Here is a 45,885-nt window from a genome sequence, read left to right as displayed (position 1 = left end):
TGTCGGGTTCGAACCGACGACCTTCCGTTTACAAGACGGGAGCTCTACCAGCTGAGCTAAGGCGGCGTGCGGCGCGGACGTGGACGGCCGCGCGGGCGGGGACCAGACTACCGATCCCCGCCCGCGCGGCCGTACTCGTCTCTCAGCCGGTCGTCAGCAGGTCAGCGGGCGGCCTCGGCCACGGCCTGCTGGAGGGCGGCCGGGTCGCGCCAGTCGCCGCCCCAGCGCTCGCCGTCGATGGTCACGGTGGGGGTGCCGAAGCCGCCGGTCTGCGGGTTGGCGAGGGCCTCGTCGGCCGTGACCTGGCGCGTGACCGAGTAGACCCACTGGCCGTAGTCCTGGTGCGCGGTGCCGTCGGCGATGCCGTCGGCCACGTCCTGCGGCACGCCCGCCTCCACGGCGAGGTCCGCCATCTCCCGGTTCGACAGGCCGCGCGAGCGCTCGGCGGGCTGGTTGGCGAACAGCGTGTCGTGGAACTCGAGGAAGTGCTCGGGGGCACGGTCGGCCACCCACGCCGCGGCGGCCGCCGACCTCGTCGAGAACGCCGTACCGGCCGAGGCCCGGTCGAGGATCGACACGGGGTGGAAGACGACGTTGGCGGCGCCGCTGCTCATCATCGCCTCGATCGACGCGGTGTTCGCAGCCTCGAAGTCCCCGCAGATGGGGCACATGTAGTCGAAGTAGACGCCCACCTCGGGGGCGTCGGCCGCCCCCTCGCCGCCCGCGACCCCGTCGGTGCCGACCGGGATGCCGCCGTCGGCGCGCGCCGGTGCGGGCACCGTGGCGACCTCGCTCAGCGGGATGTCCTCCACCTCGGGGCCGCTGCCGGTGTCGCTCTGGCCGAGGATGTAGATCACGATGGCCGCGAGCGCCACCAGCACGACACCGAGCACACCGAGGGTGACGATCCGGTTGCGCCTGTCCCGCGCCGCCTGCTTCTGCTTGAGGGCGAGAGCCTCCGCGCGGGCGGCCTCACGCCGCTGCGCCTTGGAGAGGTTCGGGCTGTTCGTCGACATCGTGGTCCTTCGTTCGGCACGCCTGGCGCCGCCGTCCGACGGCGCTCACCAGCCTACCGGCGGCCCGGGACCGCGTCAGAAAACCGTGCGTCAGAACCCTGGTGGTCCGGTGAAGGGCCACCAGTGGATCACCGGCGGCAGGTCCAGCAGCGGCCGGGCCAGCAGCCACGCGGCGACCAGGCAGACGGCGATGGCCACGGCCGCGCCCGCCAGGCCGGGCGCCAGGACGCCCAGCGTCACCCGGGCGCCCTGCCGGGCCGTGCGGCCGGCCGGGCCGAACCACCCTGCCACCGCGGCCACCAGCATCGCCGCGGCGAGCACGCCGCAGAACACGATGGTCGCGTTCACGCCCCCGACGGCCCGCGAGGCGACGTCGGTGCGCGGCAGCACCACGAACCGCCCGTCCCCGAACACCCAGAACCCGAGGACCGTGACCAGCACGCCCGCGCACGCCGCGACCAGCAGCTGCGGCACCGCGCCCACCGTCCCGGCGACCACGTGCCACGGCAGCCGCAGCGCCGCCACGACGCCGTCCGACCCCCGCACCCCGCCGCGCCGCTCGCGGCGCCCGTGCAGGGACTCCGACGCCGCGCCCACCACCCGGCACACCACCACGAGCGCGGCCAGGACGCAGAACGCGACCCCGGGCCGCGTCGCCGCCAGCGCCACGAGCGGGGCGAGGAACGCCAGCACCGTGCCGGTACGGCGGCGGTGGACCGGCCGCACGTACGGCTCGGGCACCTCGGGCTCCTGCGGCCCGGCGATCGCCTCGTACGGCTGGTAGCGCACCTCCCCCACCGGCACGGCCGCCGGTGCGGGCATCGCCGGGATCGTCCGGGTGGCGCCGTCGTTCGCCAGCGCGCGGTCCCGCTCCTCGGCCGTCATCGGCGGCTCCACCGACGGCGGGAGCGGGTAGACCGGGTCGGCCAGCACGTCGGTCGCCGGAGCCATCACCTCCGTCAGCGGCCCGAGGTCCTGCGTGGGCAGCCCCAGCACCTGCGTCGCCTCCGGGTGCACCGCGATGCGCTGGGTGGACTCGTCGTCCCCGACGAGCGGCGCCCCCAGCCGGCGCGCCGCAGCAGCAGCCTCCTCGGCGTCCCGGCGCAGCGAGCGGGCGACGTCGGTCGGGCCCCACCGCAGCGCCGGGTCGGCGTGCAGGGCGCCCGCGAGCGCCCGCGCCGTGCGCGCGGGCAGGCCCACGAGGTCGGCGCGCCCCTCGCGGGAGCGGCGCAGCACCAGCTCGGTGGGACGCACGCCGAACGGGGAGCGCCCCGTGGCGGCGAACGCCAGGAGCGCCGCCCAGCTCCACCAGTCCGACTCGGGCGTGGGGGCCCCGCCGTCGAGCAGCTCGGGGGCGAGGTAGCCGGGCGTGCCGATGACGAACCCCGGGGAGGTCAGCGCGGCGGCGCGGCTGTCGCCCGCGGCCTGCGCGATACCGAAGTCGATGATGACCGGGCCGTGCGAGGTGACCATCACGTTCGACGGCTTGAGGTCGCGGTGCACCACGCCGGCCAGGTGGACCGCCTCCAGGGCGCCGGCGAGCTGGTCGGCCAGCTCGTACAGGTCGACCGGGTCCAGGGGCCCGCCCTCGTCGACCTCGTCCTCCAGCGTGGCGCCGTCGACCAGGTCGGTGACCACGAACGCCTCGGGGCCGTCGAGCTCGGCGTCGATGACGCGCGCGACGGCGGGGTGGCGCAGGCGCTGGAGGGACTGCACCTCGCGGCGCAGACGCTCGCGGGCGACGGGGTCGGTGTCGAGGTGGGCGTGGAGCACCTTGAGGGCGACGGCCTCGCCGCCGCCGTCCACGGCCTCGTAGACGGCGCCCATCGCTCCCTGGCCGAGGAGGGACCGGACGGTGTAGCCGCCGACCTCGGTGCCGGTGGCGAGGCGCCCGGGGGTCCCGGCGGCCGTCTGCGACCCCTCGACCGACCCCTCGACGTCTCCCATGGCGCACACCGTAGTGGCCGCCGGCACCCGCCGCGCGGTCACGACACGGCTCTCACCAGGCCGTGGACCTGCTCTCCGAGTACCCTGAGACCGTCAAGCAACCCCCAGCCGAACCGGGAGGATTCCCATTGACCGGCAAAGAACAGACCGGTGACCGTTCCGTCGGTGGCGAGTACGACCTCGTCGTCGTCGCCAACCGCCTCCCTGTGGACTTCTCCGTCCGCTCCGACGGCGGCGTGGACTGGCAGCGGTCCCCGGGCGGGCTGGTCACGGCGCTGGAGCCGGTCATGCAGCAGGCCGACGGCGCGTGGGTCGGCTGGTCCGGCGCACCCGACCTGGCGCACGAGCCGTTCGACGCCGACGAGATGCGGCTGGTGCCGGTCACGCTGAGCCAGGCGGAGATCGAGCGCTACTACGAGGGCTTCAGCAACGACACGCTGTGGCCGCTGTACCACGACGTGGTGGCGACCCCGACGTACCACCGCCAGTGGTGGGACGCCTACCGTCGCGTCAACCAGCGTTTCGCCGACGCCGCCGCGGCGCAGGCCGCCGAGGGCGCCGTCGTGTGGGTGCACGACTACCAGCTCCAGCTGGTGCCGAAGATGCTGCGCGACCAGCGCCCCGACCTGCGGATCGGGTTCTTCGACCACATCCCGTTCCCGCCCGTGGAGCTGTTCCAGCAGCTGCCGTGGCGCCGCCAGATCATCGAGGGGCTCCTGGGCGCCGACCTGCTCGGGTTCCAGCGCGGCGGCGACGCGTCGAACTTCATCCGGGCGGTACGCCGCCTGACGGACTACACCACGCGCGGGCCGATCGTGACCATGACGGACGAGGACGGCGGCCCCGGCCGCCACGTGCGCGCGGCGGCGTTCCCCATCTCGATCGACTCCACGCGGTTCGACGAGCTCGCCCGCACGCCGGAGGTCCAGGCACGGGCCAAGGAGATCCGCGCGGACCTGGGCGACCCCGAGGTGGTCATGCTCGGCGTCGACCGCCTCGACTACACCAAGGGCATCCGCCACCGCATCAAGGCGTACGGCGAGCTGCTGCAGGACGGGCGGCTCGACGTCGAGAGCTCGACGCTGGTGCAGGTGGCCAGCCCGAGCCGCGAGAACGTGGGCGCCTACCAGGAGCTGCGCGAGCACGTCGAGGTGCTGGTGGGCCACATCAACGGCGAGTTCGGCGAGCTCGGCCACTCGGCCATCCACTACCTGCACCACTCCTACCCGCCGGAGGAGATGGCGGCGCTCTACCTGGCCGCCGACGTCATGCTCGTCACGAGCCTGCGCGACGGCATGAACCTGGTGGCGAAGGAGTACGTGGCGGCCCGCTCGGACGAGCAGGGCGTGCTGCTGCTGAGCGAGTTCACCGGCGCCGCCGACGAGCTCGCGCCGGGACCGGTGCTGGTCAACCCGCACGACATCGACGGCCTCAAGGACGCCATCGTGCAGGCCGCGAAGATGGACCCCAAGGAGCAGCGGCGCCGCATGCGCCGGCTGCGCCGCAAGGTGATGAACGACGACGTCGCCAAGTGGTCGGACAGCTTCCTGGGCGTGCTGACCGCGATGCCGCGCCGGACGAGCCATGTCTGAGGCCGTCCCCGTCTCCGCTCGGGAGGTCGTCGGCGGCGACCTGGCGGCCGCCCTCGACGCCCTGGCCGCGCCAGCCGCGCCCGGCACGGGCGGCGGGCTGCCGGCCGTGCTGGTGGCCCTCGACTTCGACGGCACGCTCGCGCCGCTGGTCGACGACCCGACGACGTCGGCCATGACCGCGGCGGCCCGCGCGGGCGTCGACGCGCTCGCCGCCCTGCCCGACGACGCGGCCACCCGTCTGGCCCTGGTGTCGGGCCGCGCGCTGGCCGACCTGGCCGCGCTGGCCCGGCCGCCGGCCGGCGCCTACCTGGTGGGCAGCCACGGTGCCGAGACCGGCCTGGTCCTGCCGGACGGCGAGGTCGAGGCGGTGCCCGTCGAGCTCACGCCGCAGCAGCAGGACGTGCTCGACCGGCTCGTGGCCGGCCTCGAGGAGGTCGCGGCCGGCGTCGAGGGCGCCTGGGTGCAGACCAAGCCCGCCGCCGCCGTGCTGCACACCCGGCGCTCCCCCGCCGACGCCGCCGCCCGGGCGGTCGAGCGCGCCGACGCCGTCGTGGCCGGGCTGGGCCTGAGGGCCCTGCACGGCAAGGACGTGGTCGAGGTCGCCGTCGTCGAGGCCGACAAGGGCTCGGCACTGGCCCGCCTGCGCGACGTCGTCGGGCAGGAGCTCGCGGCGGCCGCCGGCGCGCCGCCCGCCACGGTGCGCGTGCTGTACGCCGGTGACGACACCACCGACGAGCACGCCCTGGCCACGCTGGGACCCGGGGACGTCGGCATCAAGGTGGGCGACGGGGACACGGTGGCGCGCCTGCGCGTGGCCGACGCGGACGCCGTCGGCGCGGTGCTGACCTACCTCGCCGGCGCCCTCCGCAACCGGGCGTGACTGTTTCGTGACCAAGATCATGGGGTGACGCGCCCCGGCCTCGGGGTAGGCTCGGGCGCGTCACCCCAGGGTGGCGAGGGACGACGTCGTCCTCGGCGTCGTGCCACAACTCAATCAAGTGTCAACGCAGACACGCCTGTCGTGAACGCAGCGGCACCCGACACAACGGATCGTCCGGCACGTACCTGCCGGTGGAGGGAACCACTCACATGGCCACGGTCACCTTCGACCACGCGACTCGCCTGTACCCCGGTACCGAGCGCCCCGCGGTCGACCAGCTCAACCTTCACATCGAGGACGGCGAGTTCCTCGTCCTCGTCGGCCCCTCGGGCTGCGGAAAGTCCACGTCGCTGCGCATGCTCGCCGGCCTGGAGGACGTCAACGGCGGCCGCATCCTCATCGGTGACCGCGACGTCACCGACGTGCAGCCCAAGGACCGCGACATCGCGATGGTCTTCCAGAACTACGCCCTGTACCCCCACATGTCGGTGGCGGACAACATGGGCTTCGCGCTGAAGATCGCCGGCACCCCCAAGGCCGAGATCCGCCAGCGCGTCGAGGAGGCCGCCAAGATCCTCGACCTCACCGAGTACCTCGACCGCAAGCCCAAGGCTCTCTCGGGCGGTCAGCGCCAGCGCGTCGCCATGGGCCGCGCCATCGTGCGCCAGCCGCAGGTGTTCCTCATGGACGAGCCGCTGTCGAACCTCGACGCCAAGCTCCGCGTCCAGACGCGCACGCAGATCGCCTCGCTCCAGCGCCGCCTCGGCGTCACCACGGTCTACGTCACGCACGACCAGACCGAGGCCCTCACCATGGGCGACCGCATCGCGGTGCTCAACAAGGGCGTCCTGCAGCAGGTCGGCACCCCGCGCGAGATGTACGACCAGCCCGCCAACGTGTTCGTCGCCGGCTTCATCGGCTCCCCCGCCATGAACATCGGCACGTTCCAGGTCAAGGACGGCGCCGCCCTCGTCGGCAACGCCCAGGTGCCGCTCGAGCGCACCGTGGTCGACGCGCTGACCGAGGCCGACGGCGGCAAGGTGACCGTGGGCTTCCGCCCCGAGTCCCTCGACGTCGTGGGCTCCGGCACCGCCGGCTCGTTCCAGGTCGAGGTCAACCTGGTCGAGGAGCTCGGCTCCGACGCGTTCGTGTACGGCTCGCTCAAGAGCGACGTCGGCGCGAGCGACCTGTCGGCCGGCGACTCGGACCAGGTCATCGTGCGCATCGACCCGCGCGAGGTCCCGATGAAGGGCGACACCATCAACGTCGCCATCAAGCCGGGCCAGTCGCACGTGTTCTCGGCCGCGACGGGCAACCGCCTCAGCTGAGTCACCCCGCACCGCGAGAGGGCGGGCCCGGCGTCGCCGGGCCCGCCCTCGTCGTCTGCACCGCGCCGTCACCGTCCGGTCACCTGCACCGCGTAAGGTGACGACGCCCCGCCCGCGCGCAGCCCCCGCGCACGACCCTCGAAGGACCCGTCAGTGGAGAACCTCCAGATCACCGCGGCGACGCCGGAGTCGGCGCTGCTCGACCTGCCCTGGAGGGTGCCGCTCGAGGACTGGCCCAACGACGTCCTCGCTGCCCTCCCCCGAGGCATCTCCCGGCACGTGGTGCGGTTCGTGCGGCTCAAGGGCCGCATGCTGGCCATCAAGGAGACGCGCGACCACTACGCGTTCCGCGAGTACGAGCTGCTGCGCCGCCTGCACAAGCTCGAGGTGCCGGCCGTGGTGCCGCTGGCCGTGGTGACGGGCCGCGTGGGTGACGACGGCGAACCGCTCGAGGCCGCGATCATCACCGAGCACCTGGCCTTCTCGCTGCCCTACCGCGCCGTGTTCAGCCAGGCGCTGCGCCCGGACACCGCGACCCGCCTCATCGACGCCCTGGCCGTGCTGCTCGTGCGGCTGCACCTCGTCGGCTTCTACTGGGGCGACGTGTCGCTGTCCAACACCCTCTTCCGCCGTGACGCCGACCGGTTCGCCGCCTACCTGGTGGACGCCGAGACCGGTGACCTGCACCGAGAGCTGACGTCCGGCCAGCGCGCCTACGACCTCGACCTGGCCCGCACCAACATCATCGGCGAGCTGTTCGACCTCGAGGCCGGCGAGCTGCTCGACGAGGAGGTCGACGCCATCGGCATCGGGGACGCCCTCGTGGAGCGGTACACCGAGCTGTGGGACGCCCTCACCAAGGTGGAGTCGTTCTCCGCCGACGAGCGGTGGCGCGTGGACGAGCGGATCCGGCGGCTCAACGACCTCGGGTTCGACGTCGGGGAGCTCGCGATCGTCACCGACATCGACGGCACCACGGTGCAGATCCAGCCCAAGGTGGTCGACGCCGGGCACCACTCGCGGCGCCTGCTGCGCCTGACCGGCCTGGACGTGCAGGACAACCAGGCCCGCCGGCTGCTCAACGACCTCGACTCGTGGCGCGCGGCGACCGACCGCCTCAACGACTCCGAGCAGCTCGTGGCGCACGACTGGCTGCTGCACTCCTTCGAGCCCACGATCGCGGCAGTGCCGCGCGACCTGCGCAAGAAGCTCGAGCCGGCCCAGCTGTTCCACGAGATCCTCGACCACCGCTGGTACCTGTCGCAGCGCGTGCACCGCGACGTGCCGATGCCGGAGGCCGCGATCAGCTACGTCGACCAGGTGCTGCGGCACCGGCCGGACGAGCAGGCCGTGCTGGGTCTGCCCCCCGAGCGCGCCCACGAGGACGAGGAGACGCTGCTCGGCTGAGCCGCGTCTGCGCGCAGCGTCCCCTCGCAGGGTCCCGGGGACGACGGAGGCCCGGCGGCAGGTGCCGCCGGGCCTCCGTCGTCGTCGGGCCTGTCGCTCAGGCCGTCGCTCAGGCCGAGCGGCGCGCCTTGGCGATCTCGTACATCGCGATGCCCGCGGCCACGCCCGCGTTGAGCGACTCGACCGCGCCCTCGTCGATCGAGATGGCGGCGACCGTGTCGCACGTCTCGCGCACCAGACGCCCCATCCCCTTGCCCTCGGAGCCCACCACGAGCACGAGCGGGTCGGTGGCGAGCTGCAGCTCGCCCACCTCCGTGTCGCCGTCGCCGTCGAGCCCGACGACGAAGCAGCCGGCCTTCTTCAGCTCGGTCAGCGCGCGGGCCAGGTTGGTCGCCCGGGCCACGGGCACGTGGGCGGCGGCACCGGCCGAGACCTTCCAGGCGGAGGCGGTCACGCCGGCCGCACGACGCTCGGGCACCAGCACGCCGTGGGCGCCGAACGCGCCGGCGGAGCGCAGCACGGCGCCGAGGTTGCGCGGGTCGGTGACGCCGTCGAGCGCCACGATCAGCGGTGGGCGGCCCGAGGCCTCGGCGGCGTCGAGCAGGTCGTCCACGTCGGCGTACTCGTACGGCGGCACCTGGGCCGCGATGCCCTGGTGGACCTGACCGTCCGTGAGGCGGTCCAGCTCCGGCTTGGACGCCTCGAGCAGGGCGTGGCCGCGCTCCGAGGCGAGCTGCAGGATCTCTCGGGTGCGGTCGTCGTGCTCGATCCGGCTCGCGACGTACAGCGCCGTGATCGGCAGGTCGGTGCGCAGCGCCTCGAGCACGGCGTTGCGGCCGGCCACGACCTCGGCGCCGTCGGTCGACCGGCGGGTGCCGCGCACCACGCCCCGCGAGGCGTCCCGGCGCTGCTGCGTCTCCGCCCGCTTCTCCGCGGCGACCTTGCGCTTGTGCGCCGGGTGGTACTCGCGGTCCTCGGCCTTGGGCGTCGGTCCCTTGCCGCGCAGCGCGCGGCGGCTGTGACCGCCCGTGCCGACCTGCGGCCCCTTCTTGCTTCCGGCCTTGCGGACGGCGCCGGGGCGCTTGGAGTTGCCTGCCATGAGAGTCCTTCGGTGGTTCGTCAGGTGGCCTCGAGGACCACCGCGTACGTAGTGTCGGGCGGCGCTGGGGAGCCAGCCACCGGAGCGTCGGGGCCGCCCGTGCGGCCGCCGTCAGGGGTTTAGTTGGCGAGCGTCCAGCGCGCGCCGTCCGGGCCGTCCTGGACGACGACGCCGGCGGCGGCGAGCCGGTCACGGATGGCGTCGCTGGCCGCCCAGTCCTTGGCGGCCCGCGCTGCGGCCCGCGCCTCCAGCTCGGCGGCCACGAGCGCGTCGAGCGCCGCACGGGCGGCCGACGACGCGGCGTCCGCCGCGGCCCAGTGCGGGTCGGCGGGGTCGAGGCCCAGGACGTCGAGCATGGCCCGCACGGCCACGAGGGCGGCACGCACCGCCTCGTCCGCCTCGGAGCCGGCCGCGAGCGCCGTGTTGCCCGCTCGCAGGTGCTCGTGCACGACGGCGAGCGCCGCGGGGACGTTGAGGTCGTCGTCCATCGCCGCGGCGAACGCCTGGGGCAGCTCGGTCTTGGCGACCTCCTCGGCCGGGACGGCACCGACACGCTCGGTGGCACGCTCGACGAACCCGGCGAGGCGCTCCCAGGTGGTGCGCGCCTCCTCGAGGGTGTCGGGCGTCCACTCGTGCATGGACCGGTACTGCACCGAGACGACGGCCAGGCGCACCACCACGGCGGGCACCGTGGCGAGCAGCTCGGAGACCAGCAGGCCGTTGCCGAGCGACTTGGACATCTTCACGCCGGACTGCGTGATCCAGGCGCTGTGCATCCATCGGCGCGCGAACGGGTAGCCGGCGGCGCGCGACTGCGCCTGCTCGTTCTCGTGGTGGGGGAACCGCAGGTCCAGGCCACCACCGTGGATGTCGAACTCCTCGCCCAGGTAGCGCTGCGCCATGGCGGAGCACTCCAGGTGCCAGCCGGGGCGGCCGCGGCCCCACGGGGTGTCCCAGGAGGCCGTCGCGGGCTCGCCGGGCTTGGTGGACTTCCACAGGGCGAAGTCGTGCGGGTCGCGCTTGGCGCTCGTCTCGGCGCCGTCGCCCGGCTCGGGGGCCAGGTCCTCGAGACGCTGACGGGTCAGCTCGCCGTAGGCGGGCCAGGAACGCACGTCGAACCAGACGTCGCCCTCGCCGGTGGAGTAGGCGTGCCCGGCGTCGACCAGCCGCTGCATGAGCTCGATCATCTGCGGCACGTGCTGGGTGGCGCGGGGCTCGTAGGTGGGGGGCAGCACACCGAGGGCGTCGTAGGCGGCGGTGAACTCGCGCTCGAACCGGGCGGCGTGCGCCCACCACTCGACGCCGGCCTGGGCGGCCTTCGCGAGGATCTTGTCGTCGATGTCCGTCACGTTGCGCACCAGGGTGACGCGATAGCCGGAACGCTCCAGCCAGCGGCGCAGCACGTCGAACGCGACCGAGGGGCGCAGGTGGCCCACGTGCGGGGCCGACTGCACGGTGGCGCCACAGACGTAGATGCCGACCTGGCCGGGGGTCCGGGGCACGAAGTCGGACACCGTGCGCGTGGCGGTGTCGTACAGGCGGAGGGTCACCGCTCCAGGGTACCGGGCGCGGCGTCCCGCGGACGTGTGCCGTGACCCTGTCCCGGAGGGCGCCCGTGCGGGGTGTCGTGCGGCTGCCGCCGGTGGCAGACTGCCGATGTGCCCGTCACCGACGCCCGCGACACGCCCGCCTGGGAGAACTGGGGCCGCACGGTGGCCTCCACCCCCGCGCGCCGCGCCCGCCCTCGCGACGAGGCGGAGGTCGCCGCCGAGGTCGCCCGGGCCGCCCAGGACGGCCTGCGCGTGCGCGCCGTGGGCTCCGGCCACTCCTTCACGGCGGCGGCCGCCACCGACGGGCTGCACCTGGAGCTCGACCTGCTCGCCGGCGTCGAGGCCGTGGAGCGCCGGCACGACGGCACGGCCCGGGTCACGGTGCGGGCCGGCACCCGGCTCTACCACCTGCACCATCTCCTGGCCGCCCACGGTCTGGCACTGACCAACCTCGGCGACATCGACCGCCAGACGATCGCGGGCGCGATCTCCACCGGCACCCACGGCACCGGGGTCCGGTTCGGCGGGATGGCCTCGCAGGTGTCCGGGGTGCGGGTGGTGACGCCCGACGGCGAGGTGCTCACGGCCGGTGCGGACGACCCGCCGGGCAGCGCCCGCCGCGAGCTGTTCGAGGTGGCGCGGCTCGGCCTCGGCTCGGTGGGCGTGCTCACGGCCGTCACCCTGGAGACCGTGCCCGCGTTCTGGCTGCGCGCCCGTGACGAACCGTGGGCGCTGGCCCGCGTGCTGGAGGACGTCGACGCCTTCGCCACGAGCGCCGACCACGCCGAGCTGTTCTGGTTCCCGGGCACCCACCGTGCGCTGACGTTCCGCAACGACCGGCTCAGCGCCGACGAGGCCGCTCGCTGGGGCACCGACCAGTCCGGGCTCAAGGGGCGGCTGCGGCTGCTGCGCCAGGAGGCCCGCGGGCTGGTCGACGACGAGCTGCTGAGCAACGGGCTGTTCGAGCTGGTCAACCGGGTCGCCACCGCCGCGCCGGGGCTGACGGCCGGGCTCAACCGCTTCTCCGCCCGCGCGCTGCCCGCCCGCGAGCACGTGGCGCCGTCGCACGAGGTGTTCAGCCACAAGCGCCGCGTGCGGTTCCGGGAGATGGAGTACGCGATCCCGCGTGCGGCGGTGCGCGACGTCGTGCGCGAGCTGGACGTGTGGCTGCGCCGCTCCTCGGAGGCGGTGCCCTTCCCCGTCGAGCTGCGCTTCGCCGCGCCCGACGACGTCTGGCTGTCCACCGCGCGCGACCGCGAGACGGCCTACGTGGCGGTGCACCAGTACGTGCGGATGTCCCACCGCCGCTGGTTCGACGCGGCCGAGAGGATCCTCGTCGCCGCCGACGGCCGCCCGCACTGGGGCAAGCTGCACTCGCGCACCGCCGAGGACCTCGCCGCCCACTACCCGCTGCAGGACGTGGCCCGGGTGCGGGCCGCCGTCGACCCCGGCGGCGTCTTCGCCAACGGCTATGTGGACACGGTGCTCGGGGCGCCGGGCGCCCCCTCGCGCCCCTCGTCCTCGCGCTCCCGCTCGGGGTCGTCCACGTAGGTGGTGAGCAGGTCCGCCAGCGCGTGGAAGGAGTCGAGCGCCGCGCGGTCGTCCTCGTCCACCAGCCAGGCCAGCTCGATGCCGTCGACCACGGCCGTGACCACGCGTGCCAGGAAGTCGAGGTCGACCCGGTAGCGCACGCCCGCCGCCTCGGCGATCGTGGCGACCAGGCCCTTGGCCATCTCGGTGGACTGCTGCAGGTGCGAGCGTGCGGTGGCGCGCAGCGCCGGGTTCCGGGCTCCCGTGGTGGCGATCTCCAGGAGCAGCAGCCGCACCTGGCGCCACTGCTTGAGCCCCTCGAGCAGCGCACCCGCGCACTGGTGGGCCAGCGTCGGGTAGTCGAGGCCGGCCCGCCCCCCGGCGGCGATGGCCGCCCGGATCTGCTCGGACGCCTGGACACCCACCGAGTGCCCCATCGCGTCGAGCAGCTCGTCCTTGTCCTCGAAGCAGTAGTGGACCGTGCCGAGCGAGACGCCCGCCTCGTGCGCGACGGCGCGCACCGTGACCGCCTCGACACCCGCCTGGGCCGCGACACGCAGCGCCGCCTCGACCAGCTGGGCACGGCGTTCTGCGAGCGGCTTGCGGGTCATGTCTCAGTCCCGCCCGTCCGTCCCGGGGTCCGATCCCCGGGACGCTCCGTCACCCGCACCGGAACGGCCTCCCCCGGCGTCCGCAGCGGTGGGCACCACGAGGGCGGTCGCCACCGCGGCCACGCCCTCGCCCCGGCCCGTCAGCCCCAGACCGTCCGTGGTGGTCGCGCTCAGCGAGACGGGCGCGCCGGCGGCAGCACTGAGCGCGGTGACCGCCTCCTCGCGCCGCGACCCGATGCGGGGCCGGTTGCCGATCACCTGGACGGCGACGTTCCCGATCTCGAACCCGGCCGCGCGCACGCGCCGCGCGGCCTCGGCGAGCAGCACCGTGCCGGCCGCTCCGGCCCACTCCGGCTCGCTGGTGCCGAAGTGCTGCCCGAGGTCGCCGATGCCGGCCGCGGAGAACAGGGCGTCCGCGGCCGCGTGCGCCGCGACGTCGGCGTCCGAGTGGCCTGCCAGGCCCCGCTCGCCCTCCCAGCGCAGGCCGGCGAGCCACAGCTCGCGGTCCGAGCCCTCCGGGGCGAACGCGTGGACGTCGACGCCGAGCCCGGTGCGCGGGAGGGGCGTCACCGCTCGCCTCCCGGTGCGACGGCCGCGTGGTGCGCGTCCCCGGCGTACAGCGCCGCCAGGTGCATGTCCCGCTCGGTGGTGATCTTCAGGGCCGCCTCGTCACCCGGCACGACGACGACGGGCTCGCCCAGCGCCTCGACCAGCCCCGCGTCGTCGGTGGCCGCCAGGTGGTCCGCGCCGGCGCGGGCAGCCCCCTCGGCGTGGGCACGCGCGAGGAGGGCGCGGTCGAAGCCCTGGGGGGTCTGGACCGCCCGCAGCACGGCTCGCTCGGGCGTCCCCGTGACCGTCTCCACCGCGCTCGCAGGCCCGTGACCTGCGGCGGGAGCGGGGAGGGCTGCGGACACGCTCTTGATCGTATCGACCACCGGCACACCCGGCACGACGGCGCGGTGCCCGGCCCGGACCGCGGCGACCACCCGCCGCACCAGCGCGGCCGGAGCGAACGGCCGTGCGGCGTCGTGGACCAGCACGACGTCGTCGTCCGGGCCTGCCACGGCCAGCGCCGCGGCGACCGAGGCCTGCCGCGTCGCGCCGCCGTCTACCACGCGCACGGGCACCCCCACGAGCGGGTCGTCCGCCAGCACGCCCGCCACCAGCCCGGCCATGCCCGGTGGCGAGGTCACCACGAGCGCGTCGACCACGCCCGAGCCAGCCAGACGGCGGGCGGCGTGCACCACCAGGGGCAGCCCGTCCACCTCCACCAGCGCCTTGGGCACGTCACGGCCGAGCCGCGTGCCGGAACCGGCGGCGGTGAGGATCGCCAGGGTCGTCATGCGTCATGCCCTCCCGCGAACGGCGACGCCCCCGCCGGATCGGCAGGGGCGTCGTGTCGATGCGTGGTGCGGACCGCTCACGCGATCGCGCCGTCAGGAGGCGAGGACCTCGTCGAGGATCGCCTCGGCCTTCTCCTCCTCGGTGTGCTCCGCCAGCGCGAGCTCCGAGACGAGGATCTGGCGCGCCTTGGCCAGCATGCGCTTCTCGCCGGCCGACAGGCCGCGGTCCGCGTCGCGGCGCGAGAGGTCGCGGACGACCTCGGCCACCTTGATGACGTCGCCGGACGCCAGCTTCTCGAGGTTCGCCTTGTAGCGGCGCGACCAGTTGGTCGGCTCCTCGGTGTACGGCGCGCGCAGCACCTCGAAGACGCGGTCCAGACCCTGCTGGTCCACGACGTCGCGCACACCCACGAGGTCCACGTTCTCGGCCGGGACCTCGATGGTCAGGTCACCCTGGGCGACCTTGAGCTTGAGGTACATCTTCTCTTCGCCACGGATCTTGCGCGTCTTGATCTCCTCGATCAGCGCGGCGCCGTGGTGCGGGTAGACAACCGTCTCGCCTACTTCGAAAGTCATCTGCAGATGTCCCCTTTCCCAGCGAGGAGTCTAGCACGCGGGCTCCCGCGCCCCCCGGGGGCCCAGCCCCCTCACGACCTCGCGCACGCCCCGGCGCAGGCGCCTCGGAGGAGCTCGTCGCCGCAGGTCACGACACCGCCTCGTCCGATGTCTCGGCGGCGGGATTCCGCCACTAAGATGGCCACGGGTCCCGCCGGCCCGCCCCCGACCTAGGAGAGAGCACGTGCCCCGCACCGCCAGGACCGCCCGCAACGCCGCCCTCAGCGCCGCCGCCGTCGCCGCCGCGCTGACGCTGTCGGCGTGCAGCCCGGCCATGACGATCCGCTCCTACGCCGCCTCGGACGGCACCCTCGTCGAGATCGACCACCAGCTGCGCGGGATCAACCTCATGATCGTCTCCGAGGCGGAGGGCGAGCCCGGCAACCTGCTCGGTGCGCTCGCCAACGCCACGGACCGCGAGCTCGAGTACACGCTCACCGTGGACGGCGCCGCGCCGCTGCAGATCTCGGTCGAGCCCTTCCACACCGTCTACCTCGGCACCGACGAGGGCGAGCAGGCGATCATCGACACCGTCACCACGATCCCCGGCGGTTACCTGTCCGCCACGCTCGAGGCCGACGGCCAGAGCAAGGAGTTCAAGCTCCCCGTCTTCGACGGCACCCTGCCGGAGTACGCGGGCTCGCTGCCCACGCAGGCTCCTGACTCCGCGACGAGCACGCCCGGCGTCTCCGTCGGCGGAACCACGGCCGAGGACATCGAGCCGGACGACGCCGACGACACCGGCGCCACGACCGAGGGCGGCCAGGGCTGACCCAGGGCGCCGCCCAGCACGCACGACGACGGCGGGCCCGCACTCCCCAGGGAGTGCGGGCCCGCCGTCGTTCACGGCCCCTGCGGGCCGACGATCACCCGAAGCGACCCGAGACGTAGTCCTCGGTCGCCTTCTCCTTCGGCGTCGAGAAGATCGTGGCCGTCTCGTCCATCTCGATCAGGCGGCCCGGCTTGCCGGTGCCCGCGATGTTGAAGAACGCCGTCCGGTCGCTCACGCGCGCAGCCTGCTGCATGTTGTGCGTGACGATGACGATCGTGTAGTCCTGCTTCAGCTCCTGGATGAGGTCCTCGATCGCGAGCGTCGAGATCGGGTCCAGGGCCGAGCACGGCTCGTCCATGAGGAGCACCTGCGGCTTGACCGCGATCGCGCGGGCGATGCACAGACGCTGCTGCTGACCGCCCGAGAGGCCCGAGCCCGGCTTGTCGAGGCGGTCCTTCACCTCGTTCCACAGGTTCGCGCCGCGCAGCGAGGACTCGACCAGGTCGTCGGCGTCCGAGCGGCTGATGCGCTTGTTGTTCAGCTTGACGCCCGCCAGCACGTTGTCACGGATGGACATCGTGGGGAACGGGTTGGGCCGCTGGAACACCATGCCGATGCTGCGGCGCACGGCCACCGGGTCGACGTCGGGGCCGTACAGGTCGACACCCTCCATCTCCACCTTGCCCTCGACGTGGGCGCCCGGGATCACCTCGTGCATCCGGTTGAGCGTGCGCAGGAAGGTCGACTTGCCGCAGCCGGACGGGCCGATGAACGCCGTGACCGACTTGGGGTCGATCGTCATCGAGACGCCCTGCACGGCCATGAAGTCGCCGTAGTAGATGTTGAGGTCCTTGACGTCGATGCGCTGAGCCATCGCTTCTATCCTTCGGTCTTTCGTCGGTCGGGAGGGGTCGGGGGCCGGACTCAGCGCAGCTTCGGGGCGAAGAAGCGGGTCACGAGCCGACCGACGAGGTTGAGCAGCATCACGATCAGGATCAGTGTGAGCGCCGCGGCCCAGGCGCGCATGAGGTTGATGTCCTCGACGCAGTCGAGCGCCCCGGGCGCGCACGGCACGGTGCCCTGACGGTACTGGGTGAAGATGTACACCGGCAGCGTGGCCATACGGCCCTCGAACGGGTTGAAGTTGATCGAGTCCGCGTAGCCGGCGGTGATGAGGATCGGTGCCGTCTCGCCGATGACGCGGGCGATCGACAGCAGCACACCCGTGGTCAGACCCGCCACGGAGGTGCGGAGCACCACCTTGATGATGGTCAACCACTTGGGCACGCCCAGCGCGTAGGAGGCCTCGCGCAGCTCGTTGGGAACCAGGCGCAGCATCTCTTCGCTGGAGCGCACCACGACCGGGATCATCAGCACCGACAGGGCCACCGAGGCGGCCACGCCCAGCCGGACGCCCGGCCCGAAGAAGATCGCGAAGAGGGCGAACGCGAACAGGCCCGCGACGATCGACGGGATGCCCGTCATGACGTCCACGAAGAACGTGGTCACGCGAGCCAGCGGACCGCGACCGTACTCGACGAGGTAGACGGCGGTGAGCAGGCCGATCGGCACCGAGATGGCCGCGGCCACCAGGGTGATGACGAGGGTGCCCACGATGGCGTGGTAGATGCCGCCCGCGTCCATGCCGCCGAAGACGCCGCGCATGGACACCGACAGGAAGTACGGGCTGAATCGCTCGATGCCGCGGATCACCACGGTCCACAGCAGCGAGACGAGCGGGATCATCGCCACGACGAAGGCCGCGTAGATGAGCCCCGTCATCATGCGGTCCGTGCGCTTGCGGCCGGCGTCCGCCGAGCCGAGCATCGCGCGGACGCGCTCGGTGTCCCCGACCGGGGTGGAGGTCGTGGCGCTCATCAGTTGGCTCCCGAGAATTCCTTGCGGCGCGCGACGATCCAGCGCGCGAGCATGTTGACGGCCATCGTGATCACGAACAGGGCCAGGCCCGTCGCGATCAGCACGTTCACCGCGAGGCCGGAGGACTCGGGGAACTGGTTGGCGATGTACGCGGCGATGGTCTGCTGCTGCCCGGAGTCGAAGATCTGGAACGAGTACAGCAGACCTGGGGAGAGGATCATCAGCACGGCCATCGTCTCACCCAGGGCACGGCCCAGGCCGAGCATGGCGGCCGAGATCACGCCGGAGCGGCCGAACGGGAGGACGGCGGTGCGGACGACCTCCCAGCGCGTCGCCCCGAGGGCCAGGGCGGCCTCCTCGTGGAGCTTCGGCGTCTGGAGGAACACCTCGCGCGAGACGGCGGTGATGATGGGCAGGATCATGACCGCGAGCACCACGGACGCCGTGGCGAGCGAGCGCCCGGTCGCGGTCGCACGGACCTCGAGCCCCGGGATCGAGTTGAGCACCCCTGCGACCCACACCCACACGTCGGCGACGACCGGGGCCAGCGTGCGACCGCCCCACAGGCCGAAGACCACCGAGGGGATGGCGGCGAGCAGGTCCACCACGTAGCCGATGCCGGCGGCGAGCCGCCGGGGCGCGTAGTGGGAGATGAAGAGCGCGATGCCCACGGCCACCGGCGTCGCGAGCAGGAGGGCGATCGCGGCGGCGAGCAGCGTACCGAAGACGAGCGGGCCGACGAGCTGGCCCAGGTGGGTCATCCCTCGCGGCAGCCGGCCGGCCGTCTGCAGCTCCTCGCCGCTCGCGGTCAGGGCCGGCAGGCCGCGCTGCACCAGGAAGACCGCGACCGCGGCGAGGACCGCCAGCAGGAGCACGGCGGCGGCGGTCGAGATCCAGCGGAAGACGCGGCTCATGCCGCGCTCGGTGTCGCCGCTGCGGCGGCGACGGGTGGTCGCCGGCGGGCTGGCGGTGGTGGTCACGGTTCTCCTTGTTGCTGCTCGGTCGTCCGCATCACGCTCTCCGCGCCGATGGCCGGGCCGCCCACGAGGGCGACCCGGCCACGGCACCGGGGAGTCGTCAGCCGACGGTGATCGCGTCGATCGCCTGCTCGACCTGCGAACGGAGGTCGTCCGAGATCGGGGCGCTACCGGCCGCGGAGGCAGCCGCCTGCTGACCCTCGGACGAGGCGATGTAGCCGAGGAAGGCCTTGACGAAGTTGCCCTCCGCCTCGTCAGCGTAGTTCAGGCACGCGAGGGAGTACGAAATCAGCACCAGCGGGTAGGCGCCCGCGGCGGTCGTCGTCCGGTCCAGCTCGAACGCCAGGTCGTGCTCGTGACGGCCCTCGACCTCGTGCGAGGCGTCGACGGCGGCGGCAGCGGCCTCCGGCGAGACCGGGACCCACTCCTCGCCGACCTTGATCGCGGCGGTGCCCAGCTGGCCCACGCGCGAGGCGTCGGCGTAGGTCACGGCACCCTCGGTGTCGTTGACGATGCCGACCACACCGGACGTGCCCTGGGCGGAGTCGCCGCCCTCGACCGGGAAGACGCCGTCCGGCTCCCAGGTCCACACGTCGCCGGCGGTGGCGTGCAGGTACTCGGTGAAGTTGTCGGTGGTGCCCGAGTCGTCCGAGCGGTGGACCGGCGTGATCGCCATGTCGGGCAGGTTGACGTCCGGGTTGTCCGCGGCGATGGCCGGGTCGTTCCAGCTGGTGATGTTGCCCGCGAAGATGTTCGCGATCGTCTCGGGGGCGAGGTTCAGCGAGCTGATGCCCGGCAGGTTGAACGCCACGGCGATCGGCGAGATGTACAGGGGGAGGTCGATCGCGCCGTCGGGGCCGCAGACCTCGGTCGACGACTGGAGCTCCTCGTCCTTCAGCGCGGCGTCGGAGCCGGCGAACGAGACGCCACCGGCGAGGAACTGCTCGCGGCCGGCGCCCGAGCCAGCGGCGTCGTAGCTGACGGAGACGTCGGGGTTCTGGGACTGGAACCCGGCGATCCAGGCACCCATGGCGGACTCCTGCGAGCTGGCGCCCGCACCGGAGAACGTGCCCGAGATGTCGCCGGCCGGCGACTCGGCGGCGGGAGCGCCCGTGTTCTCGGGAGCGTCGCCCGTCGGGTTGTCCGAACCGCAGGCGGCGAGGGTCAGCGCGAGCGCACCGACGAGGGCGACCGAACCGGCGCGGGAGATGCGGCTGAGCTTCACGTGTCGTTCCATCCTGTTCACGCGACTTCGCGCCGGCGGCGTGCCGACGTCGCTCTGGACGTTAGGCAGGCAAGGTGGCTCGTTCCCCATCCGTGGGTGAACAGAAGGTGAACAGTCCCGCCCAGAGGGGGTGACGTCAGCCACCGGGCTCCCTCCAGAGCCCCCGCGCGGCGTCAGTCGTCGCCGTCGGACAGCTTGTAGCCCAGGCCGCGCACCGTCAGCAGGAAGCGGGGGCTGCCCGGGTCCGGCTCGATCTTGGCGCGGATGCGCTTGACGTGGACGTCGAGCGTCTTGGTGTCCCCCACGTAGTCGGGACCCCACACGCGGTCGATGAGCTGCCCGCGCGTCAGCACGCGCCCCGCGTTGCGCAGCAGCAGCTCGAGGAGGTCGAACTCCTTGAGCGGCAGCGCCACCGGCTCGCCGCCCACCACGACGGTGTGCCGGTCCACGTCCATGCGCACCGGCCCCACCTCCAGCACCCCGTCGTCGTCCTCGTCGTCAGGCACGGCGTGGCCGTTGCCCTCGACCGGGACCGGCGAGCGCCGCCGCATCACCGCACGCATCCGCGCCAGCAGCTCGCGGAACGAGTACGGCTTGGTCACGTAGTCGTCGGCCCCCAGCTCGAGCCCCACGACCTTGTCGATCTCCGTGTCCTTGGCCGTGAGCATGATGACGGGCACGTCGCTGCGCTGGCGCAGCTGCCGGCACACCTCCGTGCCCGACAGCCCCGGGAGCATGAGATCGAGCAGCACCAGGTCGGCCCCCTCGGCGTCGAAGCGCTCGAGCGCCTCGGTGCCGCTCGCGGCCTCGACGACGTCGAAGCCCTCACGGGTCAGCTGGTAGGTCAGGGGGTCGCGGTAGGACTCCTCGTCCTCGACCACGAGGATGCGCGTCACGCATCCACCTCCTCGGATGTCGGCGCGGGCGGCGCCGGATCGGCGTCGGACTGGGGCGCGGGCAGGTCGGCCGCGGGGATACGGAGGGTGAACGTGGAGCCCTTGCCGGGCTCCGACCACATCTGGACGTCGCCGCCGTGGTCCGCGGCCACGTGCTTGACGATCGACAGGCCCAGACCGGTGCCGCCGGTGTCGCGCGAGCGGGCCGGGTCCACCCGGTAGAACCGCTCGAACACGCGGTCCTGCTCGTCGACGGCGATGCCGATCCCCTGGTCCACGACGGCGATCTCCACCAGGCCGCGGCGCTCGCTCACCCCCACGCCCACCCGGGTGTGGGGCGGCGAGTACGCCACCGCGTTGTCGAGCAGGTTCCGCACGGCCGTCACCAGCAGGTTGTGGTCGCCGTACACCAGGGCGTCCTTGCCGCCGCCGACCGTGATGGCGATGTTCTTGCCCTGCGCCGTCGTGCGGGCACGGTCCACGGCCTCGGCCACGACGTCGGCCACGTTCACGGTGCGCACGTCCGACAGGGCTCCGGTCGCCTGCAGCCGCGAGAGCTCGATGATCTCGTGGACGAGCGCCGACAGGCGCGCCGCCTCCTTCTGCATGCGCTCGGTGAACCGGCGCACGGCCACCGGGTCGTCCGCGGCGTCGGCGACCGTCTCGGCCAGCAGCGCGATCGCCCCCACCGGCGTCTTCAGCTCGTGGGACACGTTGACGACGAAGTCGCGGCGGATCGCCTCCACCCGGCGGGCCTCCGTGCGGTCCTCGGCCAGCACCAGCATCCGGTCCACGCCCAGCGGGGCCACGCGCACCTGCAGCAGCACCGTGCCCGACCCGATCGGGCCGCGCGCCAGCTCCAGCTCCTGCTCTCGGATGACGCCGTCGCGGCGCACCTGCGCCACCAGGTCCCGCACCGCGGGGTGCGTCACCTCGTCGTTGCGCACCACCCCCAGCGCGTACGCCGGCGGGGAGGCGCGCAGCACGTCGTCGTCGACGTCGAGCACCACGGCCGCCGACTTCAGCACGGACAGCACGCGCACCAGGCCGTCGTCGAGCTCGGGAGCGGGCCGCTCCGGGACGCGGTGCTGGGAGCGGTCGGACACCCTGAAGGCGATGGTGGCGACGACGCCCACCACCACGCCGAGGATGCCGGCGGCGAGCACCGGGACCCCGGAGATGATTCCGTCCACGGGGCCAGAGTATGCGTGCCCCGGACGTGCGCAGCGCCACGAGGTCGATCTTCCCAGGGCCCTTCGGCTGGTGTTCATCCGCAGGGCACCTAGAGTTCATCAGACAGTCCACAGGGGCGTGAGAGGCTGGCCCAGCGCCTCGTGCGCCCCACGCGCACGCCCACCCGGGCGCACCTGTGAGAGGAACCAGATGCGAGAGATCTTCGAGGCCGAGCTGCGACAGGTGGGTGACGACCTGATCGCGATGAGCCGGCAGGTCGAGTCCGCGGTGACGCGCGCCGGCAAGGCGCTGCTGGAGGCCGACCTCCAGCTCGCGCAGGAGGTCATCGCCTCCGACCACCAGATCGACGCGAGCCACCGCGACCTCGACGAGCGGTGCGTGCACCTGCTCGCCCAGCAGGCACCCGTGGCCACCGACCTGCGCATCGTGGTCAGCGCCCTGCGCATGAGCGCGACGCTCGAGCGCATGGGCGACCTGGCCCGCCACGTCGCCGAGGTGGCGCGCGGCCGGTACCCCGCGCACGCGATCGCCGGGGCCGCCGAGCCTACGTTCGCGGCGATGGCCCAGGCCGCGAACGAGGTCGCCCGCCAGGTCACCACGCTGCTGGCCTCGCGCGACCTGGAGCTGGCCGAGGCGGTGGAGAAGGGCGACGACCGCCTGGACGACCTGCACCAGGAGACGTTCGCGGCCATCCTCGGCCCCGAGTGGTCCGGCACCACCCAGGAGGCCGTCGACATCACGCTCGTGGGCCGCTACTACGAGCGCTTCGGCGACCACGCGGTGTCCATCGCGCGCCGCATCGTGTTCCTGGTGACCGGCGACCAGTTCGAGAAGGAGCAGCGCTGACGGCCACGTCCCGCTGAGCCGGCGGCCCACCGCCGGCATGACGACGGCGCCGCACCCCGCGCGGGGTGCGGCGCCGTCGTCGTCGTGACTACTTGCCCTGGTTGGCGACGGCCGCGATGGCCGCCTCGGCCGCAGCCGGGTCCAGGTAGGTGCCACCCGGGTTCGTGGGCTTCAGCGTCTCCTCGTCCAGCTCGTAGACCAGCGGGATGCCCGTGGGCACGTTGAGCCCGGCGATCGTCGCGTCGTCCACGCCGTCGAGGTGCTTGATGACCGCGCGCAACGAGTTGCCGTGCGCCGCCACGAGCACCGTCTTGCCCGCCTTCAGGTCCGGCACGATCTCGGCGTCCCAGTACGGCAGGGCCCGGTCCAGCACCTGCTTGAGCGCCTCGGCACGCGGGATCGGCTCGCCGGCGTAGCGCACGTCCGAGTCCTGCGACCACTCCGAGCCCAGCTCGATCTCGGGCGGCGGCACGTCGTACGAGCGGCGCCAGAGCATGAACTGCTCCTCGCCGTACTCGTCGCGGATCTGCTTCTTGTCCTTGCCCTGCAGGGCGCCGTAGTGGCGCTCGTTCAGGCGCCAGCTGCGCTTGACGGGGATCCAGTGGCGGTCGGCCTTGTCGAGCGCGAAGTTCGCCGTCATGATCGCGCGGCGCAGCAGCGACGTGTGCACGACGTCGGGGGCGATGCCCTCCTGCTTGAGCAGCTCACCGCCCCGCTGGGCCTCGCCGATGCCCTTCTCCGACAGGGCCACGTCGACCCAGCCGGTGAACAGGTTCTTCGCGTTCCACTCGCTCTCGCCGTGGCGGAGCAGCACGAGGGTGTAGGTCATGGCTCCCATCCTGCCCTGTTCGCGCGCGGAACTCACCGCGGCGGCCGACTGGTGACTCAGGACCCGGTGCGCTCGAGCACGAAGACCGGGATCACACGGTCCGTCTTCCTCTGGTAGTCGGCGTACGGGGGCCACGCCTCCACGGCCCGCTCCCACCACTCGTCGCGCTCGGCGCCCTGCACCTCGCGGGCGACGTACTCGTGCTTCTCCGGGCCGTCCTGCAGCTCCACGCGCGGGTTCGCCACGATGTTGTGGTACCAGACGGGGTGCTTGGGCGCGCCACCCATCGAGGCCACCACGGCGTAGGCGCCGTCGTGCTCCACGCGCATGAGCGGCGTCTTGCGAACCTTGCCGGTCTTGGCGCCGAGGGTGGTCAGGACGATGATCGGGCGGCCCTCGAGGAGGTTGCCCTCCGCGCCGTTCGTGGACTCGAACAGCTCGACCTGCTCACGGGCCCGGTCCGACGGGCTGGGTGCGTACTCTCCGGTGATCGGCATGCTCCCATGGTGCACCGCTCGGCGGCCGATCTCACCCGCAGCGCCACCCGCCCGTCGCAGGCCCCCGCAGCACCGGCGCCCGCGAGGGCTCAGAGACCCGGCTCGGGCTGGGCGGGTCGCGGTCGCGTCGCCCGGGTCTTGCGCGCCAGCTCGTACACGTCCAGCACCGCCGCGGCCGCCGCGTCCCAGCCGAACCGCTGCGCCGAGCGCGCGGCTCCCGCCCCCAGGGCGGCACGGCGCTCGTCGTCGGCCAGCAGCGCCCCCAGCTCTCGCGCCCACGTCTCCGGCTCGTGGTCGGGCACCAGCACCCCGGAGACACCGTCGACGACGACGGTGCGCAGGCCGCCCACGGCCGCAGCCACCACCGGGGTGCCGCACGCCTGCGCCTCCGCCGCGACCAGCCCGAACGACTCGTTGTGGGAGGGCACCGCCACCACGTCGGCCGCGCGGTACCAGTCGGCCAGCTCGTGCCGCGGCACCGGCGGGTGCACCAGCACCCGGTCGCGCACGCCGCACTGGTGGGCCAGCGCCTCCAGCTCCCGGACGGCCGTCGGGCGGCCCGACGCGCCCCCGAGCACCACCAGCACCGGACCGGGCGCCGCCGGACCGGGCGCCGCGCCCGACCCCGAGGAGCCGAGCAGCGGCAGCGCACGCACCAGCACGTCAGGGCCCTTGAGGAGCTGCACCCGGCCCGCGAACAGGATCACGGGCCGGCCGACCGGCAGCCCCAGGCGCGCGCGCAGCACCGCCCGGTCGAGGGTGCCGGGAGCCGGGGCGGTGAACGTCTCGAGGTCCACCCCCGGGGCCACCACGTGCACGTGGTCGGGGTCGGCGCCGTACTCGCGGACCAGGTCGTCGGCCTCCTCGCGGGTCGATGCCACCAGGGCGTCGGCGGCCTCGACCACCTGCTCCTCCCCGATGACCCGGCCCAGCGGCTCGGGGGCGTCCCCCGGCGCCAGGGCGGCGTTCTTCACCTTGGCCATCGTGTGCATGGTGTGCACGAGCGGCACGTCCCAACGGTCCGCGGCGAGCCAGCCCGCCTGGCCCGAGAGCCAGTAGTGGGTGTGCACGACGTCGTACCAGCCCTCGGGGCGGTGCGCCTCGGCCCGCAGCACCCCGGCGGTGAAGGCGCACAGCTGCCCGGGCAGGTCGTTCTTGTCGAGGCCCTCGAACGGGCCGGCCGCCACGTGGATCACCCGGACACCGGGCGAGGCGTCGACCACCTTGGGCTGCGCCGAGCTGGTCGCGCGGGTGTAGATCTCCACCTCGGCACCCCGTGCCGCCAGGGCACGGGCGAGCTCGACCACGTACACGTTCATGCCGCCCGCGTCCCCGGTGCCCGGCTGGTCCAACGGGCTGGTGTGCACCGAGAGCATGGCCACCCGCGGCCCCCGCGAGGGCGGGACCTGGCCCATCAGGCCTCCAGCACGCAGGCGGGCGGGGTCGCCAGGGCGAGGCCGGCCACGACGTCGCCACGCCCGGTGGCGGGATCGAGGAGCACCGAGGCGAGGTCGCCGGTGCCCTGCCGGGCCACCACCGCCAGGAGCGGGCCCTCCTCCTGGTCGGGGGACGCCGGGCCGAGCACGGCGTGGTGCCGCGGGAACGCTCCCTGGCCCAGCGGGACGTCGGCCAGGTGCTCCAGGGTGGGGGCGGGGCCGTCCCCGCCGTGCACCCGGTGCACCGCCAGCACGTCGGACCCGCGCACCCCCACCGTCACGAGGTCGCCCGCGGGGTGGCGGGTGAGCTGCACGTGCGAGGGCTGCACGGGCGACCCCTCGGCAGGCTCCGTGACGCACACGGGCACCGACGCGGTGACCGCCCACCCCGCCGCCGCGTCCGCACCGGCGCCGGCGTCGCCGGTCCCCTCGGGCGCCAGCACGTGCAGCCGTCCATCCAGCTCACCCGCGACGACGAGGGCGCCGCCCGGCAGCACGGCCAGGTGGCGCGGGCCCGATCCCGGAGGCAGCTGCGCGGCGGCCTCCGCGGGCGTGGCACCGGCGCCGTCGGGCCACGGCCGCGCCGGGTAGCGGCGGACGACGTCGAGGCCCAGGTCGCACACCAGGACGTCGGCGCCGGCGCCCGTCCGGCCCGACGGCGGCACGAACGCCGCGAAGTGCGCGTGCGGCCCGTCCTGGCGCTCCGGGTCCGGCCCGCTGCCCTCGGCCCGGAAGGTGCCGCTGGCCTGCCCGAAGCCGCCCGTCTCGGCGTCCAGCGCCAGCCACGTGACGTTGCCGTCCCCATAGTTGGCCAGCCACAGCACGTCGTCAGCCACGGCCACGTGGCACGGCGAGGACCCACCCGACGGCACCGTGCGGACCCGCCGCAGGCCGGTCGTGCCCTCTGCGCCTTCCACCTCCAGCGCCGTCACCGAGCCCGGGTCGGCCTCCGTCACGGCGTACAGGGCGCGCCCGCTCGGGTGCAGCGCGAGGAACGTGGGAGCCTCCAGCTCGACCACCAGCCGCGGCTCGCCGAAGCGGCCGTCGGCGCCGACGTCGACCCGCCAGACCCCCTCCCCCTGACCAGGGGCTTGCGGGTCCGCGGGGAAGGTACCGATCCACAGCGGGCGGGAGGCAGGTGCGGACGTCATGGAACGAGCCTAGGCGCCGCTGCGCGTCCCGCACCCGCCGCGGCCCCGGACGCCACCGCACGCACCGGGTGCCGGCGGGCCCCGCGGACGAGCACCGCGGCCGGTGCAGCGAGGCCGGTGCAGCACGGCCGGTGCGGTGGGGACGACGACGGCCCGCGACCCCGCCCCGCAGGGGGAAGGGCCACGGGCCGTGCGGGCACCGCTGGCGTCAGTGGGCCGCCTCGAAGGCGTTCATCACCTCGGCCGAGATCCGGCCACGGTCGGAGACCTGGTAGCCGTTCTCCTTGGCCCACTCGCGGATCTTGCCGAGCTGGGCACGGTCGGCGCCACCACGGCGGCTCGTGCCGCGCTGAGCGGACCCGGCACGACCGGTCGTCTTGCGCGCGTGGCCGACCCACGTCGCCAGCGCGTCACGGAGCTCGGCAGCGTGGGCCGAGGTGAGGTCGATCTCGTACGAGACGCCGTCGAGAGCGAACGAGACGGTCTCGTCCGCCTCGCTGCCGTCGATGTCGTCGAACAGCACGACCTGAGTCTTCTGGACCACGAAGGGACCGCCTTCCGGTAAGGAAACGTTTCACGCACCAATGAGCATGACCGAATCACTTTCCGGTGTCAACGGAACACGCAACATAATGTGCTATTGGGCGACGGTCCCCGAGTTTCCGCGCTGCGATTCCTGAATCCGCTGGCGGTGCTCCTGCGCCTCCTGCGCATCGAGACGCGCGAACGCCTCTCGCTCGTTCCTGTCCGCACGCACGATCTTACGCATCGCGAACCAGAAGATCAGGCCGACGCCCACCGAGGGCGTGAGCGCCGCCAGGGCGGCAAGAAAGGTGTCCATACGAATTCGATTCCTCAGGCCTGCGGCTTCACCAGCGGGAACAGAATGGTCTCGCGAACCCCGAGACCGGTCAGCGCCATCAGCAGGCGGTCGATGCCCATACCCATTCCGCCGGCCGGCGGCATCGCGTATTCCATCGCCGTCAGGAAGTCCTCGTCCAGGCGCATCGCCTCGTCGTCGCCCGCGGCGGCCAGCAGCGCCTGCGCCTCGAAACGCTGCCGCTGGATCACCGGGTCCACCAGCTCGGAGTACGCCGTGCCCAGCTCGAACCCGCGCACGTACAGGTCCCACTTCTCGACCTGGCCCGCGATGCTGCGGTGGTCACGGGTCAGCGGCGAGGTCTCGACCGGGAAGTCACGCACGAACGTCGGTGCGTACAGGTGGTCGCCCACCTGGTGCTCCCACAGCTCCTCGACCAGCTTGCCGTGGCTGACCGCCTTCCTCTCCAGCTCCAGGCCCAGCCGGTCGCCGATCGCCAGCAGGTGCTCCACCGACGTCTGGGGCGTGATCTCCTCGCCCAGCGACTCCGACAGCGAGCCGTACATCGTCAGCTGCGCCCACTCGCCGCCCAGGTCGTACTCCTCGCCGTCCGGGAGCGTCACGAGCGTGGTGCCCAGCGCATCCTGCGCCGCCGTCTGCACCAGGTCCTGCGTGAGCGCCGCCATCGTGTCGTAGTCGCCGTACGCCTCGTAAGCCTCCACCATGGCGAACTCGGGCGAGTGCGTGGAGTCCGCGCCCTCGTTGCGGAAGTTGCGGTTGATCTCGAAGACGCGCTCGACACCACCGACGACAGCGCGCTTGAGGAACAGCTCGGGCGCGATACGCAGGAACAGCTCGATGTCATAGGCGTTCATGTGCGTCTGGAAAGGACGTGCCGCCGCACCCGAGGCCACCGTCTGCAGCATCGGCGTCTCGACCTCGAGATAACCACGGCGGTGGAAGTTCTCGCGCAGGGAACGCACCACGTTCGCGCGCAGCCGCACCATGTCCCGCGCCTCCGGACGCGCGATCAGGTCGACATAGCGCTGCCGCACCCGCGACTCCTCCGACAGCCCCTTGTGCAGCACGGGGAGGGGCCGCAGCGACTTCGCCGCGATCTGCCACGAGTCGGCGAAGACGCTCAGCTCACCACGGCGCGAAGAACCGATCCGGCCGTGCACGAACAGGTGGTCCCCGAGATCGACGTCCGACTTGAATTCGGCGAGGGACTCCTCACCCACCTCCGCCAGGCTCAGCATGGCCTGCAGCCGGTTCCCCTCGCCGTCCTGCAGCGTGACGAAGCACAGCTTCCCCGTGTTCCGCAGGAAGACCACACGGCCTGCGACACCGGCGACGTCGTCCGTCTCCTGGCCCGCCTCGAGGTGGCCGTACGCCCCACGCACCTGGGCGATCGTGTGCGTGACCGGCACCCCCACCGGGTACGCCTCGACACCCTTGGCCAGCAGCCGCTCGCGCTTCTCGCGGCGGATGCGCAGCTGCTCGGGCAGGTCGTCCGCCTCCGGGGCGTCGACGTCGGGCGACTGAGGGGCGTTCGCGGGAGAGGTCACCTCGCGATTCTACCGGCGGCCGGCAGCGGCTCTCCGGGACGCTCGTCACTCCCCCAGGGCGTCCAGGAGCCGTTGCGCGGCCGCCGCGTCGATCCGGTGGCTCGCCAGCGACCGGCGCACTCCCCCGCGCGCCAGCTGCGCGTACGACGCCGGCACGTCCGTGGCGCCCGTGCGCGCCGCGAGGTCGCCCAGCGCCGCCACGTGCGCCTCCACGGTGGCCGTGTCCCCTGCCGCGAGCGCCCCGCCGAGGGCAGCGACCGCCCCCGGCCCGACGCCGTCCTCCCGCGTGTCCGCGGCGCGCGTGGCGCCGTCGAGCACCGCCGACAGCAACGGGCGCAGGACCCGGCCCGGCTCGGTCACGCCGGCCTCCTCCAGCGCCTGCGCCGCCTGGGCCACCAGGACGACGAGGTGCTCGGCCCCGTGCGCCAGGGCCGCGTGGTAGAGCGGGCGCACCGCCTCCTCGATCACGACCGGCTCACCGCCCACCTCCACCACCAGCGCCTGGCCGATCGGCTGCACGGCCGCGGGGGCCGTGACCGCGAACGTGGTGCCCTCCAGCCGGGCGAGGTCGAGCGACGTGCCGGTGAACGTCATCGCCGGGTGCACGGCCAGCGGGATCGCACCCGCGCGGAACGCCGGCTCGAGCACCGCGGTGCCGTGCCGCCCCGAGGTGTGCACCACGAGCTGGCCCGGCTGCCAGCCACCGACGCCCGCGATCCCCGCGACCAGCTCCGGCAGGGCTTCGTCGGGCACCGTGAGCAGCACCAGCTCGGCGCGCTCCACGACCTCGTCCACCGTCAGCACCGGCACCCCCGGCAGCAGGGACGCGATCCGCTCCTGCGACGCCTCGCTGATGCCGCTCGCCCCCACGACGGCGTGACCCGTCGCGCGCAGCGCGCTACCCAGCACGGCGCCCACACGCCCCGCGCCCACCACACCGACTCCGAGCCGGCCCGGCCTGCGGCCGCTCACGGCTGCTCCTCCGCCGCCCGTGCCGCGCCCGCGGGGTGCTCGGCCGTCTCAGCCGTCTCAGCCGCCTCAGCCGTCTCGGGCGCGACGGCGTCCGCGGCAGACGCCCCCTGAGACACCCGCAGCATCCACCGCTCCGGGCCGGCCAGGGCCCGAGCGGCGCGCGCCCGGGCCGCCTGCTCCTCCAGCAACCGGCCGGCATCGGCCGCGTCGATGTGCGGCACGCCGGGCGAGACCGGCCCCGGCGTCGAGTGCACCGTGAACGTGGCCAGGCCCAGCCGGCGCTGCCACGGGCCCTGCTGCACGGCCAAGGACTGCGTGCGCTCGTGCGGCACCACCTCCAGGCGGCGCACGACGCGCCCGTGCCGCAGCAGGAGCGCACGGTCCGTGACCGCGTACCCGTGCCGCCGCCACGCCACGGGGTCCAGCAGGCGGGCCCGCCGCGGCGCCGTCGTGAACGCCCCGTCCGGCGCCGACCCCGTCAGCCCCTCGTCCAGGAGCCGCACCGGGTCCTCGGTACCCAGGTCGGGCAGCACCAGCCACAGCGCCGTCAGCGCCTCCTGCCGCGTGCCCACGGGCAGCAGCACGTTCTGCGAGTCGTTGCCGTCGTCGCTCTGGTACCCGGCCACGTTCACCTTGACGCGCCACCAGTCCGGCCCGCGCCAGAACGGGCCCTGCGTGAGCGACACCGCCTGCACGCGGCCCGGCGGGATCGTCTGGGCACGCGTCTCCAGCAGCCCGTGACGCAGCCGGATGCCGTCCGGGGACAGCGCCGCGCGGAACCCGAACTCCCCCGCGAACCGCTGGAAGAGGTACCCGCCGCCGCCCAGCACCGCAGGCGCGGCGGAGACCAGCACGCCCACGCTGCGGGTCACCAGCGCCGCGACCACCACGCCCAGGATCATCAGCGCAGTGATCCACAGGCCCGGCGAGCGCGCCAAGGAGTGCAGCAGCCTGCCCGGCGGGACGGCGTACACCTCCTCCTCCGGGGCCTCCTCCGCCTCCGGTGCGACCTGAGGAGCCCCCGAGAGCGAAGGCACCGTCGGCGTCCCGGCGTCAGCCGGACCGCCCGGCGCAGCGTCCACCACGGCGTCCGCCGTGCCTGCTGCCGTGCCTGCTGCCGCGCCGTCCGCGGTGCCGGCCGCGGTGCCGGCCGCGGTGCCGGCCGCAGCGGCCGACGGCGCGGTGCCCGCGCCCGGGCCCGCGCTCCCCGGACCGGGAGCCTCGGCACGGCCCGGCTCCCGACGCGCCCGCACCCCCGCGGCGCGCGCGAGCAGCTCGGCACGCAGGCGCCGCGCGTCCGGCTCCCGCAGGAACCCGATCGCCACCGCCGACCCGCTCCCGCCCGCCACCTCGAGCGTCAGCTCCGCCAGGCCGAACAGGCGGGCCAGCAACGGCTGGCGGATGTCCACCGCCTGGAGCCGGTCCAGGCGCGCGTGCCGCTGCTGGCGGAACAGCACCCCCTTGCGCAGGTGGACGTCGTCGTCCCCCACCGCGTACGCCGTCATGCGCCACGCCAGCGCCGCGTAACCGAAAGCCACCAGCGCCAGCCCCGCCACGCCGAGCAGCAGCATCCACCACAGGCCCGCCACCCGGCCCGCCACCTCGGCCGCCTCACCGGCCTGCTCGAGGCTCTGCTGACCGATGAAGGCCAGGGCCACCGCCACCACGGTCCACCCGCGCACGAGCGGCGTCACGGGGTGCAGACGGCGCCACTCCAGCTCCTCAGGAGCCGCACCCGGCACGCTCACAGCCCCGCCAGCCTCGCCTCGCCGCGTGCCGAGAGCCGGTCACGAAGACGCTCGGCCTCCTCCGGCGGCAGCCCCGGGATCGTCGCGTCCGTCGCCGCGGCCGCCGTGTGCAGCTGCACCTGCGCGATCCCCAGCCGCCGGTCCAGCGGCCCTGCCTGGACGTCGACGTACTGCATGCGCCCGTACGGCACGACCACCAGGGAGCGGAACAAGATCCCGCGCCGCACCAGCAGGTCGTCGTCACGCTCCGCGTAGCCCAGCGCCCGCACCTGACGAGGCACCAGCAGCACCGCGCCCAGGTAGGACGCCGCAGGCACCCCGGCCAGGATCCACCACCAGGGCGAGAACACCACCGCGAGGACCGCCCCCACCGCGAAGGGCACCGCGGCGACGAGGCCGCCCGAGAGCAGGCGGGCGGTCACCAGCCGGGGTGACACGCTGCGGAACTCCACGCCGTCAGGCTCGAACGGGGCGGCGGCACCAGTCATGACGCCATCCTCGCACCTGCACGGGCCCTCGCCCGCGCGCCGTGGCCTGCCCGTTCAGGACGCCAGCGGCTCCGGGTCACGGCTGCCGTTCCCGCCGCCGTTGCCGCCGCCACCCTGCGCGTCGTCGTCCGGCGGCGGGATCTCGCAGAACTTCTCCACCACGAGACCCACCACGGACAGCACCACCGCGCACAGCGCCGCCACACCCGCCGCGACCGCGCGCTCCCGCTGCGACGCCACCTCGAGGTCACCGACCACGTCGAGCACCGACGCCAGGTAGCGGCCGAGCAGGATCGCACCCGTGAGCGCCGCCGCCTTGGCCAGCACGAAGGTCCGGGCGGCCCGCAGCGGGTCGAGGTCCGGCCGGTCCCCCCGCTGGTAGGCGCGCACGGCCCACCCCATCCAGAAGATCACCGCGGCCAGCCCCAGCAGCGCGACGTGCTCGACCCACGGGACCGGAGGCAGGTGCACGCCCTGGGCCCGCAGCGCACGCATCACCACCGTGCCGACCACCGTCACGCCGAGGGCGACCGGCACCAGGGTGCGCACAGAGGTCCGGCGCACGTCAGCGCCCGTCGCGCGGGTCGTACGACGTCCAGCGGTCCGCGTCGTCCTCCGGCCGTCCGCCGTCGGCGCGGGCGTGGCCCGTCGTCCGCGGCGTCGCCGTCGTCGGCGGCGTGCCAGCCGGCGGCGGCGTGCCCGGCATGCCCTCCGACGGCGTCGGCGGGGCCCAGGCGGGCAGCGCGCCCTCGTCCCGGGGCTGTGCCGGCGGTACCGACGGCGCGGGCGGCGTGAACGGGCGCGGAGCCACCGGCTCCGGGACCGTCTCCTGCGGGCGGGACGACGGCGGGGCCTCGGGCGCGAACGGACGCGGCGCGAGCGGCTCCGGCGCCGGCGCCGGGGGCACCGCCTCCTGCGGGCGGGACGACGGCGGGGCCTCAGGCGTGAACGGGCGCGGCGCCACCGGCTCCGGCACGGACGACGCCTGCTGCTGGAACGGGTCCTGCGGGCGCTGCGGCTCAGCCGGTGCCCATACCGGCTCGTAGGGCTGCTGACCGGAGAGCTCCTGCTCGTACGCCGGGCTGCCGTGCTGTCCCTCGTCCGCGCGGCTGCCGGGCGCCTCGTGTCCGTATGCCTGCTCGCGGTAGGCGTCTTGGCCGTGCTGATCCTGTGGGTGAGGATCCTGGCCGTACCGGTCCTCCTGGCCATGACGGTCCTGGCGCCGCACCGGCCGCACGTCGCGGTCGTGCGCCTCCTGGTCGTACGGCTGGTCGTACGGCTGGTCGTACGGCTGGTCACGGTGCTGGTCGTACGGCTGCTGACGGTAGGCGTCCTCAGGACGGGTCACCGGCGCGTACGGCTGCTCCCCGGACCACGAGGCACCGGCAGCAGCACCGTACGACGACCGCGTGCGCTCGTCCGCTCCGCCGTCGTCCGGCGCAGGCGGGACGGGCGCGTGGGGCACGGGCTCGTGGGGCACAGGCTCGTGGGGCGCAGGCGCGGCGGGGTGCGGCGCAGGTTCGTGCGGCACGGGCGCGTGCCCCGCGGGACCCGAGGCCGGGCGCCCCTCCGCGGACGCGAAGGCCGCGGACACGGGCGGTTCGGCCGACGCCGGCACCGCCCCGGACGCCGCGCCCTCCTCGGGACGACCAGCAGCGGGGGTTCCGGCGGGCGCCGACGGGTTCTGCAGGGCCAGCGCACCGGAGCGCGTCTCAGGCTCGGTCAGCCAGTCGAGCGCCATCCAACGGATGCCGGCGCGGTCGGGCGCCGTCTCCGCGAGCTGCGCCACCGGGCCCCCGCCCAGGCCGGGGAGCACCGCGTCAGGCTGGATCTCCGACCACGGCACCAGCACGAACGCACGCTCGTGGGCGCGCGGGTGAGGCAGCACCAGGTCGTCGGCCTGCACCACGAGGGAGCCGTAGCGCACGATGTCGACGTCGAGCGTCCGGGGTCCCCAGTGCTCGTCACGCACCCGCCCGTGAGCGGCCTCGACCGAGTGCGCGGCACGCAGCAGCCCGCGGGGCGACAGCGTCGTCCGGGCGACGAGCACCGCGTTGAGGTAGTCGGGCTGGTCCGCGGGGCCACCCACCGCGGTGGTGCGGGCCAGCGGCGAGACCTCCATGACCTGGATGCCCGGCAACCGGTCCAGGTCCGTGACGGCCTGGCGGAGCGTCCCGTGGGCGTCACCGAGGTTGGCGCCGATGGCGAGCACCACCTCGACGGGCTCGGGCGGGTCGACGTCGAGCCGGTTCGCGGCCGAGGGGGCCGGGGCGGGCTCCGCCGCCGGCACGGGCGCCTGCGCCGCGCGGCGCGGCGGCTCCGCCGCCGGGACCGGGAGAGGCACGGCGACCGGCAGCACGGCGGGCTCCGCGAGGGCCGCGGCGGCCGGCTCCGCGGCGGGAACCGTCTGGGAGGTGCTCCGCTCGGCCGGCTCGTCCGCCACCGGTGCTGCCTGCGCCAGTTCCGCCCGGGGCTCGGCATCGGCAGCGCCCACGCCCACGACCGGCACCTTGGTGCGGTCCCGGCGGATCGCGACCTCGACGTCGTCGAACGGCACCGGGATGGGCGCCTGCGGCTTGTGGACGCGCACGTCGACGGCGACGACCCCCGGGTGGGCGAGCACCACTGCGGCGACGCGCTCGGCGACCGTCTCGACGAGTTCGGCGGGCGACCCGGCGAGCACGTCGTGCACACCCTGCGCCACGTCGGCGTAGCTCACGGTGTCGTCGAGCCGGTCACCGGCCGCCGCGGGCCGCGTGTCGAGGTGGAGCACCACGTCGGCCCGGAACTCCTGGCCTTGCTCGCGCTCGTGCCGGAACACCCCGTGGTGCCCCGTGGCACTGACGCCCGCGAGCCGGATCTGGTCGTAGGGGCGCCCGTCCGGGCCGTTCACCGCGCTGGCGAAGATCGTCATCGGCTGGGCTCTCCCTGCTGGTCCGTCTGCTGCTGCGTCTGCTCGTCGGTGCTGTCGGTCGCGTCCCGTGCCGCCGTCCATGCTGCCGCCACGCGCACCGCGTCATGGCTCGCACGCGCCGCATGGACGCGCACCGCCCACGCGCCCGCCGCAGCGGCGAGCGCAGAGATCGCGGCGGTCGCGTCGTCCCGGGCCAGCGGCGCCGCGGGCGCCACCTCCGCCGTCGTCCCCGGCCGCAGCCCACCGCGCGAGGTGGCGAGCAGCCGGCCGAGGAACCTCTTGCGCGAGGCCCCCACGAGCACCGGCCGCCCGAGGGCGTGGAGCGCGTCGAGGTGCGCCAGCAGAGGCCAGTTCAGGTCTCCCGACTTCGAGAACCCCAGGCCCGGGTCGAGCACCACCTGCTCGCGCCGGACGCCGTCGGCCTCCAGGGCAGCGAGGCGGGCGTCGAGCTCGTCACGCACGTCGGCCACGACGTCGTCGTACACCTCGAGCGAGTCCATGACGTCGGCGTGCCCCCGCCAGTGCATGCACACGTACGCGGCGCCGGTCTCCGCCACGGCACGGCCCATGTCCGGGTCCGCGAGACCGCCCGAGACGTCGTTGACCATGCGAGCGCCGGCGGCGACCGCACGCTCGGCCACACGAGCGCGCGTCGTGTCCACGGAGACGACGGCGCCGGCCGCGACCAGCCGCTCGACCACCGGGACCACGCGGGCCAGCTCCTGCTCCTCCGGCACGCGGCCGGCCCCGGGCCGGGTCGACTCACCGCCCACGTCGAGGATGTCGGCGCCCTCGCCCAGGAGCTCCAGGCCGTGCTGCACCGCGGCACCGGGCTCGAACCACTGGCCGCCGTCCGAGAACGAGTCGGGGGTGACGTTGACGACGCCCATGACCAGGCACCGGCCCACGCCGGACAGCTCAGGAAGCCCCGCGACGGGTGCGTCGCGGGCCGGCGTCGGCGCCGGGAGGGGGGCGATCACGCCCGGCCTACTTCCCGAGGACGAGGCTCATCGCCTCGGCACGCGTCGCCGGGTCCCGCATCTGCCCGCGCACCGCGCTCGTGACCGTGCGCGAGCCGGGCTTGCGCACCCCGCGCATCGACATGCACAGGTGCTCGCACTCGACCACGACCAGCACGCCGCGGGGCTCGAGGATGCGGACCAGGGCGTCGGCCACCTGCGAGGTCAGGCGCTCCTGCACCTGCGGGCGGCGCGCGTAGACCTCGACGAGCCGGGCGAGCTTGGACAGTCCCGTGATGCGGCCGTCGACGTTGGGGATGTACCCCACGTGCGCGACGCCGTGGAACGGCACCAGGTGGTGCTCGCAGGTGGAGTACACCTCGATGTCCTTGACCAGCACCATCTCCTCGTGGCCCAGGTCGAAGGTCGTGGTGAGCACGTCCTCCGGCTCCTGCCGCAGGCCCGCGAAGATCTCCTGGTAGGCCCGGGCCACGCGGGCCGGGGTGTCCCGCAGCCCCTCGCGCTCCGGGTCCTCCCCGACGGCGAGCAGCAGCTCGCGCACCGCCGCCTCCGCGCGCGCGGCGTCGTACGGCGGCACCTCGGCCGCCGGCCGCGCGCCCACCGAGACCGCCGGGCTCAGCGGTTCGGCCGGGCGAGGGTCGGTCACTCGGGCACCTCGCCGATGCGCTCGGGCGGCAGCTCCGGGTTGGCCGCGGCCGCCTCGTCCTGCGGCACCACGTGCCCGTTGCCGTTGAGCGACGCCGCCTGCTCGCCCGGTGCCATGACGGGCCCCCGGGTGTGCACGGTGCGCTGCTCGCTCGACAGCCACACGTCGCGCGGCTCGCGCTTGACGACGGGCGCGAACACCTCGGCCAGCTCGGCCTGGTTGAGGGTCTCCTTCTCCAGCAGGCGCAGCACGAGGTCGTCGAGCACGTCGCGGTACTGGGTCAGCACCTCCCAGGCCTCGTCGTGCGCGGCCTCCACCAGCTTGCGGACCTCGTGGTCCACGGTGCCGGCCACGGCCTCGGAGTAGTCGCGCTGATGACCGTAGTCGCGGCCCAGGAACGGCTCGCCGGCGCCCGTGCCGAGCTTGATCGCGCCGACCTTCTCGCTCATGCCGTACTCGGTGACCATCTTGCGGGCGATGCTGGTCGCCTTCTCGATGTCGTTGCTCGCCCCCGTGGTGGGGTCGTGGAACACGATCTCCTCGGCCACTCGACCGCCCATCGCGTACGCGAGCTGGTCGAGCAGCTCGTTGCGGGTGGTCGAGTACTTGTCCTCCGTGGGCATCACCATCGTGTAGCCCAGGGCCCGCCCGCGCGGCAGGATCGTCACCTTGGTGACGGGGTCGGTGTACCGCATGGCCGCGGCGACCAGGGCGTGACCGCCCTCGTGGTACGCCGTGATCTTCTGCTCCTTGACGTTCATGACGCGGGTGCGCTTCTGCGGCCCGGCCACGACGCGGTCGATGGCCTCGTCGAGGGCTCGGTCGTCGATGAGCTGGGCACCGCTGCGCGCGGTGAGCAGCGCGGCCTCGTTGAGCACGTTCGCCAGGTCGGCGCCCGTGAACCCGGGGGTCCGGCGGGCGACGGCGGCCAGGTCCACGCTCGGCACCATGGGCTTGCCCTTGGCGTGCACCTGGAGGATCGCCTCGCGGCCCTTGAGGTCAGGGGCCTCGACGGCCACCTGGCGGTCGAACCGGCCCGGGCGCAGCAGGGCCGGGTCGAGGACGTCGGGCCGGTTGGTGGCGGCGATGAGGATGACGTTCGTCTTGACGTCGAACCCGTCCATCTCCACGAGGAGCTGGTTGAGCGTCTGCTCGCGCTCGTCGTGCCCGCCGCCCATGCCGGCGCCTCGCTGGCGGCCGACGGCGTCGATCTCGTCGACGAAGATGATCGCCGGAGAGTTCTGCTTGGCCTGCTCGAACAGGTCGCGCACGCGGCTGGCACCCACGCCGACGAACATCTCGACGAAGTCGGAGCCGGAGATCGAGTAGAACGGCACGCCCGCCTCGCCCGCGACGGCGCGCGCGAGCAGGGTCTTGCCGGTGCCGGGCGGGCCGTACAGCAGCACGCCCTTGGGGATCTTGGCGCCCACGGCCTGGAACTTGGCGGGCTCGGCCAGGAACTCCTTGATCTCGTGGAGCTCCTCGACGGCCTCCTCGGAGCCGGCGACGTCCGCGAACGTCACCTGCGGCATGTCCTTCGAGATGAGCTTGGCCTTCGACTTGCCGAAGCCCATCACGCGCGAGCCGCCGCCCTGCATCCGGGACATGAAGAACCAGATGAACAGGCCGATGATCAGGAACGGGATGAGCAGCGACAGCATCGACGTCCAGACGCTCGGCTGCGGCACCTCGGAGTCGTACCCGTCCGGCGGGTCGGCGGCGGCGACGGCCTGCGCCACGGTCTCGCCCTGCGGCTCGACGTAGTAGAACTCGACGCTGCGGCCGAGGTCCCGCTCGTCGTCACCGCTGCCGGTGACGAAGTTCTCGCTCAGCTCGAGCTCGACGCGCTGCTCGCCGTCGACCACCGTGGCGTGCTGGACGGTGCCGCCCTGCAGCAGCTCCAGACCCTGGTGCGTCTCGATCCGTTGCGTGCTCGGGCTCGCGATGGCACCCCACGCGAGGGCCACGATGACCAGGCCGACCACGATCCAGACGATCGGGCCACTGAGGATCTTCTTGATGTTCATCGGCGCCGGGGCTCGCCCCCGCATCCCTTCGTTCGCGCAGGCTTTCGGACGAAACTACACGCTGGGGCTGGGAGCTCCCTCGGTGTTCGCCCAGGGCGGGACGGACGACGGCGCGCGGTGCGCGCGCCGTCGGCGCCCCGGGTCTCAGCTGTAGACGTGGGGCGCGAGCGTCGCCACGAAGGGCAGGTTGCGGTACTTCTCGGCGTAGTCGAGGCCGTACCCGACCACGAACTCGTTGGGGATGTCGAAACCGACGTACTTGACGTCCACCTCGACCTTGGCCGCGTCGGGCTTGCGCAGCGCGGCGGCGATCTCCACCGACTCGGGGCCGCGCGAGCGCAGGTTGGCCACGAGCCACGAGAGCGTCAGGCCGGAGTCGATGATGTCCTCGACGATCAGCACGTTGCGGCCCGTGAGGTCGGCGTCCAGGTCCTTGAGGATGCGCACGACGCCGGACGACTTGGTGCCCGAGCCGTAGCTCGACACCGCCATCCAGTCCATGTGCGCGGGGTGGTGCAGCCGCCGCGACAGGTCGGCCATCACCATCACGGCGCCCTTGAGCACACCGACGAGCAGCAGGTCCTTGCCCGCGTAGTCGGCGTCGATCTGGGCGGCCATCTCGTCGAGCTTGCTGCCGATCTGCTCCTCGGTGAGCAGGATCTCGGCGATGTCGCCGGCCACGTCCGACTGGTCCACGGGTTACTCCTCAGGAACGACAGGGGTGGGCACGGCGGCGGGCCCTGGATGCAGGAAAAGCCTGCCACACGCGTGGCGTGCCCGGGCATCCGACGGCAGGCTGAGCTCTCCCTGGCCGTGCCAGCCGACGACGAGGGCGTCCAGGGCCTCCACGTGGCGGGCGGTCGTCGCGGCCGGCGGGCACCCGACGGCGAGCGCCGCGGCGCGCAGGGCCCGTCGGCGCAGGGCCTCGGGAGCCGCGGCGAGGACACCGGCGTCGAGCACCAGCCCGCCGGCGCCGCCCACGCCGTCCGGTCCGTCTGCCCCCTCCGCTCCGTCTGCGCCGTCCGGCTCGCAGCTCGTGCCGCCGCTCTCGCCAGCGCTGCCAGAACCAGCACGAGGTTCGTCCCGCGCCGGCCCTGGCTCAGGCGCCGGCACGGTGGCGCGGGCCAGCACGTCCGCCGCGAGCACGTCCAGGACGTCGGCGTCAGCCCGCAGCAGCCCCGCCGTGCGGGCCAGCGCCTCGACCGCACCGAGACCCAGCACGTCCTCCAGGACGGGCAGCAGCTCGTGCCGCACACGGGTGCGCAGCGGCACCACGCCGGGCTCGGCCTCCGTCGCCGGGCGCGCACCCGGCTCCCCGGCGTACCAGGCGGGCGCGCTGCCCTTCCCGGGCGGGAAGTTCGTGGGGTCGTCCCACGGACGCAGCCCCAGCGCGGAGCAGGCGGCCCGGGTCTGGGCCCGCCGCAGCCCCAGCAGCGGACGGCGGTACCGGCCCCGCACGGCCGGCATGCCCGCCAGCGACCGGGCACCGCTGCCGCGCGCCAGGCCCAGCAGCACCGACTCCGCCTGGTCGTCGAGGGTGTGCCCCAGCAGCACGGCCACCGCACCGAGGTCGGCGGCGACGGCGTCGAGCACCGCGTACCGCGCCTCCCGGGCGGCGCCCTCGGGGCCCGCGCCGTCGTCGTGCACCACGGCCCGGCGCACGACGACGGGGTCCAGGCCCAGAGCGGCGCACTGCCGCGCGGCCTGCGCCGCGACGTCGGCCGACCCGGGCTGCAGGCCGTGGTCGACGACGACGGCCCCCACCCGCACCGCGAAGCCGCGCGAGCGCACGGACCGCCCCACCCGGCGCGCCTCGTGCGCGAGCGCGGCGGCGAGCGCGAGCGAGTCCGGGCCGCCCGAGCACGCGACGAGCACGAGGTCGCCCGGCGCGGGCCGCAGGGCTGCGAGGTCGCCGCGCACGGCCGTGCGCAGCGCCGCGACCGCCGGGTCGACCCGAGCCACTAGCGCTCCCCCGCCCGGGGCGGCACCGGCCGCGGGCGATCAGCCATGGACCCGGCGCACCCAGGCGCGGGCGTCACCGATCTCGGCAGCCGTGGGCAGCGCCTGCGGCCCGGACCAGACGGCGTTGAGCCCGTCCCGGCCGACCTGCTCCTCGACGGCCCGCACGAACGCGGCGCCGTCGCGGTACTGAGCGAGCTTGGCGTCCATGCCGAGCAGGCGCCGCAGCACGACGTCCAGGCCAGGGCTGCCCTCGCCGTCGCGGCGGCGCTCGAACCGGGAGCGGATCTGGCGCACCGTGCGCACCACGCGGGGCCCGACGGCGTCCATCATCACGTCGGCGTGCCCCTCCAGCAGGGCCATGACGGCCGTGATCTCGGCGAGCTCGGCCTTCTGGTCGGGCGTCATGACGCGGTCGAAGGGCGCGACACCGTCCCCCTTGACCACACCCGCCACCACGTCGTAGACCGTGCGGCCGGCGGCCGCGAGCTTGGTGCCGAGCGGCGCGCGGGAGAAGTCGACGGTGCTGCGGGTGACGTCGTGCAGCAGGGCGCCGACCCGGCCGCGCAGGTGCTCCGCGAGCCAGGGGGCGGCGGCGAACTGCAGGGCGTGCGTCTGCTCGTGCAGGCACACCCAGAGGCGGAAGTCCCGGGGGACGACGTCGAGGGCCCGCTCGACCTGGAGCACGTTGGGGGCCACGAGCAGCAGCCGCCCCGGCCCGGCGCCCTCGGTGGCGAGCGCCGAGTACGGGTCGAACTGGCCGAGCACGCGGGTGGAGAGCAGACCCAGCAGGGCGCCCACCTCGGCCGCGCCGCCCAGCCGGGAGGCCGCCGACGTCGGTGCGGCCTCGTCGCCGAGCGCCTGCGCCACGGGGGCGGTCATGGCCTCCATGACCTGGGTGTTGGCCAGCGCCCACGTGGCCCGGTCCACCACGGCCACCGGCCCGAGCACCGCCGCGCCGTCCTGCGGCCCCCCGACGACGGTGCGCACGCCGCCCACCGGCTCCATGCGGGTGGTGGCCAGCACGTGGGGGACGGCCTCGGAGGCGGCCTCGCGCAGACCGCCGACGAGGTCGTCGAGGACGCCGCGGGAGGCACGCGGTCCGGCCGGCGTGAGGCGGGCTGCCAGCTCGGCCGCGGCCGGCCAGTCGACGACGGGCTTGGCTGTGGGACGGCTCACCGCCCCACCGTATCCGTCACGAGGCCGGCTGTGGCCGGGAGCGCCAGGAGAGCTGGTCCGCGGGCGCTCCGCAGGGTCCGGCGCCGACGTGCCCGGCCGGTACGGCCAGAACGGCCAGAACCGTCAGGTGGCGGAGAGCTGGGAGAGCTGGCCGGCGAGCCCGTCGAAGATGACGCGTGCCCCGTAGGCGCCGCCCTCGGGGATCTGGTCGGCGAGGAACGCGAACACGAGCAGACGGTCGTCGGCGGTGACCACCGAGCCGGCGAGGCCGGAGATCTCGGGCAGCGACCCCGTCTTGGCGCGCACGAGCCCGCGCCCGGGGTTCTCCCCGCCGTACCGGTTGGCGAGGGTGCCGCTCAGCCCGGCCACCGGCATCCCGACGGCGACCTCGCGCAGCGCGGGGCGGGCCGGGTCCACGGTCAGGCGCACCACCTCCACCAGCTGGCGCACCGTCATCAGGGAGCCGCGCCCCAGGCCGGAGCAGTCGACGAGCACCGCCCCCCGCATGTCCACGCCGAGGCGGGACACGGAGTCGACCACGGCCTTGGTGGACCCCTCCACGGAGCCGGGCAGGCCGGCGTCGAGCGCGACCAGGCGGCCGAGCACCTCGGTGATGGTGTTGTCGGAGTGCTGCATCGCGTACTCGACCACCTGGTCGAGCGGTGCGGAGCGCACGGTGCCGAGGGTGCGCACGTCCTGCGGCACGGTGGTGCGGCGCACGTCGCCCACGACCTGCAGGCCGTGCTCGGCGAGCGCGTCGGCGAACACGCCGGCCGCGGCCATCGCGGGATCGCTGGAGCGGGGCGCGTACTCGGCGTCGGTGAGGCGCGCGATGTTCACGGCCAGGGACGCGACGGGCGCCACGTACCCCAGCTCGGCCTCGCGCGGGGGCACGGTGGGCGCGATCGTGGGGCCGCTGAACAGGGAGTCGTCGAGCGCGAGCTGCACCTGGGTGCGGCCGGTGACGGTGACGCGGGCGGCCACCTGGGCGGCGAGGTCGCCCAGACCGGCGCGCCCGAGGACGGCGTCCGGGTCGCCCGCGCCGGCGGCGAGCATCATGTCGCCGCCGCCGACCAGCACGAGCCGGTCGTCACCGTCGAGCACCACGCGGGTGTCGAGCGTCGTGTCGCCACCGAGCTCGGTGATCGCGGCCACCGCGGTGAGCAGCTTCTGGGTGGAGGCGGGCACCAGGCCGACGTCGGCGTTCGCGGCGCCGAGCTCGTCGCCGCTCGTCGCGTCGACGACGAGGGCGGCGACGCGGGGCCCCAGGCGCTCGTCGGACGCCACGGCGGTCACCAGGCGGCCCACCTCGGCGGCCGGTGGTGCGGGGGCGTCGGCGGGCAGGTCCGCCAGGACGGCGCTCGGGCTCGGGCCGGGGCGGGCTCCCGGGGCCGAGGGGAACGGCGCCGGCTGCTCCGGCGGAGGCGACACCGTCAGCATCCCGGGCACGACGTCGTACGCGTCGGCCACCAGGTAGCCGCCCAGCAGAGCCAGGACGCCCACCACGGTGGCGCCGGTGCGCACCCGCCACCCCATGCCGTGCCTCCCGTGCTGTGCTCTGCCGTGCCGTGCGCCACAACAGGCGCCCCGTCGTGTTCGTGCGCATCATGGCACGCGTGCACACGTCCTGGGGGCGACACGGGCGCGTGGCACACTTGTCCCCGCGCACGCACCCGTCACAGGAGGAACAGTGGAGTTCGACGTCACGATCGAGATCCCGAAGGGTCAGCGGAACAAGTACGAGGTGGACCACGAGACCGGTCGCATCCGTCTTGACCGCATGCTCTTCACGTCGACCCGCTACCCGGACGACTACGGGTTCATCGAAGGGACGCTCGGCGAGGACGGCGACCCGCTCGACGCCCTGGTGCTGCTGGAGGAGCCCACGTTCCCCGGCTGCCTGATCCGCTGCCGCGCGCTCGGCATGTTCCGCATGCGCGACGAGGCCGGCGGCGACGACAAGGTGCTGTGCGTCCCCACGGGCGATCAGCGCGCCGCGTGGCGCCAGGACATCGACGACGTGTCCGACTTCCACCGCCTGGAGATCCAGCACTTCTTCGAGGTCTACAAGGACCTCGAGCCCGGCAAGTCGGTCGAGGGCGCCCACTGGGTCGGCCGCTCGGAGGCCGAGGCGGAGATCGAGCGCTCCATCGAGCGCGCGCGCAACGCCGGCTACTACAAGCACTGACGCCCGACGGCGGCCCAGGCCGCCCCGAGCAGCGCCCGACGGCGCCGCACCCCACCAGGTGCGGCGCCGTCGTCGTCCACGGGCACGGGCACGGGCACGGGCACGGGCACGGGCACACGGTCCGCGGCGACGGCGCACCTCCCGTACCGTGAGGACCATGCTTGCAGCCGTGATCCATGGTGCCCGTGACGTCCGTGCCGAGGAGCGCCCGGACCCGACGATCCTCACCCCGGGCGACGCCGTCGTGCGGGTGGTGGCCGCGTGCGTGTGCGGCTCCGACCTCTGGTCCTACCGCGGGGTGGCCCCCACCCACGAGCCGCACCCGATCGGCCACGAGCTGGTGGGCGTGGTCGAGGAGCTGGGCGACGAGGTGACGTCGGCGAAGGTCGGCGACTTCGTGATCGTGCCGTTCTCGCTGAGCTGCGGCCAGTGCCAGGCCTGCCGGGCCGGGTTCCCCTCGGCCTGCGACGTCGTGACGTTCTTCGGCAGCCCCGACCGGCAGGGGCTGCCGGTGGACGGAGCCCAGGGCGAGAGGGTGCGCATCCCGCTGGCGCAGCACTCGCTGTTCCCGGTGGGGCTCACCGAGGAGGAGGTCGAGGCCCGCGGGCTGGTGCCGCACCTGCTCACGCTGGCCGACGTCATGTCCACCGGCTACCACGCCGCCGTCTCGGCGCACGTGGGCCCGGGCGACGTCGTGGCCGTCGTGGGCGACGGCGCGGTGGGCCTGTCCGGCGTCCTCGCCGCGAAGATCCTCGGTGCCCGCCGCATCGTCGCGATGAGCCGGCACGAGGACCGGGCTGCGCTCGCCCGCCGGCTCGGCGCCACCGACGTGGTGGCCGAGCGCGGTGCGGAGGCTCCGGCCGCCGTGCGAGCCCTGCTCGACGGCGACCTCGCGGACGCCGCGCTCGAGTGCGTGGGCACCAAGGAGTCGATGGACCAGGCGCTGAGCGTGGTGCGCGGCGGCGGCCGTGTCGGCTTCGTGGGCGTGCCCAACGGCGGGCCCGAGCTGCCGGTGGGGCGCCTGTTCACCCGGAACCTGACGGTGGGCGGCGGCATGGCCTCGGCCCGCCGGTACATGGAGGAGCTGCTGCCGCGCGTGCTCGACGGGTCGATCCAGCCGGGGGCGGTGTTCGACCTGGAGCTGCCGCTGGCCGAGGTGGCCGAGGCGTACGCCGCGATGGACGAGCGCCGGGCCACGAAGGTCCTGCTGCGTCCCTGACCTGCGCACCCGCACAGCACGGTGGCCCGGTCCCGCAGCCGCGGGACCGGGCCACCGGTGCGTCCAGGCCGGTCAGGCCGTGGCGAGGCGCTCGGGGCCGCGACAGGGCCCGTCAGGACTCGTCAGGGCCGGCCGGCGTAGGGCATGGTCTCGCCCCAGCGGATCGCCGTCTCGCGGACGGCCACCCCGGGCCGTGGCGCCTCGATCATCATGCCGCCGCCCGAGTAGATGGCCACGTGCCGGATCTGGGTGTGGTCCCCGGCGCGGTTGGTGTAGAAGATCAGGTCGCCCGGCCGCATCTGGTCGTACGGGATCTTGGCGACCGTGAGGTACTGCGAGCGGGACGTGCGGGATATGTCGAGACCGGCGCTCTGCCAGGCGCGCAGGGTGAGCCCGGAGCAGTCGTACGCGGGCCCGGTGCCGCCGAGCTGGTAGGGCGAGCCGATCTGGGTGCGGGCCCAGGCGACGGCCTGCTGCCCCTGGGCGGCGCTCCCCCGGCCGACGCCGGAGGTCGGCGGGGCGGGCGGCGCCCAGGGGCAGCAGGCCGTCGCCTGGGCC

The 45,885-nt window shown here is 74.2% G+C and carries 44 protein-coding genes and 1 tRNA gene; 9 read left to right on the top strand and 36 right to left on the bottom strand.

The annotated features are described in order from the left end of the window. The 3 genes from DNL40_RS15785 to DNL40_RS15775 form a co-directional block, all read right to left on the bottom strand. A tRNA-Thr gene (locus DNL40_RS15785) sits at window positions 1–58 on the bottom strand. 103 nt (window positions 59–161) lie between these two features. Next, complete coding sequence (locus DNL40_RS15780; RefSeq protein ID WP_111252220.1) at window positions 162–1,016, bottom strand: DsbA family protein; 855 nt, start codon at window positions 1,014–1,016, stop codon at window positions 162–164. Between the two features lie 90 nt (window positions 1,017–1,106). Then, window positions 1,107–2,963: a serine/threonine-protein kinase gene (locus DNL40_RS15775; protein ID WP_111252219.1), complete on the bottom strand. Its 1,857-nt coding sequence runs from the start codon at window positions 2,961–2,963 to the stop codon at window positions 1,107–1,109. Between the two features lie 128 nt (window positions 2,964–3,091). On the opposite strand from DNL40_RS15775, the gene DNL40_RS15770 reads away from it, so the two are divergent. The 4 genes from DNL40_RS15770 to DNL40_RS15755 all read left to right on the top strand — a co-directional run bounded on the left by DNL40_RS15770 (window position 3,092) and on the right by DNL40_RS15755 (window position 8,170). Next, window positions 3,092–4,555, top strand: a complete 1,464-nt coding sequence (locus tag DNL40_RS15770; protein ID WP_111252218.1) for an alpha,alpha-trehalose-phosphate synthase (UDP-forming) — start codon at window positions 3,092–3,094, stop codon at window positions 4,553–4,555. Further along, on the top strand, window positions 4,548–5,435 hold the full coding sequence (gene otsB, locus DNL40_RS15765; RefSeq protein WP_111252217.1) for a trehalose-phosphatase: 888 nt from the start codon (window positions 4,548–4,550) through the stop codon (window positions 5,433–5,435). The genes DNL40_RS15770 and otsB overlap by 8 nt, the downstream gene beginning before the upstream one ends. Before the next feature lie 209 nt (window positions 5,436–5,644). Further along, window positions 5,645–6,763 (top strand): ABC transporter ATP-binding protein, encoded by a 1,119-nt coding sequence (locus tag DNL40_RS15760; protein ID WP_111252216.1) that lies wholly within the window; start codon window positions 5,645–5,647, stop codon window positions 6,761–6,763. 153 nt (window positions 6,764–6,916) lie between these two features. Next, window positions 6,917–8,170 (top strand): DUF4032 domain-containing protein, encoded by a 1,254-nt coding sequence (locus DNL40_RS15755; RefSeq protein ID WP_111252215.1) that lies wholly within the window; start codon window positions 6,917–6,919, stop codon window positions 8,168–8,170. 109 nt (window positions 8,171–8,279) lie between these two features. On the opposite strand, the gene rlmB is transcribed toward DNL40_RS15755, so the two are convergent. Continuing rightward, window positions 8,280–9,269 (bottom strand): 23S rRNA (guanosine(2251)-2'-O)-methyltransferase RlmB, encoded by a 990-nt coding sequence (gene rlmB, locus DNL40_RS15750; RefSeq protein ID WP_111252214.1) that lies wholly within the window; start codon window positions 9,267–9,269, stop codon window positions 8,280–8,282. A gap of 119 nt (window positions 9,270–9,388) precedes the next feature. Next, entirely contained in the window at window positions 9,389–10,819 is a 1,431-nt protein-coding gene (cysS, locus tag DNL40_RS15745) for a cysteine--tRNA ligase (RefSeq protein WP_111252213.1), read from the bottom strand. A 108-nt stretch (window positions 10,820–10,927) separates the two neighbouring features. Here cysS and DNL40_RS15740 point away from each other — a divergent pair, with 108 nt between their 5' ends. After that, entirely contained in the window at window positions 10,928–12,370 is a 1,443-nt protein-coding gene (locus DNL40_RS15740; protein WP_111252212.1) for a D-arabinono-1,4-lactone oxidase, read from the top strand. Here DNL40_RS15740 and DNL40_RS15735 read toward each other — a convergent pair. From DNL40_RS15735 to DNL40_RS15720, 4 genes are all read right to left on the bottom strand, one after another. Further along, window positions 12,289–12,960: a TetR/AcrR family transcriptional regulator gene (locus DNL40_RS15735; RefSeq protein ID WP_111252211.1), complete on the bottom strand. Its 672-nt coding sequence runs from the start codon at window positions 12,958–12,960 to the stop codon at window positions 12,289–12,291. The two genes, DNL40_RS15740 and DNL40_RS15735, sit on opposite strands and share 82 nt — an antisense overlap. A gap of 3 nt (window positions 12,961–12,963) precedes the next feature. Continuing rightward, on the bottom strand, window positions 12,964–13,530 hold the full coding sequence (ispF, locus tag DNL40_RS15730) for a 2-C-methyl-D-erythritol 2,4-cyclodiphosphate synthase (RefSeq protein ID WP_111252210.1): 567 nt from the start codon (window positions 13,528–13,530) through the stop codon (window positions 12,964–12,966). After that, window positions 13,527–14,303: a 2-C-methyl-D-erythritol 4-phosphate cytidylyltransferase gene (gene ispD, locus DNL40_RS15725; RefSeq protein WP_111252209.1), complete on the bottom strand. Its 777-nt coding sequence runs from the start codon at window positions 14,301–14,303 to the stop codon at window positions 13,527–13,529. Before ispD ends, ispF begins: the two co-directional genes overlap by 4 nt. A gap of 93 nt (window positions 14,304–14,396) precedes the next feature. Beyond that, window positions 14,397–14,879, bottom strand: a complete 483-nt coding sequence (locus DNL40_RS15720) for a CarD family transcriptional regulator (RefSeq protein WP_111252208.1) — start codon at window positions 14,877–14,879, stop codon at window positions 14,397–14,399. A gap of 223 nt (window positions 14,880–15,102) precedes the next feature. On the opposite strand from DNL40_RS15720, the gene DNL40_RS15715 reads away from it, so the two are divergent. After that, entirely contained in the window at window positions 15,103–15,690 is a 588-nt protein-coding gene (locus tag DNL40_RS15715; RefSeq protein WP_179951109.1) for a hypothetical protein, read from the top strand. A gap of 94 nt (window positions 15,691–15,784) precedes the next feature. Here the strand turns inward: DNL40_RS15715 and pstB are convergent, their stop codons facing one another. The 6 genes from pstB to DNL40_RS15685 all read right to left on the bottom strand — a co-directional run bounded on the left by pstB (window position 15,785) and on the right by DNL40_RS15685 (window position 21,859). Further along, entirely contained in the window at window positions 15,785–16,564 is a 780-nt protein-coding gene (gene pstB / locus DNL40_RS15710) for a phosphate ABC transporter ATP-binding protein PstB (RefSeq protein ID WP_111252207.1), read from the bottom strand. A gap of 50 nt (window positions 16,565–16,614) precedes the next feature. Further along, window positions 16,615–17,568 carry a phosphate ABC transporter permease PstA gene (gene pstA / locus DNL40_RS15705; RefSeq protein WP_111252206.1) on the bottom strand — a complete coding sequence of 318 codons (954 nt, stop codon included), beginning with the start codon at window positions 17,566–17,568 and terminating at the stop codon, window positions 16,615–16,617. Further along, the gene (gene pstC, locus DNL40_RS15700) at window positions 17,568–18,548 is read right to left on the bottom strand and encodes a phosphate ABC transporter permease subunit PstC (protein ID WP_111252205.1); all 981 of its coding nucleotides are present in this window, start codon (window positions 18,546–18,548) and stop codon (window positions 17,568–17,570) included. Before pstC ends, pstA begins: the two co-directional genes overlap by 1 nt. Window positions 18,549–18,645: 97 nt before the next feature. Next, complete coding sequence (gene pstS, locus DNL40_RS15695) at window positions 18,646–19,770, bottom strand: phosphate ABC transporter substrate-binding protein PstS (RefSeq protein WP_245885995.1); 1,125 nt, start codon at window positions 19,768–19,770, stop codon at window positions 18,646–18,648. Window positions 19,771–19,943: 173 nt separating this feature from the next. After that, entirely contained in the window at window positions 19,944–20,666 is a 723-nt protein-coding gene (locus DNL40_RS15690; protein ID WP_111252203.1) for a response regulator transcription factor, read from the bottom strand. Then, window positions 20,663–21,859 carry a sensor histidine kinase gene (locus tag DNL40_RS15685; protein ID WP_111252202.1) on the bottom strand — a complete coding sequence of 399 codons (1,197 nt, stop codon included), beginning with the start codon at window positions 21,857–21,859 and terminating at the stop codon, window positions 20,663–20,665. The genes DNL40_RS15690 and DNL40_RS15685 overlap by 4 nt, the downstream gene beginning before the upstream one ends. Before the next feature lie 190 nt (window positions 21,860–22,049). Between DNL40_RS15685 and phoU the strand changes: the two genes are divergently transcribed. After that, window positions 22,050–22,706, top strand: a complete 657-nt coding sequence (gene phoU, locus DNL40_RS15680; protein ID WP_111252201.1) for a phosphate signaling complex protein PhoU — start codon at window positions 22,050–22,052, stop codon at window positions 22,704–22,706. 88 nt (window positions 22,707–22,794) lie between these two features. Here the strand turns inward: phoU and DNL40_RS15675 are convergent, their stop codons facing one another. The 19 genes from DNL40_RS15675 to dacB all read right to left on the bottom strand — a co-directional run bounded on the left by DNL40_RS15675 (window position 22,795) and on the right by dacB (window position 43,456). Continuing rightward, on the bottom strand, window positions 22,795–23,535 hold the full coding sequence (locus DNL40_RS15675; RefSeq protein ID WP_111252200.1) for a phosphoglyceromutase: 741 nt from the start codon (window positions 23,533–23,535) through the stop codon (window positions 22,795–22,797). Between the two features lie 56 nt (window positions 23,536–23,591). Then, the gene (locus DNL40_RS15670) at window positions 23,592–24,032 is read right to left on the bottom strand and encodes a nitroreductase family deazaflavin-dependent oxidoreductase (protein ID WP_111252199.1); all 441 of its coding nucleotides are present in this window, start codon (window positions 24,030–24,032) and stop codon (window positions 23,592–23,594) included. An 89-nt stretch (window positions 24,033–24,121) separates the two neighbouring features. After that, the gene (gene mshA / locus DNL40_RS15665) at window positions 24,122–25,447 is read right to left on the bottom strand and encodes a D-inositol-3-phosphate glycosyltransferase (protein ID WP_179951108.1); all 1,326 of its coding nucleotides are present in this window, start codon (window positions 25,445–25,447) and stop codon (window positions 24,122–24,124) included. Beyond that, complete coding sequence (locus DNL40_RS15660; RefSeq protein WP_111252198.1) at window positions 25,447–26,619, bottom strand: lactonase family protein; 1,173 nt, start codon at window positions 26,617–26,619, stop codon at window positions 25,447–25,449. Before DNL40_RS15660 ends, mshA begins: the two co-directional genes overlap by 1 nt. A 208-nt stretch (window positions 26,620–26,827) precedes the next feature. After that, entirely contained in the window at window positions 26,828–27,163 is a 336-nt protein-coding gene (locus DNL40_RS15655; RefSeq protein WP_111252197.1) for a histone-like nucleoid-structuring protein Lsr2, read from the bottom strand. Between the two features lie 93 nt (window positions 27,164–27,256). Beyond that, window positions 27,257–27,460, bottom strand: coding sequence for a hypothetical protein (locus tag DNL40_RS15650; RefSeq protein WP_111252196.1), 204 nt, complete (start codon window positions 27,458–27,460; stop codon window positions 27,257–27,259). Window positions 27,461–27,474: 14 nt separating this feature from the next. Beyond that, window positions 27,475–29,007, bottom strand: coding sequence for a lysine--tRNA ligase (gene lysS / locus DNL40_RS15645; protein WP_179951107.1), 1,533 nt, complete (start codon window positions 29,005–29,007; stop codon window positions 27,475–27,477). 45 nt (window positions 29,008–29,052) lie between these two features. Beyond that, window positions 29,053–29,979 carry a Rossmann-like and DUF2520 domain-containing protein gene (locus DNL40_RS15640; RefSeq protein ID WP_111252195.1) on the bottom strand — a complete coding sequence of 309 codons (927 nt, stop codon included), beginning with the start codon at window positions 29,977–29,979 and terminating at the stop codon, window positions 29,053–29,055. Then, window positions 29,976–31,727 carry a PH domain-containing protein gene (locus tag DNL40_RS15635; protein WP_111252194.1) on the bottom strand — a complete coding sequence of 584 codons (1,752 nt, stop codon included), beginning with the start codon at window positions 31,725–31,727 and terminating at the stop codon, window positions 29,976–29,978. The genes DNL40_RS15640 and DNL40_RS15635 overlap by 4 nt, the downstream gene beginning before the upstream one ends. Further along, entirely contained in the window at window positions 31,724–32,215 is a 492-nt protein-coding gene (locus DNL40_RS15630; protein WP_111252193.1) for a PH domain-containing protein, read from the bottom strand. Before DNL40_RS15630 ends, DNL40_RS15635 begins: the two co-directional genes overlap by 4 nt. 54 nt (window positions 32,216–32,269) lie before the next feature. Beyond that, window positions 32,270–32,779 (bottom strand): DUF3180 domain-containing protein, encoded by a 510-nt coding sequence (locus tag DNL40_RS15625; RefSeq protein ID WP_111252192.1) that lies wholly within the window; start codon window positions 32,777–32,779, stop codon window positions 32,270–32,272. Between the two features lies 1 nt (window position 32,780). Then, window positions 32,781–35,129 carry a 2-amino-4-hydroxy-6-hydroxymethyldihydropteridine diphosphokinase gene (gene folK, locus DNL40_RS15620; protein ID WP_245885994.1) on the bottom strand — a complete coding sequence of 783 codons (2,349 nt, stop codon included), beginning with the start codon at window positions 35,127–35,129 and terminating at the stop codon, window positions 32,781–32,783. Then, entirely contained in the window at window positions 35,126–36,019 is an 894-nt protein-coding gene (folP, locus tag DNL40_RS15615) for a dihydropteroate synthase (protein ID WP_111252222.1), read from the bottom strand. Before folP ends, folK begins: the two co-directional genes overlap by 4 nt. A 97-nt stretch (window positions 36,020–36,116) precedes the next feature. Next, complete coding sequence (folE, locus tag DNL40_RS15610) at window positions 36,117–36,728, bottom strand: GTP cyclohydrolase I FolE (protein WP_425450794.1); 612 nt, start codon at window positions 36,726–36,728, stop codon at window positions 36,117–36,119. 23 nt (window positions 36,729–36,751) lie between these two features. Further along, window positions 36,752–38,782 (bottom strand): ATP-dependent zinc metalloprotease FtsH, encoded by a 2,031-nt coding sequence (gene ftsH, locus DNL40_RS15605; RefSeq protein ID WP_111252191.1) that lies wholly within the window; start codon window positions 38,780–38,782, stop codon window positions 36,752–36,754. Window positions 38,783–38,926: 144 nt separating this feature from the next. After that, a complete protein-coding gene (gene hpt, locus DNL40_RS15600) occupies window positions 38,927–39,478 on the bottom strand; it encodes a hypoxanthine phosphoribosyltransferase (RefSeq protein WP_111252190.1) in 552 nt (183 codons plus the stop codon). A 3-nt stretch (window positions 39,479–39,481) separates the two neighbouring features. After that, the gene (tilS, locus tag DNL40_RS15595) at window positions 39,482–40,744 is read right to left on the bottom strand and encodes a tRNA lysidine(34) synthetase TilS (protein WP_111252189.1); all 1,263 of its coding nucleotides are present in this window, start codon (window positions 40,742–40,744) and stop codon (window positions 39,482–39,484) included. 39 nt (window positions 40,745–40,783) lie between these two features. Then, the gene (locus DNL40_RS15590; RefSeq protein WP_111252188.1) at window positions 40,784–41,920 is read right to left on the bottom strand and encodes a zinc-dependent metalloprotease; all 1,137 of its coding nucleotides are present in this window, start codon (window positions 41,918–41,920) and stop codon (window positions 40,784–40,786) included. Between the two features lie 123 nt (window positions 41,921–42,043). Continuing rightward, window positions 42,044–43,456, bottom strand: coding sequence for a D-alanyl-D-alanine carboxypeptidase/D-alanyl-D-alanine endopeptidase (gene dacB, locus DNL40_RS15585; RefSeq protein ID WP_111252187.1), 1,413 nt, complete (start codon window positions 43,454–43,456; stop codon window positions 42,044–42,046). A gap of 154 nt (window positions 43,457–43,610) precedes the next feature. Between dacB and DNL40_RS15580 the strand changes: the two genes are divergently transcribed. After that, window positions 43,611–44,108, top strand: coding sequence for an inorganic diphosphatase (locus tag DNL40_RS15580; protein ID WP_111252186.1), 498 nt, complete (start codon window positions 43,611–43,613; stop codon window positions 44,106–44,108). Here the strand turns inward: DNL40_RS15580 and DNL40_RS16930 are convergent. After that, window positions 44,096–44,218 carry a hypothetical protein gene (locus DNL40_RS16930; protein ID WP_281268471.1) on the bottom strand — a complete coding sequence of 41 codons (123 nt, stop codon included), beginning with the start codon at window positions 44,216–44,218 and terminating at the stop codon, window positions 44,096–44,098. The two genes, DNL40_RS15580 and DNL40_RS16930, sit on opposite strands and share 13 nt — an antisense overlap. A 47-nt stretch (window positions 44,219–44,265) precedes the next feature. Here DNL40_RS16930 and DNL40_RS15575 point away from each other — a divergent pair, with 47 nt between their 5' ends. Continuing rightward, a complete protein-coding gene (locus tag DNL40_RS15575) occupies window positions 44,266–45,327 on the top strand; it encodes a zinc-binding dehydrogenase (protein WP_111252185.1) in 1,062 nt (353 codons plus the stop codon). Window positions 45,328–45,449: 122 nt separating this feature from the next. Here DNL40_RS15575 and DNL40_RS15570 read toward each other — a convergent pair. Beyond that, window positions 45,450–45,885 (bottom strand): C40 family peptidase (locus DNL40_RS15570; protein WP_146252120.1); only part of this gene is annotated, 436 nt, incomplete at its 5' end.

This window comes from Xylanimonas oleitrophica (genome assembly GCF_003244315.1).
GTDB classification, from domain to species: domain Bacteria; phylum Actinomycetota; class Actinomycetes; order Actinomycetales; family Cellulomonadaceae; genus Xylanimonas_A; species Xylanimonas_A oleitrophica.
The sequence above is the reverse complement of the archived record's forward strand: the minus strand, read 5'-3'. Positions and strand labels throughout refer to the sequence as shown.

Excerpts from the sequence above, each read along its gene's own strand:
- DNL40_RS15780 (WP_111252220.1), bottom strand. The coding sequence starts at position 1,016 with ATGTCGACGAACAGCCCGAACCTCTCCAAGGCGCAGCGGCGTGAGGCC.
- DNL40_RS15775 (WP_111252219.1), bottom strand. The coding sequence starts at position 2,963 with ATGGGAGACGTCGAGGGGTCGGTCGAGGGGTCGCAGACGGCCGCCGGG.
- otsB (WP_111252217.1), top strand. The coding sequence starts at position 4,548 with ATGTCTGAGGCCGTCCCCGTCTCCGCTCGGGAGGTCGTCGGCGGCGAC.
- DNL40_RS15760 (WP_111252216.1), top strand. The coding sequence starts at position 5,645 with ATGGCCACGGTCACCTTCGACCACGCGACTCGCCTGTACCCCGGTACC.
- rlmB (WP_111252214.1), bottom strand. The coding sequence starts at position 9,269 with ATGGCAGGCAACTCCAAGCGCCCCGGCGCCGTCCGCAAGGCCGGAAGC.
- DNL40_RS15735 (WP_111252211.1), bottom strand. The coding sequence starts at position 12,960 with ATGACCCGCAAGCCGCTCGCAGAACGCCGTGCCCAGCTGGTCGAGGCG.
- ispD (WP_111252209.1), bottom strand. The coding sequence starts at position 14,303 with ATGACGACCCTGGCGATCCTCACCGCCGCCGGTTCCGGCACGCGGCTC.
- DNL40_RS15720 (WP_111252208.1), bottom strand. The coding sequence starts at position 14,879 with ATGACTTTCGAAGTAGGCGAGACGGTTGTCTACCCGCACCACGGCGCC.
- pstB (WP_111252207.1), bottom strand. The coding sequence starts at position 16,564 with ATGGCTCAGCGCATCGACGTCAAGGACCTCAACATCTACTACGGCGAC.
- pstA (WP_111252206.1), bottom strand. The coding sequence starts at position 17,568 with ATGAGCGCCACGACCTCCACCCCGGTCGGGGACACCGAGCGCGTCCGC.
- phoU (WP_111252201.1), top strand. The coding sequence starts at position 22,050 with ATGCGAGAGATCTTCGAGGCCGAGCTGCGACAGGTGGGTGACGACCTG.
- DNL40_RS15675 (WP_111252200.1), bottom strand. The coding sequence starts at position 23,535 with ATGACCTACACCCTCGTGCTGCTCCGCCACGGCGAGAGCGAGTGGAAC.
- DNL40_RS15670 (WP_111252199.1), bottom strand. The coding sequence starts at position 24,032 with ATGCCGATCACCGGAGAGTACGCACCCAGCCCGTCGGACCGGGCCCGT.
- mshA (WP_179951108.1), bottom strand. The coding sequence starts at position 25,447 with ATGGGCCAGGTCCCGCCCTCGCGGGGGCCGCGGGTGGCCATGCTCTCG.
- DNL40_RS15660 (WP_111252198.1), bottom strand. The coding sequence starts at position 26,619 with ATGACGTCCGCACCTGCCTCCCGCCCGCTGTGGATCGGTACCTTCCCC.
- DNL40_RS15650 (WP_111252196.1), bottom strand. The coding sequence starts at position 27,460 with ATGGACACCTTTCTTGCCGCCCTGGCGGCGCTCACGCCCTCGGTGGGC.
- DNL40_RS15630 (WP_111252193.1), bottom strand. The coding sequence starts at position 32,215 with ATGACTGGTGCCGCCGCCCCGTTCGAGCCTGACGGCGTGGAGTTCCGC.
- folK (WP_245885994.1), bottom strand. The coding sequence starts at position 35,129 with ATGACGATCTTCGCCAGCGCGGTGAACGGCCCGGACGGGCGCCCCTAC.
- folP (WP_111252222.1), bottom strand. The coding sequence starts at position 36,019 with ATGGGCGTCGTCAACGTCACCCCCGACTCGTTCTCGGACGGCGGCCAG.
- ftsH (WP_111252191.1), bottom strand. The coding sequence starts at position 38,782 with ATGAACATCAAGAAGATCCTCAGTGGCCCGATCGTCTGGATCGTGGTC.
- dacB (WP_111252187.1), bottom strand. The coding sequence starts at position 43,456 with ATGGGGTGGCGGGTGCGCACCGGCGCCACCGTGGTGGGCGTCCTGGCT.
- DNL40_RS15575 (WP_111252185.1), top strand. The coding sequence starts at position 44,266 with ATGCTTGCAGCCGTGATCCATGGTGCCCGTGACGTCCGTGCCGAGGAG.